The organism is Pseudomonas sp. SST3, assembly GCF_003325755.1.
The window spans coordinates 1-56,128 of record NZ_QORI02000023.1 but is presented as its reverse complement, the minus strand read 5'-3'; the positions used below and the strand labels follow the sequence as shown (position 1 = coordinate 56,128).

51 protein-coding genes and 11 pseudogenes are annotated in these 56,128 nt (G+C 60.8%); 39 read left to right on the top strand and 23 right to left on the bottom strand.

Going from position 1 to position 56,128, the window contains the following annotated elements; translation table 11 throughout:
- Positions 1 to 447 carry a DUF932 domain-containing protein gene (locus tag DQ405_RS19400; RefSeq protein WP_342030431.1) on the top strand — a complete coding sequence of 149 codons (447 nt, stop codon included), beginning with the start codon at positions 1 to 3 and terminating at the stop codon, positions 445 to 447.
- Positions 448 to 583: 136 nt separating this feature from the next.
- On the opposite strand, the gene DQ405_RS19395 is transcribed toward DQ405_RS19400, so the two are convergent.
- Both DQ405_RS19395 and DQ405_RS19390 read right to left on the bottom strand, forming a co-directional pair.
- On the bottom strand, positions 584 to 775 hold the full coding sequence (locus DQ405_RS19395) for a DUF7740 domain-containing protein (RefSeq protein ID WP_168425699.1): 192 nt from the start codon (positions 773 to 775) through the stop codon (positions 584 to 586).
- 233 nt (positions 776 to 1,008) lie between these two features.
- Positions 1,009 to 1,275, bottom strand: a complete 267-nt coding sequence (locus DQ405_RS19390; protein ID WP_168425657.1) for a hypothetical protein — start codon at positions 1,273 to 1,275, stop codon at positions 1,009 to 1,011.
- A 315-nt stretch (positions 1,276 to 1,590) separates the two neighbouring features.
- Here DQ405_RS19390 and DQ405_RS19385 point away from each other — a divergent pair.
- The 3 genes and pseudogenes from DQ405_RS19385 to radC form a co-directional block, all read left to right on the top strand.
- A pseudogene (locus DQ405_RS19385) lies at positions 1,591 to 2,043 on the top strand (c-type cytochrome); the annotation flags it as partial.
- On the top strand, positions 2,040 to 2,954 hold the full coding sequence (locus DQ405_RS19380; RefSeq protein ID WP_168425698.1) for a c-type cytochrome: 915 nt from the start codon (positions 2,040 to 2,042) through the stop codon (positions 2,952 to 2,954). The pseudogene DQ405_RS19385 and the gene DQ405_RS19380, both read left to right, overlap by 4 nt.
- A 514-nt stretch (positions 2,955 to 3,468) precedes the next feature.
- Positions 3,469 to 3,978, top strand: a complete 510-nt coding sequence (gene radC / locus DQ405_RS19375; RefSeq protein WP_168425697.1) for a RadC family protein — start codon at positions 3,469 to 3,471, stop codon at positions 3,976 to 3,978.
- Positions 3,979 to 4,034: 56 nt separating this feature from the next.
- Here the strand turns inward: radC and DQ405_RS19370 are convergent, their stop codons facing one another.
- A complete protein-coding gene (locus DQ405_RS19370; protein ID WP_168425696.1) occupies positions 4,035 to 4,844 on the bottom strand; it encodes a hypothetical protein in 810 nt (269 codons plus the stop codon).
- 587 nt (positions 4,845 to 5,431) lie between these two features.
- Here DQ405_RS19370 and DQ405_RS19365 point away from each other — a divergent pair.
- A pseudogene (locus tag DQ405_RS19365) lies at positions 5,432 to 6,303 on the top strand (DUF932 domain-containing protein).
- Between the two features lie 125 nt (positions 6,304 to 6,428).
- Here DQ405_RS19365 and DQ405_RS28655 read toward each other — a convergent pair.
- The 3 genes and pseudogenes from DQ405_RS28655 to DQ405_RS19355 all read right to left on the bottom strand — a co-directional run.
- Positions 6,429 to 6,620 carry a DUF7740 domain-containing protein gene (locus DQ405_RS28655; protein WP_446730896.1) on the bottom strand — a complete coding sequence of 64 codons (192 nt, stop codon included), beginning with the start codon at positions 6,618 to 6,620 and terminating at the stop codon, positions 6,429 to 6,431.
- 233 nt (positions 6,621 to 6,853) lie between these two features.
- Positions 6,854 to 7,120: a hypothetical protein gene (locus tag DQ405_RS19360; protein ID WP_168425695.1), complete on the bottom strand. Its 267-nt coding sequence runs from the start codon at positions 7,118 to 7,120 to the stop codon at positions 6,854 to 6,856.
- Positions 7,121 to 7,595: 475 nt separating this feature from the next.
- Positions 7,596 to 8,430: pseudogene (locus DQ405_RS19355) on the bottom strand (IS30 family transposase); the annotation flags it as partial.
- A 130-nt stretch (positions 8,431 to 8,560) separates the two neighbouring features.
- On the opposite strand from DQ405_RS19355, the gene DQ405_RS19350 reads away from it, so the two are divergent.
- The 26 genes from DQ405_RS19350 to DQ405_RS19225 all read left to right on the top strand — a co-directional run bounded on the left by DQ405_RS19350 (position 8,561) and on the right by DQ405_RS19225 (position 31,550).
- On the top strand, positions 8,561 to 8,839 hold the full coding sequence (locus DQ405_RS19350; protein ID WP_168425694.1) for a multiubiquitin domain-containing protein: 279 nt from the start codon (positions 8,561 to 8,563) through the stop codon (positions 8,837 to 8,839).
- Positions 8,814 to 10,025 carry a ThiF family adenylyltransferase gene (locus DQ405_RS19345; protein WP_168425693.1) on the top strand — a complete coding sequence of 404 codons (1,212 nt, stop codon included), beginning with the start codon at positions 8,814 to 8,816 and terminating at the stop codon, positions 10,023 to 10,025. Before DQ405_RS19350 ends, DQ405_RS19345 begins: the two co-directional genes overlap by 26 nt.
- The gene (locus tag DQ405_RS19340) at positions 10,022 to 10,489 is read left to right on the top strand and encodes a DUF6527 family protein (protein WP_168425692.1); all 468 of its coding nucleotides are present in this window, start codon (positions 10,022 to 10,024) and stop codon (positions 10,487 to 10,489) included. Before DQ405_RS19345 ends, DQ405_RS19340 begins: the two co-directional genes overlap by 4 nt.
- Before the next feature lie 672 nt (positions 10,490 to 11,161).
- Positions 11,162 to 11,473, top strand: coding sequence for a DUF736 domain-containing protein (locus DQ405_RS19335; RefSeq protein ID WP_168425691.1), 312 nt, complete (start codon positions 11,162 to 11,164; stop codon positions 11,471 to 11,473).
- 734 nt (positions 11,474 to 12,207) lie between these two features.
- The gene (locus DQ405_RS19330) at positions 12,208 to 12,966 is read left to right on the top strand and encodes a DUF2285 domain-containing protein (RefSeq protein ID WP_168425690.1); all 759 of its coding nucleotides are present in this window, start codon (positions 12,208 to 12,210) and stop codon (positions 12,964 to 12,966) included.
- 122 nt (positions 12,967 to 13,088) lie between these two features.
- Positions 13,089 to 13,385: a helix-turn-helix transcriptional regulator gene (locus DQ405_RS19325; RefSeq protein ID WP_168425689.1), complete on the top strand. Its 297-nt coding sequence runs from the start codon at positions 13,089 to 13,091 to the stop codon at positions 13,383 to 13,385.
- A 26-nt stretch (positions 13,386 to 13,411) separates the two neighbouring features.
- On the top strand, positions 13,412 to 14,245 hold the full coding sequence (locus DQ405_RS19320; RefSeq protein ID WP_174824696.1) for a replication initiator protein A: 834 nt from the start codon (positions 13,412 to 13,414) through the stop codon (positions 14,243 to 14,245).
- Positions 14,246 to 14,483: 238 nt separating this feature from the next.
- Positions 14,484 to 15,122, top strand: coding sequence for a ParA family partition ATPase (parA, locus tag DQ405_RS19315; protein WP_168425688.1), 639 nt, complete (start codon positions 14,484 to 14,486; stop codon positions 15,120 to 15,122).
- On the top strand, positions 15,119 to 15,370 hold the full coding sequence (locus tag DQ405_RS19310) for a chromosome partitioning protein ParB (protein WP_168425705.1): 252 nt from the start codon (positions 15,119 to 15,121) through the stop codon (positions 15,368 to 15,370). Before parA ends, DQ405_RS19310 begins: the two co-directional genes overlap by 4 nt.
- Entirely contained in the window at positions 15,367 to 15,900 is a 534-nt protein-coding gene (locus DQ405_RS19305; RefSeq protein ID WP_168425687.1) for a DUF2840 domain-containing protein, read from the top strand. The genes DQ405_RS19310 and DQ405_RS19305 overlap by 4 nt, the downstream gene beginning before the upstream one ends.
- A complete protein-coding gene (locus DQ405_RS19300; protein ID WP_168425686.1) occupies positions 15,897 to 16,445 on the top strand; it encodes a S26 family signal peptidase in 549 nt (182 codons plus the stop codon). Before DQ405_RS19305 ends, DQ405_RS19300 begins: the two co-directional genes overlap by 4 nt.
- A 436-nt stretch (positions 16,446 to 16,881) precedes the next feature.
- Positions 16,882 to 18,861, top strand: a complete 1,980-nt coding sequence (locus DQ405_RS19295; protein ID WP_168425685.1) for a relaxase/mobilization nuclease and DUF3363 domain-containing protein — start codon at positions 16,882 to 16,884, stop codon at positions 18,859 to 18,861.
- 154 nt (positions 18,862 to 19,015) lie between these two features.
- Positions 19,016 to 19,276, top strand: a complete 261-nt coding sequence (locus DQ405_RS19290) for an EexN family lipoprotein (RefSeq protein WP_168425684.1) — start codon at positions 19,016 to 19,018, stop codon at positions 19,274 to 19,276.
- A 221-nt stretch (positions 19,277 to 19,497) separates the two neighbouring features.
- Entirely contained in the window at positions 19,498 to 21,501 is a 2,004-nt protein-coding gene (locus tag DQ405_RS19285) for a conjugal transfer protein TraG (RefSeq protein WP_168425683.1), read from the top strand.
- On the top strand, positions 21,498 to 21,956 hold the full coding sequence (locus DQ405_RS19280) for a ribbon-helix-helix protein, CopG family (RefSeq protein WP_168425682.1): 459 nt from the start codon (positions 21,498 to 21,500) through the stop codon (positions 21,954 to 21,956). Before DQ405_RS19285 ends, DQ405_RS19280 begins: the two co-directional genes overlap by 4 nt.
- Complete coding sequence (gene trbB / locus DQ405_RS19275) at positions 21,953 to 22,978, top strand: P-type conjugative transfer ATPase TrbB (protein WP_168425681.1); 1,026 nt, start codon at positions 21,953 to 21,955, stop codon at positions 22,976 to 22,978. The genes DQ405_RS19280 and trbB overlap by 4 nt, the downstream gene beginning before the upstream one ends.
- The gene (locus DQ405_RS19270) at positions 22,975 to 23,358 is read left to right on the top strand and encodes a TrbC/VirB2 family protein (RefSeq protein ID WP_168425680.1); all 384 of its coding nucleotides are present in this window, start codon (positions 22,975 to 22,977) and stop codon (positions 23,356 to 23,358) included. The genes trbB and DQ405_RS19270 overlap by 4 nt, the downstream gene beginning before the upstream one ends.
- The gene (locus DQ405_RS19265) at positions 23,355 to 23,624 is read left to right on the top strand and encodes a VirB3 family type IV secretion system protein (protein WP_168425679.1); all 270 of its coding nucleotides are present in this window, start codon (positions 23,355 to 23,357) and stop codon (positions 23,622 to 23,624) included. Before DQ405_RS19270 ends, DQ405_RS19265 begins: the two co-directional genes overlap by 4 nt.
- Positions 23,625 to 23,639: 15 nt before the next feature.
- Positions 23,640 to 26,090 carry a conjugal transfer protein TrbE gene (trbE, locus tag DQ405_RS19260; protein ID WP_168425678.1) on the top strand — a complete coding sequence of 817 codons (2,451 nt, stop codon included), beginning with the start codon at positions 23,640 to 23,642 and terminating at the stop codon, positions 26,088 to 26,090.
- Positions 26,087 to 26,818 carry a P-type conjugative transfer protein TrbJ gene (gene trbJ / locus DQ405_RS19255; protein WP_168425677.1) on the top strand — a complete coding sequence of 244 codons (732 nt, stop codon included), beginning with the start codon at positions 26,087 to 26,089 and terminating at the stop codon, positions 26,816 to 26,818. Before trbE ends, trbJ begins: the two co-directional genes overlap by 4 nt.
- 11 nt (positions 26,819 to 26,829) lie before the next feature.
- A complete protein-coding gene (locus tag DQ405_RS19250) occupies positions 26,830 to 27,135 on the top strand; it encodes a hypothetical protein (RefSeq protein WP_168425676.1) in 306 nt (101 codons plus the stop codon).
- Positions 27,132 to 28,316: a P-type conjugative transfer protein TrbL gene (gene trbL / locus DQ405_RS19245; protein ID WP_168425675.1), complete on the top strand. Its 1,185-nt coding sequence runs from the start codon at positions 27,132 to 27,134 to the stop codon at positions 28,314 to 28,316. The genes DQ405_RS19250 and trbL overlap by 4 nt, the downstream gene beginning before the upstream one ends.
- A 12-nt stretch (positions 28,317 to 28,328) precedes the next feature.
- Positions 28,329 to 29,033 carry a conjugal transfer protein TrbF gene (gene trbF, locus DQ405_RS19240; RefSeq protein ID WP_168425674.1) on the top strand — a complete coding sequence of 235 codons (705 nt, stop codon included), beginning with the start codon at positions 28,329 to 28,331 and terminating at the stop codon, positions 29,031 to 29,033.
- Positions 29,030 to 30,016, top strand: coding sequence for a P-type conjugative transfer protein TrbG (gene trbG, locus DQ405_RS19235; RefSeq protein ID WP_168425673.1), 987 nt, complete (start codon positions 29,030 to 29,032; stop codon positions 30,014 to 30,016). The genes trbF and trbG overlap by 4 nt, the downstream gene beginning before the upstream one ends.
- A gap of 2 nt (positions 30,017 to 30,018) precedes the next feature.
- Positions 30,019 to 31,299 (top strand): TrbI/VirB10 family protein, encoded by a 1,281-nt coding sequence (locus tag DQ405_RS19230; protein ID WP_168425672.1) that lies wholly within the window; start codon positions 30,019 to 30,021, stop codon positions 31,297 to 31,299.
- Positions 31,296 to 31,550 (top strand): DUF2274 domain-containing protein, encoded by a 255-nt coding sequence (locus tag DQ405_RS19225; protein ID WP_168425671.1) that lies wholly within the window; start codon positions 31,296 to 31,298, stop codon positions 31,548 to 31,550. The genes DQ405_RS19230 and DQ405_RS19225 overlap by 4 nt, the downstream gene beginning before the upstream one ends.
- Before the next feature lie 66 nt (positions 31,551 to 31,616).
- On the opposite strand, the gene DQ405_RS19220 is transcribed toward DQ405_RS19225, so the two are convergent.
- The 6 genes and pseudogenes from DQ405_RS19220 to hemA form a co-directional block, all read right to left on the bottom strand.
- On the bottom strand, positions 31,617 to 32,552 hold the full coding sequence (locus DQ405_RS19220; protein WP_168425670.1) for a LysR substrate-binding domain-containing protein: 936 nt from the start codon (positions 32,550 to 32,552) through the stop codon (positions 31,617 to 31,619).
- Between the two features lie 20 nt (positions 32,553 to 32,572).
- Complete coding sequence (locus DQ405_RS19215) at positions 32,573 to 33,772, bottom strand: MFS transporter (protein ID WP_168425669.1); 1,200 nt, start codon at positions 33,770 to 33,772, stop codon at positions 32,573 to 32,575.
- Between the two features lie 61 nt (positions 33,773 to 33,833).
- Entirely contained in the window at positions 33,834 to 35,687 is a 1,854-nt protein-coding gene (asnB, locus tag DQ405_RS19210; RefSeq protein ID WP_168425668.1) for an asparagine synthase (glutamine-hydrolyzing), read from the bottom strand.
- A gap of 21 nt (positions 35,688 to 35,708) precedes the next feature.
- Positions 35,709 to 36,779 (bottom strand): Gfo/Idh/MocA family oxidoreductase, encoded by a 1,071-nt coding sequence (locus DQ405_RS19205; protein ID WP_168425667.1) that lies wholly within the window; start codon positions 36,777 to 36,779, stop codon positions 35,709 to 35,711.
- Complete coding sequence (locus DQ405_RS19200) at positions 36,776 to 37,279, bottom strand: GNAT family N-acetyltransferase (RefSeq protein ID WP_168425666.1); 504 nt, start codon at positions 37,277 to 37,279, stop codon at positions 36,776 to 36,778. The genes DQ405_RS19205 and DQ405_RS19200 overlap by 4 nt, the downstream gene beginning before the upstream one ends.
- Positions 37,279 to 38,510 (bottom strand): annotated as a pseudogene (gene hemA / locus DQ405_RS19195) (5-aminolevulinate synthase). The gene DQ405_RS19200 and the pseudogene hemA overlap by 1 nt, the downstream one beginning before the upstream one ends.
- Before the next feature lie 139 nt (positions 38,511 to 38,649).
- Between hemA and DQ405_RS19190 the strand changes: the two are divergent.
- Positions 38,650 to 39,528, top strand: a complete 879-nt coding sequence (locus DQ405_RS19190; RefSeq protein WP_168425665.1) for a helix-turn-helix transcriptional regulator — start codon at positions 38,650 to 38,652, stop codon at positions 39,526 to 39,528.
- Here DQ405_RS19190 and DQ405_RS19185 read toward each other — a convergent pair.
- Positions 39,521 to 39,667 (bottom strand): annotated as a pseudogene (locus tag DQ405_RS19185) (DUF3363 domain-containing protein); the annotation flags it as partial. The gene DQ405_RS19190 and the pseudogene DQ405_RS19185 overlap by 8 nt on opposite strands.
- Here DQ405_RS19185 and DQ405_RS28650 point away from each other — a divergent pair.
- Both DQ405_RS28650 and DQ405_RS19175 read left to right on the top strand, forming a co-directional pair.
- The gene (locus tag DQ405_RS28650; RefSeq protein ID WP_446730895.1) at positions 39,648 to 39,776 is read left to right on the top strand and encodes a DUF6969 family protein; all 129 of its coding nucleotides are present in this window, start codon (positions 39,648 to 39,650) and stop codon (positions 39,774 to 39,776) included. The pseudogene DQ405_RS19185 and the gene DQ405_RS28650 sit on opposite strands and share 20 nt — an antisense overlap.
- Before the next feature lie 86 nt (positions 39,777 to 39,862).
- Positions 39,863 to 40,240 carry a DUF6969 family protein gene (locus DQ405_RS19175; protein ID WP_446730894.1) on the top strand — a complete coding sequence of 126 codons (378 nt, stop codon included), beginning with the start codon at positions 39,863 to 39,865 and terminating at the stop codon, positions 40,238 to 40,240.
- A 122-nt stretch (positions 40,241 to 40,362) separates the two neighbouring features.
- Here the strand turns inward: DQ405_RS19175 and DQ405_RS19170 are convergent, their stop codons facing one another.
- The 8 genes and pseudogenes from DQ405_RS19170 to DQ405_RS19135 all read right to left on the bottom strand — a co-directional run bounded on the left by DQ405_RS19170 (position 40,363) and on the right by DQ405_RS19135 (position 49,057).
- Entirely contained in the window at positions 40,363 to 41,415 is a 1,053-nt protein-coding gene (locus tag DQ405_RS19170; protein WP_168425662.1) for an acyltransferase family protein, read from the bottom strand.
- A 793-nt stretch (positions 41,416 to 42,208) separates the two neighbouring features.
- Positions 42,209 to 44,320 (bottom strand): LTA synthase family protein, encoded by a 2,112-nt coding sequence (locus DQ405_RS19165; protein ID WP_168425661.1) that lies wholly within the window; start codon positions 44,318 to 44,320, stop codon positions 42,209 to 42,211.
- 9 nt (positions 44,321 to 44,329) lie between these two features.
- Positions 44,330 to 45,016 (bottom strand): strictosidine synthase family protein, encoded by a 687-nt coding sequence (locus DQ405_RS19160; RefSeq protein ID WP_241730073.1) that lies wholly within the window; start codon positions 45,014 to 45,016, stop codon positions 44,330 to 44,332.
- Positions 45,017 to 45,210: 194 nt separating this feature from the next.
- Positions 45,211 to 45,606, bottom strand: a complete 396-nt coding sequence (locus DQ405_RS19155) for a diacylglycerol kinase (RefSeq protein ID WP_241730072.1) — start codon at positions 45,604 to 45,606, stop codon at positions 45,211 to 45,213.
- A pseudogene (locus tag DQ405_RS19150) lies at positions 45,596 to 46,326 on the bottom strand (lipopolysaccharide kinase InaA family protein). The gene DQ405_RS19155 and the pseudogene DQ405_RS19150 overlap by 11 nt, the downstream one beginning before the upstream one ends.
- A gap of 2 nt (positions 46,327 to 46,328) precedes the next feature.
- Positions 46,329 to 47,018, bottom strand: coding sequence for a class I SAM-dependent methyltransferase (locus DQ405_RS19145; protein WP_168425660.1), 690 nt, complete (start codon positions 47,016 to 47,018; stop codon positions 46,329 to 46,331).
- An 89-nt stretch (positions 47,019 to 47,107) separates the two neighbouring features.
- Positions 47,108 to 48,383 (bottom strand): annotated as a pseudogene (locus tag DQ405_RS19140) (sensor histidine kinase).
- Positions 48,373 to 49,057, bottom strand: a pseudogene (locus DQ405_RS19135) (response regulator transcription factor). The pseudogenes DQ405_RS19140 and DQ405_RS19135 overlap by 11 nt, the downstream one beginning before the upstream one ends.
- A gap of 105 nt (positions 49,058 to 49,162) precedes the next feature.
- On the opposite strand from DQ405_RS19135, the pseudogene DQ405_RS19130 reads away from it, so the two are divergent.
- Both DQ405_RS19130 and DQ405_RS19125 read left to right on the top strand, forming a co-directional pair.
- Positions 49,163 to 51,122: pseudogene (locus tag DQ405_RS19130) on the top strand (LTA synthase family protein).
- 52 nt (positions 51,123 to 51,174) lie between these two features.
- Positions 51,175 to 51,931: pseudogene (locus tag DQ405_RS19125) on the top strand (phosphatase PAP2 family protein).
- 102 nt (positions 51,932 to 52,033) lie between these two features.
- Here DQ405_RS19125 and DQ405_RS19120 read toward each other — a convergent pair.
- Positions 52,034 to 52,408, bottom strand: a complete 375-nt coding sequence (locus DQ405_RS19120; RefSeq protein ID WP_446730898.1) for a hypothetical protein — start codon at positions 52,406 to 52,408, stop codon at positions 52,034 to 52,036.
- A gap of 445 nt (positions 52,409 to 52,853) precedes the next feature.
- Here DQ405_RS19120 and DQ405_RS28645 point away from each other — a divergent pair.
- Together DQ405_RS28645 and DQ405_RS28640 are read left to right on the top strand one after the other, a co-directional pair.
- Positions 52,854 to 53,618 (top strand): annotated as a pseudogene (locus DQ405_RS28645) (MCP four helix bundle domain-containing protein); the annotation flags it as partial.
- Complete coding sequence (locus DQ405_RS28640) at positions 53,613 to 54,476, top strand: methyl-accepting chemotaxis protein (protein ID WP_446730897.1); 864 nt, start codon at positions 53,613 to 53,615, stop codon at positions 54,474 to 54,476. The pseudogene DQ405_RS28645 and the gene DQ405_RS28640, both read left to right, overlap by 6 nt.
- 781 nt (positions 54,477 to 55,257) lie before the next feature.
- Here the strand turns inward: DQ405_RS28640 and DQ405_RS19110 are convergent.
- The gene (locus tag DQ405_RS19110; protein WP_241730071.1) at positions 55,258 to 55,833 is read right to left on the bottom strand and encodes a DUF1206 domain-containing protein; all 576 of its coding nucleotides are present in this window, start codon (positions 55,831 to 55,833) and stop codon (positions 55,258 to 55,260) included.
- A gap of 83 nt (positions 55,834 to 55,916) precedes the next feature.
- Between DQ405_RS19110 and tnpA the strand changes: the two genes are divergently transcribed.
- The coding region (gene tnpA / locus DQ405_RS19105; RefSeq protein ID WP_168425658.1) for an IS66-like element accessory protein TnpA at positions 55,917 to 56,128 on the top strand (212 nt) is incomplete at its 3' end.

Here is a 56,128-nt window from a genome sequence, read left to right as displayed (position 1 = left end):
GTGCGCGTGCCACACAAGGGTGACGTGACCGCCCAGGTGATTGATGGCGCCTACGAGATGCTGCAGGTTTTGAGCAGGAGCAGGAGCAGGAGCAGGAGCAGGAGCAGGAGCAGGCGTCCGGCGAGGCCATGCGGGCCGTCACGCTGGATGGTGGCGCGGCCGAAGTGTTCGCCCGTGCCGCGCTGGTCCTCAAATATGACGACCCCGCCAAGCCGGCACCGATTACCGAATCGCAGGCGCTGGCCGCGCGTCGCCTCGACGACAACCGCGCCCCTGTGGAGCGTGTTCAACCGCACCCAGGAAAACCTCATTCGCGGCGGTTTGGTCGGGCGTGGCGGCAACGAGCGCCACCAGCGCACCCGCCCCGTGCAGGGCATCGACCAGGACCTGCGCCTGATTCGCGCCCTGTGGCTACTGGCCGATGGCCTGCGCCAGTTGAAAGCCTGACCACCACCCAAAGGGGGCCGTCAGGCAGTCGGCCCCTTCATTTCAATAGCAGTCATTATCTCAGCCGTGCGCGGCTGTTCTGACACGCACAGTTGTATCGAGACGTCGGATCAGCCGGCCGCTGTCGAAGCCGCTGTTAGTCCAGGTTTTGGGCGATGTGCTGAACGAGCTTCAAGGGCTCGCGGCTGTCCATGACGGTAAACATAAGGTCGCGTTTGCTGCGAGGGAGGCGCTGAGAGCAACGCTTGGCGGTGGCTTTTACTGCTGTATCTGTGCTGTGAAGCTTGGCCGCAAGCAGAAGTGCGATCGCCGCATCAATCAGGGTCACAAGCGTCTCGTTTGAGCTGGAGAAAAGGCGGGAGCATTTTACGGCAGTTATGTTTGCAATGAAATGAACTGGGCCTGTCCGAGTTTGGCGATAATCTGATGTATTCGAGGCGGCGCGTACCCACCACTTTGCCTTCTCCAACTTGCTTAGTACGATTGAAGAATGGCGTTTCGGCGTAGACAAGCCCAGCAAAAGGACAGAGCTGGGCCACCGCAAAGGGCGGCCCAGATCAATCAGGCGTGCGCCGAACTCGCCCCGAGTGCTTGGCGATACAACACGACCATCTCGTCGAGCAGCTCCTGGGCCGCATAGCCCAGCAGGCGCGCGCGCAGATCGAGGGTCTGAACGCCGTCATTGTCGAGCAGCTGACAGAGCAGTCCCCGGATCATTTCGGCACGCATCTCCGCTTCGGCCAAAGGCCCAGACGCCGATAGATCAGCCGAGCGATACCTGCGAGCATTGTTAGGAAAAGGTAGGAGGTTGGAACGTAGTTCACTCATGGCACACCTCGCAGCGCGAAATGGCCAGACAGCTTAAAGCCAATGAAAAGACCGGGCGGGGCGCGGGCGTAAAAAGGAGATAACGCATAATATTGGTGCTCCTTGGACAGTTAAGGAGCCGCCATCCAGCCTTCTCACGAGCGTAGGTGGCGGACCGTGCAAGGGTGAGAACCGGCGTCCAAGGGAACCGGCCAGGCCGAAGCCTGCCTCACACGGCCCGCCATAGCGTCGCTACAACACAGTGCAAACACTATCTGTGCGCTACGGCGCAACCGCGCCTTGGACATACACGTCGGGTTCTCACGCCCGGTCGCGTACATGCGTAAGCAGCTGGCTGATTTCGCGTCCGGTGCGCGCGATAATCCAATCATGCAGCCCATTGCCGCTGCCTTGACTCGCGAGGAAGTGGACGCTGTTACAACCATGCTGGCTAGCAAGCCTCAGCCGCAGGTCGAGCGAATCGACCGTACCGCGTTGGTCGAAGGACCTGGCGAGACACTTGCTCTGCGTGGCGCCTGGGATCGCAATATCCCCGAGTGTGTCGCCTGTCACGGCCCTAGCGGAACGGGTGTCGGCGACGCCTTTCCGCCGCTGGCCGGGCAGTCCGCGCAGTATCTGTCGTCGCAGCTGACTGCCTGGCGTCAGGGCACCCGCAAGAATGATCCCAACGACTTGATGGGCCACATCGCACGCAGCCTGACAGAGGACGAGATCAAGGCCGTCTCGGTGTATTTCGCAGGCCTGACCGACACAGGAGCAGCAAAATGAAGCCCCAGACAAGCGCACTATTGATTGCTTTTGCCTTCCCTGTGTTCGCGGACGAGATCGCGGTGGAAGATCAGTCTCAAATCCTCACCGGGGCCGGTGATCCCGCCAGCAGCCGGTACTTTCAGCCGCCCCAGGAAAGCGAACTGCCTGATAACGCCTACGGAAAATTGGTTCAGCAAGGACGCGCCATATTCGTCAATACCAAGAAGCACGCACCTGACTATGTTGGCAACGGCATGGCCTGTGCGAACTGCCACCTCGAACAAGGTCGAAAAGCCAACTCTGCACCGCTCTGGGCTGCTTACACCATGTACCCGGCGTACCGAAAGAAGAACGGCAAGGTGAACAGCTATGCCGAGCGCGTGCAGGGCTGCTTCCAGTTCAGCATGAACGGTAAGGCGCCCGAAACTGGCGGGCCGGTAATCGCCGCGCTCTCGGCCTACTCTTACTGGCTTGCAACCGGAGCACCTATTGGGCAGGAGCTGCCAGGCCGAGCCTATCCCGAAGTGCCGCAACCCGAAGGCGGTTATGACCTTGCAAAGGGCGAACAGGTTTACGCCGCGCAGTGCTCCGTCTGTCATGGACCGAACGGGGAAGGGCAGAAGTCAGGTGACGATTACGTGTTCCCACCACTTTGGGGCCCAGACTCGTTCAACTGGGGTGCAGGCATGCATCGGATAAACACGGCCGCGGCGTTCATCAAGGAGAACATGCCACTGGGTAAAGGCGGCACTTTGTCGGACGAAGACGCCTGGAACGTGGCGGCATTCATGAACAGCCACGAACGACCACAGGACCCGCGCCTGATTGATGGCTCGGTGGAAAAAACTCGCGATAAGTACCATGCCAATGCCGGGGTAAACCTTTACGGTAAAACCGTTAACGGCACGATGCTGGGTAAGGGGATCTAACCTGCGGCTAGCGGGATGGCAGCGTCGAGGCATGCTCTTGACAGATAAATCTGTCGGGACTGTTGGGTTCGGGTGGGCCCCGCCTTACCTGATATCCGCAACTGGCCTGGGAGCAGACGGAGGTTCAGTCTTCGCCGATGAGCCTCAGTCTTTTAATTTGTTTTTTTGGTCTGAAGTGGTGAGTTCCTATGTTCTCGATCAGAAGAGTGTCCCGGCGTGCCGCCGTCGGGCTCGCGGGCTTCGCCCCGCGTCTCGTGCCGAGTCGCGGCCATTTGGCTTTGATACCTGATGTCTCCGGCCTTGCGGGCCTGCGCGCTCCGCTTGCCGATCCGTGGCATGGGTGGAGTGGGGCGGTCTTGCTGTTCCCTTCACCGTATCACGGCGTTCTCGCCGTCAAGGGCTGCGCGTGCGTGCACGCTGGCGTCCCGGGGGCCGTCGTTGACCCCTGACAGCTGCGCTGCGCCGTGCTGGCGCCGGTTCCGGGCAATTCCGCCCGAGCAACCGGAGCACGACCATGTCGCAACTTTCCTTTTCCTCGTTCGATTCCTTCCTGCTGGTGCGTGACGCGCAGGGGCGCTACCTGCCGGCGTCTGTGGATCAGATTCTGAGCGTGGCGCGCCAGGCGATTGATCAGAAATATCAGCGCGGGGCGCTGTTCACCTCGCCGGAGCTGGTCAAGGACTACCTGCGCACCAAGCTGGTCGGTTTCGAGCACGAGGTGTTCGCGGCGCTGTTCCTCGACAGCCAGCACCGAATGCTTGAGTACGTGGAGTTATTCCGCGGCACGATCGACCAGGCTTCGGTGTATCCGCGCGAAGTGGTGAAGGAGGCACTGCGCGTCAACGCCGCGGCGGTGATCTTCTCGCACAACCATCCGAGCGGAAATCCAGAGCCAAGCCGGGCGGACAAAGTCCTGACTCAGCGCCTCAAGGAGGCCCTGGCGCTGGTGGAGGTGCGCACGCTGGATCACATCATCGTAGGCGGCGATGCAACCGTTTCATTCGCAGAGCAGGGATTGCTCTAGCCACAGGGGGCTTCGGCCCCCTTTTGCTGCGCCGCCAAATGCGGCCGGCTTGGAAATCATCTGTCGTCCTCGCGGAGGTGCTGGCGTAATCGTTTCACATAGGCGCTGTCCGCCAGCTCGTCCGGCCCCAGGTCCAACGCGCAGTTCGCCAATGATGCCAATGTCCCATCGGTGAGACGGAAGCCTTCGGGCAGTTGCCCACCGGTCTGTGCGCTGTTTTCCTTGATGGCGGCGAACAGTGCCTTGAAGAAGTCGGCCCGCGAAGACCGCGCCGCGACCGTCGCGGCTAGGGTAAGCGGATCGGTGGCCGCCAGAGTGGCACTTTCTGCGTCCGCGGCTACGGCGCGGACAAGCTGATCCAGCGAGGGCCAGTACTTCAGATCGAACTGGCCGCAGAGGGCGTCCAGGCGCTCCTTCACATAGGCATTGAACAGCGAGTGCTTCCCGGCCGCCGCCTCGATCACGTCGCAAACGTGATAGTGGGTGCGGCTGCTGAAACCGGAGGTGTCATGCAGTCGGGAGCGCTGCACCAGCAACTGCGCCAACTCGTCGGCCTTTCGCGCGATCTGGCGGTTGGTCTCGACGAGTTCGCCGCGCTGAGCGCGGGACTTGGCGATCCTTTCCAGGTTCCAAAAGGCTGCGGTACTTAGCAAAAGGCGCAGGAACACCCTGAGTGCCTGTGGATGCGAGTGCAGCTTCTCGTGCAGCTCGCCGTAGGCTGGTTTCAGCTCGAGACTGCGAGTGAGCAGGCGATCGATTACGGCGTTCTCGCTACGCAGAATGCCGCGCTCGGTGTTGTAGCGCTTTTCGTCGATCAGGATGTTTTCGCAGGCTTGCTGCGGGGTAGTGGTCTGCGCTGTAGGCATGTGTCATCCCTTATGGTGAAGTCGCTTCAGCCTATTTGACCCTGCTGGGAGTGTCGGTACCCCAGACCACATTGTTTGACTGCTCCTCAGGTACTTCCAGCTGTTTGGGCATCCCCGCCTATCGTCGGGCGCGCTGTCGTGCTGTGCATCGAGCCTCGCTGCACGAGTCTCGCCCCTTTGGGCTTCAATCGTTCCCTCGCTGTGCTCGGCTGATGCCTTCGGTCCGGCTGCACCAGGCCTGCGCGCTGCGCTTGCGTGGGGCCGGCGCCCATGCTGCGGCCATTGCCTGTCGATCCGCCTTTGCCTGACCTCATCACCTGGTCGCGACTGTAGCGCGCGGCCTCGGGCCATCAAGGCGCGCCGGGCCGTGTCCTCGGCTGCGCCTGCGGGCCGCACCACCCGGCGCTTGCCTCCTTGACGGCACCCGTCCGCGCGCTCCTGACCGTTGCGGGCGATGAACTCAGGAAAGACGGTGGCAACGAGGTCAGCCAGGTCTCTGCGCCGACCCCACCGGAAGAGCCGAAAGCGGGCTCCGAATCTAGGAATCCGGTGGGGTTTCACCTGCAAACCTTGTCAGGTGAATGACTATGCAACTTGCTTCCCGCTTCTCGTACCGCTCTCCGGTGCTGCGCTCGGCATGCCCTTGTCGGATGAGCAGATTCGCGCCGTGGCTCCTTCCATCTTTGCCGAGGCGCCGCACGAAAGCCGCTCCGAGCGCTACAGCTACTTTCCCACCGCGACCGTGCTGCAGGAGTTGCGCGGCGAGGCTTCGAGCCCTTCATGGTGTGCCAGACCCGAGTGCGCCGAGACGACCGGCGCGACTTCACCAAGCACATGATCCGCCTGCGCCACGTCAGCCAGATTGACGCTCGAGGCGAGGCCAACGAAAATCATCCTGCTGAACTCGCACGACGGCACCAGCAGCTACCAGATGTTGGCCGGGATGTTTCGCTTCGTCTGCCAGAATGGCCTGGTGTGTGGCGACGCCGTGGCGGACGTGCGCGTGCCACACAAGGGTGACGTGATCGCCCAGGTGATTGACGGCGCCTACGAGGTGCTGCAGGGTTTTGAGCAGGAGCAGGAGCAGGAGCAGGAGCAGGAGCAGGAGCAGGAGCAGGTGCAGGCGTCCGGCGAGGCCATGCGGGCCGTCACGCTGGATGGTGGCGAGGCCGAAGTGTTCGCCCGTGCCGCGCTGGTCCTCAAATATGACGACCCCGCCAAGCCGGCACCGATTACCGAATCGCAGGTGCTGGCCGCGCGTCGCCTCGACGACAACCGCGCCGACCTGTGGAGTGTGTTCAACCGCACCCAGGAAAGCCTCATTCGCGGCGGCCTGCTCGGGCGTGGCGGCAACGGGCACCGCCAGCGTACCCGCCCCGTGCAGGACATTGATCAGGATCAGCGCCTGAACCGAGCCCTGTGGCTGCTGGCCGATGGCCTGCGCCAGTTGAAAGCCTGAACCCACCCGGAGGGGCTTTCAGGTAGTCGGCCCCTTCACACCACCGCTTTGTTACCCAGCCGTGCGGTTGCATCGGGGAATGGAGCACCGCACCCGGCCCTCAGCAGGCGGCTTCGAAGCGGCAGCTAGTCCAGGTTTTGAGCGATGTGCTGGACGAGCTTCAGGGGCTCGCGGCTGTTCATGACGGTAAACATGAGGTCGCGTTTGCTGCGGGGGAGGTGCCGGGAGCAACGCCTGGCAGTGGCTTTAACTGCTATATCTGTACCGTGAAACTTGGCCGCAAGCAGGAGTGCGATCGTTGCATCAGTCAGGGTCACAAGCGTCTCGTTGAGCTGGAGATAAGGCGGCAGTATTTTACGGCAGTCATGTTTGCAGCAGAAAGAACTCGGCCTGTCCGAGCTTGGCGATAATCTGATGTGTTCGAGGCGGCGCGTACCGCCGCTTTGCCTTTCTCCAACTTGCTTAGCACGATTGTAAGAATGGCGTTTCGGCGTAGACAAGCCCAGCAAAAGGACAGAGCTGGGCCGCCGCAAAGGGCGGCCCAGATCAATCAGGCGTGCGCCGAACTCGCCCCGAGTGCTTGGCGATACAGCACGACCATTTCATCGAGCAGTTCCTGGGCTGCGTAGCTCAGCAGGCGGGCACGCAAATCGAGAGTCTGCACGCCGTCGTTGTCGAGCAGCTGACAGAGCAGTCCCCGGATCATCTCGGCACGCATCTCCGCCTCGGCCAAGGGCCTAGACTCCGATAGATCAGCCGAGCAAGGCGAACGGGGAGTGGAAGGAAAAGTCAGGAGATTGGAAGGCAGTTCAGTCATGGCAGACCTCGCAGTGCGAAGTGGCACGACAATCGGAAACAAACAAAACGACAGGGCGGGGCGCGGGCGTAAAAAGGAGGTAATGCATTCTGGTTGTGCTCCTTGGTTCGATTAAGGAGCCACCACCACCCGTTGTCACGCGGAATGGAGGTGGACCGCACGGGGGTGACAACCGGGAACCAAGGGAACCGGCCAGGCCGAAGCCTGCCCCGCACGGCCCACCATAGAAAAGCCATAGCCGACACCGAAGTGCTGACTAGCCGCTATGGCGCTACCGCGCTCCTAGTTCCCGGGTTGTCACGCCCGGCCGTGGATTTACCACGACGGGAACAGTCTAGCGCGGGGGATTGGTGGAGGGCAAACATACTGGGGCGTAGTAGGGAGGCGAGCTTATTGAAAGCTTGAAGAGTCGCTGGGAGGCAGCTCCCGACCGGCCCGTGCGGCCGACGACGAAAGGCAGAAAACGGCTGTGGTTTCAACCGGTCGACGCAACAGCTTGGTTAAACCGTTCGGCAGGCGTGGCATACCCCAGGGTTTTCCTGGGGCGCTCATTCAACTGCCGGGCGACCTCGTCGAGCTTGTCCTGCGAATAAAGCGAGAGATCAGTGCCCTTCGGGAAATACTGTCGTAGCAGCCCGTTGGTGTTTTCATTTGTCCCGCTGCCAAGGATTTTGAGGATCGCAAAAGTAGACCTGGATGTCCGTCGCCAGAGTGAGTCGTTTGTGAGCGGCCATTTCTTTGCCTCGATCCCAGGTCAGGGAGCGGTAGAGCTCCTGAGGCAGTCTCTGAGCGTTCTCGATTAGCGCATCCACTACTGTCTGGGTGTCTTTTCCAGCCACTTTTACCAGCATCACGTAGCGGCTGTGGCGCTCTACCAGCGTGGCAATCTGACTGTTTTTGCTGCCACACAACAGGTCACCTTCCCAGTGACCTGGCACTGCGCGATCTTCAACGCTGGCTGGTCGCTCGCTGATGGAAAGAGTGTCGTTGATGCGGCCGTGGTTGTTGGTTTTCTGGGTGTGATGGAGCGACCGGCGCATGGCACGGCTGCGGCGCAGATGCTCCAGTAGTTCCTTTTTCAATGCGCCACGGGCCTGAATGAAGAGGCTGCGGTAGATGGTCTCATGTGACACCTGATTGGCCGCGTCCGGGTATGTGCGCTTCAACCATCCAGCGATCTGCTCGGGCGACCACTGGAGCTGAAGCTTCCCCCCAATAAGCTGCGCCAACTCCGGGAACTGGGCAAGCTTGCATAGCTTCGGGCGATGAGCCCTATCCCATGCCGCCTGATCGGCCTGGTTGGCTCGATAACCCTACCGCTGGCACCGTCTAGCTATGGATGCATTTTGACTAGGACTTGAAAAGCATTTCCATGCCTCCATATCCCGATGATGGCAATATGCCATGATTCTAACGGCCACAGCCAACAGGAGAGCAAGAATGCCTCAAGACCATCAGGAAAACCCAGGCAACGGCAACGATCAGCAGCCGAAGGCCAAACACATCATTGTCAATGCGCGTCCCAAAGAGTTTGAGGGCGACCGTATCAGCTACGCGCAGGTCGTACAGCTCGCGTTACCGGGGGAGGTCAGTGCAGATATCGTTTACACAGTCACCTATGTCGGCCCGCACTTGCCCGATGGCACGCTCGTAGAAGGTCAGGATGTCGAAGTCTTCAACGGAACGAAGTTCGATGTCGCCAAAACCAATCGCTCCTAATCCCTCCATTGCTCGGTTGATCGAGGAAGGGTTCGAGATCGAGATTAAGCACCAGCATTTGCTGGTGCATTCGATCCCATACCTCAACCAGGCCGGCGAATTAACCCTTGGTACCCTTACCTGCCCCTATACTGAAATGGGCGAGCAAGATACCAGGCCTAATGATCACACCTTCTGGCTTCGTGGTGAGCATCCGCATATGGCTAGCGGCCAGCCGATGCACCATGTCGTAAATCACTCTAACCAGCAGACGCTGTTCGATCAGTTTGTCGGGCACCACTACTTGTCGAACAAGGCCGACGACCAGCCCCCGGGTAACTTCTACGATAAGGTCACGCATTACCACACCTTATTCGTCAGTCAGGCTCGAGTGAAATTCCCGAACGCTGACGGGCGAACAAATGTCGTACATGCCCAGCGTGATGAAAACTCGGTGTTTAAATACCCGGACACGGCTTCGTCTAGAGCGGGGATCACCGCGATTACACAGCGTCTGGAAGTCACAAAGGTGGCCATTGTCGGGGTGGGCGGGACGGGTGGTTACATCCTCGACCTGATCGCTAAAACGCCCGTGCGTGAAATTCACCTTTTCGACCAGGATGATTTCGAGGCTCATAACGCATTCCGTGCCCCGGGCGCGGCATCGTTTGACGAGCTGCGGGCCAAAATGAAGAAGGTTGAATACTTCAAAGAGGCCTACGATCCGATGCGCTGGGGAATCGTGCCTCACCCCTATCACCTGGATAAAAGCAACCTTCACGAGCTCGATGGCTTCGACTTCGTGTTCATCGCTGTTGATCGGGGATCAGCCCGTAGGGCTCTCACGGACTACCTCTGCCAGGTGAATGTGCCATTCATTGACGTGGGAATGGGCATCACGCGGATCGAGGATGAGGTTGGTGCCCCTTCGCTGCTTGGTAAGTGCCGCGTCACGCTGGCTACAGCGGACAAGCATGATCATCTAGGCCGCTCGCTGGACTTTCAGGATGACGACCAAGAGGCTCTGTACAGGAGCAACATCCAAGTAGCGGATATGAATGCGATCAACGCAGCGATTGCTGTGCTGCGCTGGAAGCAACACATGAGCTTCTATCTCGACCAAGAGCTCGCGCATAGCCTGAATTTCACCATCAACCTCCAGTCTCTTGCTCGTAGCGAGCGTGGAGCACCAGTGGAGAACGCATGAAAAGCCAGACCATTACCCCTGTCTTCGTCGAGTTCATCCCCGAGAAGGTCGAGGCTGGAAAGCTGTATATCAGCGAGCAGTATGAAACTGCCATCCACGCATGCTGCTGTGGATGCGGTGAGGAAGTGGTGACTCCGTTGCGCCCTGATCGATGGCGACTGATCAAGAGGGGGCATTTGGTATCCCTGAGTCCATCAATCGGTAACTGGGACTATGCGTGTCAGTCGCACTACTTCATCCGCGATAACCAGATCGTCTGGGCCGGCCAGATGAGTCGGCAGCAGATTGCCAGGGTTCAACTGCGCGATAATGCGGCGACGAAGCTTTATATCGCCCAGAAGAACGCTCAGCGTGATCAAGAGACTCAGGCTGCATCGAAGCAACCCCGGGCACCAGAATCGAGTCTGTGGGGCGCCCTGGTGGCAATTTGGGCGCTTATCAGATCGTTCTTTCGACGTGGCTAGCGGTTGGTATTCCGGTAGCCTCTGGTAGGCCTCTCATATGCCTACCGGTAACTAAATTTTCTGGAGCGTTTTCTAGTAGGTTCCTGCCCTTAATTAAAGGCCGCTTTTGAGCCGATAGCAGGCGAAGAGGACGCCGGTTGGCAAAGGTTGGGGCTACGCCCCGACTTGCTGTCACAGGTGGTTATCGAGCGTACCGAATTCGGCGCTGGCGGCTAGTTGCTTCAGGTTTCGAGGGATGGCTCACAAACATGCCGCACGACCTCGCTGTTGCGTCTCAGGCCACGCACCAAGCCAGCCGCTGCAGGCTGCGGCAAGGCGTTCTCGCTTGTCGTTGAGGTTTCAGCTCTACCACGTCAGGGCGTAGGCCGGTGAAGCCGTCACGCGGAATACCGAGTCGGCCCCGACTCCTTCCGGGAAGCTCGCCCCGTTGCGTCCTTGGCTTGTCGTGAATCCTGGCGGTGGCACGGCTGCGCCTCGGGCGTTGGGCTGCAACCGTCCGGCGCAAACAATTTCCCCTCCGCTGCGCGGTTCCTCGCCCACAAATTCTGTGCGCCTTCCGGTCCTTCGCGTTGTTGCGGCCGCTGCGCGGTGCGGCCAGCCCGTCCTTCGCCTGCCGGATCACAACAAGGACGCGATGGGCGCGACCTTGGTTACCCGAAAGGAAAAATCACCATGGCCAACATCGGCACCTTCACCGCACAGAACGACGGCTTCACCGGCACCGTTCGCACCCTGACGCTCAACGTCAAGGTCAAGTTTGTCCCCAACGATAGGAGCCGCGAGAACGCCCCCGACTACCGCATCCAGACAGCCGGTGGCTACGACATCGGCGCGGCCTGGAAGAAAGTCAGCCAGGCCGAGCGGCCCTACCTCTCCGTGACCCTCGACGATCCTTCGTTCTCGGCGACAATCTACGCCCGACTGATCGAGGAGGAGAACGGTACGCACGATCTGATCTGGTCGCGCAGCAAGCCGACGGCCTGACGGCTACCTTGTCGCCCCGCCCGTTGTGGCGGGGCGCTGTTGCGGAACTACAACCTGGTAACGGCGAGCCAACGTTCTGTTGGTGCTATCCGCATCGCTTCAATGGAAACGAGCGCGCTCGCAGCAAAACCTGGTACCGCCATGATTAACTAGATAAGTAAAGCCCGGCGGCCGGTTCGATGGTTGTTGGGGCAGAGGCATCCGGTCGCGGACGAGCCGAACCACGCATTCGTGCTTTTACGGAGATCAGTATTGGCGGATTCGGTCAGAAATGCGGAAGCGCTTCTGTGTCATTACGGACTTACGCGATGCCGATTTCGCCCATTGGCTCCATTACGGTTTTGCCGATATGCGTGTTTGTGCGTTTGAGGCAATGCTGGAATCCGCATAGGCACGTTGGCGATCCGGGCAAAAGCACATCTCTGCCTAAGTGCCTTTGCGTAAAGCTCGCCGTAAGCGGCCAGACCTGCTCGGTCTCAATCGTCTTTTCACCATCTGTGGACGCGAGTCTGACCAATCGGGTCATGGTTCTACCATTAAAGACGGCAGGATGGGCTCGGTGCTGCGCGACTGAGCGGCGGTGCTGCCGCAGTTGGATGAACCGCGCAACGCTTCGGAGCCAATCGGTCTTGACGCTTTCGCCTGGCCTACCAGCCAAGGATGCTGTGCCGAGAGGATTATGATTCGCGTCGCGAGCCAGTGGCGGCTAAACCTGAGCAAGGGGAGGTTGCCTGATGGCTGACCGCGAAGCCGCGCAGTGGTATCCCACCGCGGCCTACCTTTACGTCCTGCACTTGGACGATGTTGACCTAGCCTGGGAGTACCTGCGCAGAAATCCGGACTACCAGAGCGACTGGCGGGATCGCCTGCGCCGGCCTGACGCGGCGCACAGCTGGGGGCTGCGCCTGCTGGAAGACCCGGATCTGGACGCGCGCGAGGCGCATCCAATCTGGTTCCCCGACCAACCGGGACTGGTCCAGCTCCACCCCGATATCGACCCCATGCCGGATTCCATAGGGTTCGATTTCTGGCGCATTCCAGGCAGCAAATGCCTCGTCCACGACGGTAGGTGCTTGCGCCTGTTGATCTGCTGGCCGGGTTGCCATGTTCAGCTCGCCATTGCGCCCGGCTTGGAGATCGGCATGGCTTTCATCTATCTCGTTCGGGCCTGCGCTAGGCAGGGCAATCGCTTCCGCACCATTGCGACTGTGCTGGACAAGCTGACTGTCGCGGCTGATGCCGCGCCTTTTGCACTGGCCCGACCTCGTCCAAGCCCTGCCGCCTTGCTTGAATTGCAGACCTTGCAGGCGCTTGACGCCACCCTGGCGGGTGCGTCTTTGCGCGAGGTGGCCAAGGGGCTATTCGGCCCCAGGGCAGTAACGGATTGTTGGCATGCCGACGCGGGTTTACGCTCGAAGGTGCGCCGCCTGGTGCGCCGTGGCCGAACGCTGATGCTCGGTGGCTACCGGCGCCTGGCACAGCTTGATGGGTGAGGGGAGGGTCGTTCCGAGCGGCCCATACAACGACCCTGAGCAGGTCGCCCGTCCTTGCTGAGACTGCCTCCATCCGGCTGCGCTGTGTGGCCGGGCTGTCCTGAACGATGGAGGCTCACCCTATGCGCCCTGCTCCCGTACGGTCTGCTGCCGCTCACGGCAAACCCCTGCAGCCCGCTGCTACTATCCAGCCGCAGCGCTACCTGACCAACGACGAGGCGGCCGAGTACCTGCGCCTGTCGCCGCGCACCCTGGAGAAACAGCGCGTAATCGGCGGCGGCCCACGCTTTCGCAAGTTCGGTCGGCGCGTCATGTACGCCATCGCTGATCTTGATGCTTGGGCGGACCAACACAGCTTCGAGGCTACCTCCGATCCGGAATACGCCGAGCAGCACTCGGCTGACAGCCGTGCGCGCTGATCGCCGGCTCGGCGGAGGCCTTCGTTATGGCCAGCTCAATGCCGGAGCGAGAGCAGCTCGACCTGTTTCGCGCCTTGCCGGGCGACATAGCGCCGCGAGACAGCCAGGATCTGATGGCCTATCCGTTCTTCTCGCTGGCCAAGTCGCGGCGCACTACGCCAATCGACTTTCGCACCGGTGGCGTCACCGTGCGGGTGGAGGGCACGCAGGAACATGGCATTGCCACGATCTGGGATGCCGACGTGCTGATTTGGGCGGCCAGCCAGATCGTGGCGGCGCGCGACGCGGGCCTATCTCCATCACGCCTGATGCGAGCTACGCCGTACGAGATCCTGCGTTTCATCGGGCGCGGGGTGTCGCTGCGCGACTACCAGCGACTCAAGGCCGCTCTGGATCGCCTGCAGTCGACCACGGTCGCCACGTCGATTCGCGAGACGACCGGGCGGCGACTGCACCGCTTCTCTTGGATCAACGAGTGGAAGGAGCTGGCCGACGCCCGCGGCGCGCCGCTGGGCATCGAGCTGATCTTGCCGGACTGGTTCTACGCAGGCGTGCTGGACGCCGCTCTGGTGCTGACCATCGACCCGGCGTACTTCCGGCTCACCGGCGGCATCGAGCGCTGGCTGTACCGCCTGGTGCGCAAGCATGGTGGCAAGCAGCCGGATGGCTGGCAGTTCGATTTCCGGCATCTGCACCGCAAGTCAGGCAGCACGGCGAGGCCCCACGACTTCGCCTGCGACCTGCGCGCTCTGGTGACGCGACAGTCGCTGCCCGGCTACGTGCTCGGCATCGAGCGGATTCCGGAGAGCAGCACGGAGCTGCTGACGTTCCGACCCGTGTCGGGCACGGCACGGGGGTAAGTGCGGGAAAACCTGTGGACGGGCTCGTGCTATCAGGCGTGCGAGGTATCGTGCTATCGGGCGTGTCCCTATCGTGCTATCAGGCGTGCGAAATCCTTTGCAGGCCCGAGACTGCGCGGCCTTCAGCTTCCCTTAACTTCTCTAACTTAAAAGCTCTAACTTTTTGTAGAAGCACGCCGTTTCGGTGGGTAACTTCAAAACGGCACGGCCAGACCTTCTCCATGAGGAGGGCCGAGTCATGATCATTGCCTTGCTCAACCAGAAAGGTGGTGTAGGCAAGACCACGCTTGCGACGCACATCGCGGGCGAACTGGCGTTGCGCGGCCAGCATGTCGTCCTCCTGGATGCCGACCCGCAGGGATCGGCACTTGACTGGACGCAGCGGCGCGCGCAGCAGGGTTTACCCAGGTTGTTCAGCGCGGTGGGCCTTGCCCGCGAAACTCTGCATCAGGAGGCGCCCGAACTGGCACGACGCGTCGATCACGTGATCATTGACGGACCTCCCCGCATCGCCGCTCTGGCGCGCTCCGCACTGCTGGCGGCCGAGCGAGTACTGATCCCCGTGCAGCCCAGTCCCTACGACCTCTGGGCCAGTGGCGATATGGTCGGGCTGATCCGCGAGGCGCAGGTGTTTCGCCCGCAGCTCGCGGCGGCATTCGTCATCAACCGGCGCGTCAGTACCACCGTCATCGGCCGCGAAGCGCGCCGGGCACTGGCCGTGCAGCCGCTGCCGGCGCTGCATGCTGAGGTTCGTCAACGTATCGTCTTCGCTGACAGCGTGACTTCCGGGCGACTTGTCCGCGAGACGGCACCGGACAGCGCCGCCGCGCACGAAATCGCCGCGCTGGTGGACGAGCTGTTGAGGTGGACGGTATGACACGCGCACCCGATAAGCGCACGGCGATCGGCTCTCGTCCCCCTGCGAACCCGCATGCTGAAGTCTGGATTCGCCAGGGCGACGCCAGCGGCGTGCAGAAAGGCGATCTCTACACCGCTCGCCTGACTCTCGACATCACGCCCGCAATGCGCGCCCGAATCAAGGTCTCGGCGTTCACCCAGGGGATAACGGTCGCCGACTTGCTGCGCGCGCTCCTGGAGCGCGAGTTCCCGGGGAGCACGCCATGAACGTCCAGCCTTCGGTGTCCATTCCTGAACGTCTGCCACCGCTTGCAGTGCTCGCCGGGCAGACCAACGCCGCGCAGCTGACCCGCGTGTCGCTCGCCTATGTGGAGCAACGCATCGAGCTCTACCTGCGTTTTGGCGAGGCGGCGAGCATCACCCGCCTGGATCATTGGCGACGTGTTGCGGTGTTCCTGCCTGGCGCCGTCTTTTGCCGCGTCGGCTGGCAGGCCAACGACTACGGCACGATCCGCTGGCAGCTGAGGGTGATGCAGGCGTGTACGCAACTGGAAGCGGCGCAGCGCATCCCCGGCGTGTTGCCCGGCGCGCGGCTACTGCTCGTCGCCGAGGGCGAGCCTGCGGTGCGCGCGGTGCTGGCGCAGATCGATGCCATCGAGGCGCTGGGCATCGCCCCGGCCAGCGTGTCGCCCGCGTACTGGCGCACGTTGGGCAACCGGCTCGCCGCGCGTCTGCCGCTGCCGGCGTACAACATTGAGCGGCATACCGCCTGGCTGGCGGGGACGGCGCTGACATGAGCACTCCTCGCTCGCGCCAGCGTGTGCGCTCCGTGTTGGCAGCACTATCCGCCTGCGGCCTCGCTGCGCTTGCCTGGGCGTCCCTTGTGCAGCCCGATGCTCGCGTTATCTACAACGCTTCGGACAGCGTCCCGGTCGGTTGGTATCGCATAGATCCTCTTGGACGACAGGCTGACTTGCCGGCAGTTGGCAGCATCGTGCTGATCCGGCTGCCAGATACTGTCGCTGCGCTTGCCGCACAACGTGGCTACCTGCCGATAGGCATCCCGTTGCTCAAGCGCGTGGGCGCGGTTGCGCCGCAGAAGGTGTGCGTCACTGACAGCATCGTGCGGATCGACGGCGTGCCCGTGGCTGCCGCACTGACTACTGATCGACAGGGCCGCCTATTGCAGGCTTGGCCGGGGTGTCGACGGCTTCGTCATGGTGAGCTATTTCTGCTGAGCACGACCAATCCGGCGTCGTTCGACAGTCGCTATTTCGGGCCGATTAGCACATCCGTCGTGCTCGGCGTTGCGCACCCGCTCTGGCTGGAGAGAAGCCAGTGATGGGCACCGACTCGCTGCGCTGCGTCGCGCCCTCTGGCATGTCGCCCTGTGGGCTAGCGCCGGGTCGTCGTGCGTGCAGCACGGGTGCGTTCGCACCGCGTCTGGCACGACCTGCGGCGCAGCCATCCAGCGTGCAGACGCCTAGCCTCGAGCGAACCCGACCAGCGGCCGTCACCGCTTTCGCCGACGGACCGGCTATGTGCAGCGAAACACCTCGGGGCGTTCGAGGACTGGAGCGTACGCGACAGAAAAAAACGGAAGGCAAGACAAAAGGGTGCGGCACTTGCTCGCCCAGAACGCCAGCCTGCACGTGGGGTAGGAGCAGCACGACAAACCTTCGTCGCCGTGCCGTATATGGCATGCAGAACCCGCCGATGCTGGCATGCCCGCGTGCTTCGTACGCGGGTGCACGCCCTGGCTTGCAGAGGAGATAACCATGGCCGATGGCCGCGACGACGACTTCCGCGTACGTCCCAACGCGCCAAAGAACCGCGACAAGGGCTTCGTTTCCAAAGTGCTCAAGCAGGTCGGCAAGGCGGGGGGGAAATCGGCAGTGCGGCGCCCGGCACTGGTCGGCGGCAAGGGGCAAAAACCCGGGCAGCGACCAGGCTCGCGGTTGGGGCGAGGGCACACGGCGGCGCGCTTCGCGGGAGCCTCGCTCACGCCATTCTCGCGCCGCGTGGCCATCAAGACTTTGTTGGTCAACCAGCGCCAGGCCAGCCCGCAGTCGCTGGCCAAACACCTGCGCTACATCGAGCGAGACGGTGCCGGCCGCGATGGCCAACCAGGCCAGGCCTACGGACCGCAGACGGACGAGGCCGACCTCGGTACCTTCAGGGAGTGCTGCACCGATGACCGCCACCATTTCCGCTTCATCGTCGCGCCGGAGGACGGCGCCGAACTGGACGATTTGCGGGCTTACATCCGGCAGTTGATGGGGCGCATGGAGGCCGACTTGGGGACGAGGCTGGATTGGGTGGCGGTGGATCACTGGAACACCGATAACCCGCACACCCATATCGTATTGCGCGGACGCGACGACACCGGCAAGGACCTCATTATTGCCAGCGACTATATCGCCCACGGCTTCCGCCACCGTGCCGCCGAAATCGCCACCGAGTGGCTGGGGCCGCGCACCGAGTTGGAGATTCAGCAGACGCTGCAGCGCGAAGTCGAGCAGGAGCGCTGGACGAGCCTGGATCGCACTTTGCGGCGGGAGGCGGGGGGCGATGGGACGCTGCAGGTCGAACGCCTCAACGAACCGCAGTTGCAGCGCCAACGCCTTTTGCTGATCGGTCGCCTGCAGCACTTGCAGCGCATGGCGCTAGCCGAAGAGGTTCGCCCCGGCGCTTGGACCATCCACGATGATGCCGAGAAAACCTTGCGTGCGCTGGGTGAGCGAGGCGACATCATTCGTATCCTACAACGCGCCATGAATAGCCAGCCACGAGAGCTGGCGGTATTCGAGCCGGGGGAGGAGGGGCGTGCCGTGCTCGGCCGGGTGGCGGCCAAGGGGATGGCCGACGAGCTGCGTGACCGAGGCTATCTGGTCACCGACGGCATCGACGGTAAGGCCCATTACGTCGCGCTCAATGCCCGCGACGAGCTGGCGAATTACCCGATAGGGTCGGTGGTGGAAGTGCGCGGCTCGGCCGAGCTACGCGCGGCCGACCGTAGCATCGCCGCGCTGGCGAGCGATGGCCTGTACCGCACTAGCCACCACCTCGCGATTGCCCAGGGGCAGGCACAGGCTGGCCGCGATCCGCATGAGGTCGTGGCAGCCCATGTTCGTCGGCTGGAAGCCCTGCGTCGTGCCGGCATAGTAGAACGGGTGGCGGAGGGGCTATGGAAGGTGCCCGGCGACCTGCCCGAGCGCGGCCGCCAGTACGACGTTCAGCGCCTAGGAAGCGTAGCTGTGCAGTTGAAGTCGCACCTGCCGATAGAGCAGCAAACCCGTGTGATCGGCGCCACCTGGCTCGACCAACAACTGATCGGCGGTGGGCGCGGGCTGGGCGAGCTCGGATTTGCTGGAGAAGTACGGCAGGCCATCCATCAGCGTGCCGATTTCCTGGTCGAGCAAGGGCTGGCAGAAAGGCGAGGTCAGCGTGTGGTCCTAACGCGCGATCTGCTGGCGACGCTACGCAGCCGAGAACTGGCCCAAACTGCCCGGGACATCGCCTCCAAAACGGGATTGGAGCACCGGCCTGCGCAAGAGGGGCAGCGGGTGACGGGCATCTATCGCCGTAGCGTCATGCTCGCCAGCGGACGTTACGCTGTGCTGGAAGATGGGAAGGGATTCAGCCTGGTGCCCTGGAAGCCGGTCATCGAGCAGCGGCTAGGGCAACAGCTCGCCGCGACAATGCGCGGCAGTGCGGTGTCCTGGGAGTTCGGGAGGTCTCGAGGTATTGGGATCTGATGGACCTCGGCGCGCTGTTCGATCGACCTACTGATCTCTCGGTACGCGACGATTGGTAGCGCTGACACCTGTCACCAATGCTTGCGACCCAGCGAGCCTCGGGAGTACGCCTGAGCCCTGCAGTAATTCAACCCGCAACTCTGAGGAGACAACTATGAGGTACCTGACACCGATACTGTGTGTGTTGGCACTCACCGCCTGTAGCGAGCCTGATAGGCCAGCGGCATCGCTGCCAACAGTTGAAGAGCTGGCCGCGGACCCGGTGCAGCTGAAAGAGCTTCGCCCGCAATGCAAGCTGGACCGCGCGAAACTAGGTGATCAATTGTGCAATCGGGTTGCAGAAGCCACACGCAAGCGGTTCTTGGGCGATGGGAAAGTGCCCTACACACCGCCGAAAGAACCGCCCAAGTTCTGAACGTCAGCGGTTCGCGATAAATTTTCCAGTTCCCTGTCGACACGCCGCAACGCGTTAATGCTTGCGGCGTTTTCTCTCTACTCGCTCGCGCATGAATTGATGCGTTTCAGTCCAGCTTTGTCCCGATAACGGTCTTTGACCGGCACCGGAACGGCACCGAATCTCCCCCCGTGCAGCCAGGTTGCGTGCTGCTTTCATCGTGAAATTGGGGGGAGCTGACTATGCTCGGGACGAACGTGCTGTTCGGACAGATCGCCGCCGTGTTTGGCATCGTGACCGTCGGTGTGTGGGGCGCCACGCAATGGACAGCCGCCACCCTGGGTTATCAAATACGCCTGGGCACGCCCTGGTTCGAGTGTTTCGGAACACCGGTTTATCACCCCTGGAGGCTGTTCGACTGGTGGTTCTTCTTCGGTGCCTATGCGCCGCAGGTTTTCGACATCGGCGGTGCCATTGCCGGAGCAAGCGGCATGGTGGCTGTGGGCGTCGCCATCGCTATGTCGGTCTGGCGCGCGCGCCAGTCGCGACAGGTCACGACCTATGGCTCGGCGCGCTGGGCCGAGACCAACGACATCCGCAAGGCGGGGCTGGACCGTCCGGCCGGTGTCCTCCTCGGGCTGTACGATGACCAGTACCTGCGCCACGACGGGCCGGAGCATGTCCTGGCCTTTGCGCCGACTCGCTCGGGCAAGGGCGTAGGCCTGGTGGTTCCTACCTTGCTGAGTTGGCCAGCCTCTGCCGTCATCCACGACATCAAGGGCGAGAACTGGAACCTCACCGCCGGCTGGCGCTCGCGCTTCTCGCACTGCCTGCTATTCAACCCCACCGATCCGCTTTCGGCCGCCTACAACCCGCTGCTGGAAGTGCGCCGGGGAGCGCATGAGGTGCGCGATGTGCAGAACATCGCCGACATTCTGGTCGACCCGGAAGGCGCGCTGGAGCGGCGCAACCATTGGGAGAAGACTTCGCATGCGCTGCTGGTCGGGGCCATCTTGCACGTACTTTACGCCGGCGAGGATAAGACGTTGCGTGGTGTCGCCAACTTCCTGAGCGACCCAGAATGTCCATTCGAGGTAACGCTGCACCGGATGATGACGACGCGGCACCTGGGTGACGAGACGCATCCGGTGGTGGCGTCCGCCGCCCGAGAGGTGCTCAACAAGAGCGACAACGAGCGCTCGGGTGTGCTGAGCACCGCCATGTCGTTCTTGGGGCTGTACCGCGATCCCACGGTGGCCCAGGTGACCTCGCACTGCGACTGGCGCATCGCCGACCTGATCGCCGCCGAGCATCCGGTGTCGCTGTACCTGGTGGTGCCGCCCTCGGATATCAGCCGTACCAAGCCGCTAATCCGCCTGATCCTCAACCAGATTGGCCGGCGCCTCACCGAATCACTCGACGGCAGCGATGGCGTGCAACGGCGCCACAAACTGTTATTGATGCTCGACGAGTTCCCCGCGCTCGGGCGACTGGACTTCTTCGAGTCGGCGCTGGCGTTCATGGCGGGCTATGGCCTGCGCGCATTCCTGATATCGCAATCGCTCAACCAGATCGACAAGGCGTACGGGCAGAACCATTCCATTCTCGACAACTGCCATGTGCGCGTGACCTTCGCCACCAACGACGAGCGCACGGCCAAGCGTATCTCCGAGACGCTCGGCACCGCGACGGAATTGCGCGCGCAGCGCAACTACGCGGGCCATCGGCTGGCCCCATGGCTGGGGCACCTGATGGTCTCGCGCCAGGAAACGGCGCGGCCGCTGCTGACCCCAGGCGAGGTGATGCAGCTCCCTCCGGACGAGGCCGTGGTGATGGTGTCCAGCGTCGCGCCGATCAAGGCGCGGAAGCTGCGCTACTACAGCGACGCCAACTTCAAGCGTCGCGTACTGCCGTCGCCAGCTCTCGTGGCTGGGCGCTACGCCGACGCACCGCCAGCGCGGGAAGATGACTGGAGCGGTCTGGCCCTGCCGGCGACGTCTGCGCCTTCGCCCTCGACACTCGGCGATGGTCCTGCTGCCAGCGCGGCGGACGATGGCGGCCCGCGCCTCCAGCCCGAACTGTCCGAAACCGTCACTTACAACCCGGAGCAGGCGGCTGCTGGCAACGACCTGGCGCTGCTCGATGATGACGACCTACAGCCCGTTCTGCCTCGCCAGTTCGATCCGGCCACGCAGCGCGTAGCCCGGCTGGCTGCCCTCGATCCCGACGACGGAATCCAGCTATGAGCCAGTACCGCCTCAATCTTTTCATCCAACCCGAGCATGCCCGCCGCCTGGATGAGTTGGCCGCTAAGAAGGGCGTGTCCAAGTCTTCCATCGTTGCGGCGGCCCTGGCGTCCTGGCTGTCGCCGGAGGCCGGCGACCAGCGCGAGGCCGCCGTCGCCAAGCGGCTGGATCGCCTGTCGCGGCAATTCGAGCGCCTGGAACGCGACCAGACCATCGAGATCGAGACGCTGGCGCTGTTCGTACGCTACTTCCTGACCGTCAGCACGCCTGTGCCCGAGGCCCACCAGGAGGCGGCCAAGGCCCAGGGCAAGGCGCGCTTCGAACAGTTCGTCGAGCAACTCGGTCGCCACCTGCTGCGTGGGCGGAGTCTGGTGCGGGACGTGGTGGATGAGTTGTACCCGGACGGCCAGCGCATGGATGGACCCGCAGGCGAAGCGCGGGAGCCGAATTCATGAGCGCCGCGCCTCAGTCCTTCATTGCTACCTCGCTGGACCGGCGTATCCGTATGTTGCGCACGGCGATGGGGCCGGTGATCGCCGCCGCGCTCGAAGATCCGGACGTGGTCGAGGTCATGCTCAATCCTGACCGCTCGCTGTGGGTGGATCGTTTGTCGTCGGGACGGGCGCCGCTGGGCGCGGAGCTATCCGAGGCAGACGGCGAGCGCATCATCCGCTTGGTGGCCGCGCATGTCGGCGCCGAGGTGCATCGCGGTCAACCGCTGCTGACTGCCGAACTACCGGAAACCGGCGAACGCTTCGAGGGCATCCTGCCGCCGGCGGCGCCGGGACCCGCCTTCGCCTTGCGCAAGCGGGCCGTGGGCGTCGTCCCGCTGGAGCGCTACGTGGCAGACGGGATGATGACCGCCGCACAAGCCTCGTTCCTGCGCGGCGCAGTGCTTGAGCGGCAGAACATCCTGATCGCCGGAGGTACCAGTACCGGGAAGACCACACTCGCCAATGCGCTGCTCGCCGAGATAGCTGCCACTGGCGACCGTGTACTGGTGCTTGAAGACACCATCGAGCTGCAATGTACCGCGCGCGATCACGTACCTCTACGCACCCGTGCGGGGGTCGTGTCGATGCGCGAACTGGTCCGCTCCACGATGCGACTGCGCCCTGATCGCGTGGTGGTTGGAGAGGTGCGCGGCAGCGAAGCGCTGGATCTTATCAAGGTGTGGGGCACTGGCCACCCGGGCGGCATCGCCACCATCCATGCCGGCTCCGTTCTAGGCGCACTGCTGCGGCTGGAGCAGCTGGTGCTGGAAGTAGCCATGAATCCGCCGCGCGCGCTGATTGCCGAGGCGGTCAACGTAGTGATCTTCATCGCCGGCCGTGGCCGCCTGCGCCGAGTCGAGAGCATCGCTCGCGTAGTCGGCTACGACGGGACGGGCTACCGCCTGGCTGACGTGCAGGACGCGTTACCCGCCACCCCAACCGTTCCTTCTTTGTCCACGACCACTCTTGGAGAATTGCCATGACCCCAGCACTCGCGCCTTTTAGTCGCTTTTCCGTAAACGCAGCTACCTGCCGGGCGCAGCTGCGCCACTTGGCCGCGCCTGTCCAGCGAGGCCTGCTGCTGGCTGTCGTAGCGCTGATGTCAGCCGGCACGGCGAGGGCCGCCGGCTCCTCAATGCCTTGGGAAGGCCCGCTCGAATCCATCCTCGAATCAATCCAGGGGCCGGTGGCGCGCATCGTCGCGGTGATCATCATCATCGCCACGGGGCTGGCGCTGGCCTTTGGCGATACCTCGGGCGGCTTCCGCAAGCTGATCCAGATCGTATTCGGCCTGAGCATCGCCTTCGCCGCATCGTCGTTCTTCCTGTCGTTCTTCAGCTTCGCCGGCGGGGCAGTCGTATGAGTACGGAAAGCGACCTGCCGGGCTTCGAGGTGCCGCTGCATCGGTCGCTGACCGAGCCGATCCTGCTCGGCGGCGCGCCGCGGACTGTGGCCATTGCCAACGGCACGCTGGCTGCCGCCGTCGGGCTGGGCCTGCAGCTCTGGCTCCCCGGGCTGGTGCTTTGGCTGGTCGGGCATGCGCTTGCGGTTTGGGGCGCGCGCGTCGATCCGCAGTTCGTGCAGGTATTTGCGCGGCACCTTAAAAACAAGTCGCTGCTGGACGTGTGAGGGGAGGGCGTCGCGATGCTGAACCTTGCCGAATACCGTAAGCGCCCAGCGCTGCTTGCCGATTGGCTACCGTGGGCCGGCGTGGTTGCGCCCGGCGTTGTGCTGAATAAGGACGGCTCGTTCCAGCGCACGGCGCGCTTCCGTGGCCCTGACCTCGACAGCGCGACGCAAGGCGAGCTGGTGGCCACTACCGCGAGACTAAACAACGCATTGCGCCGGCTCGGTGCTGGCTGGGCGTTGTTTGTCGAGGCTGAACGATGCCCAGCGAGAGGATATCCGCAGTCGCACTTCCCTGAGCCGCTGGCCTGGCTCGTGGACGAGGAGCGCCGCGCAACCTTCGAGGAGGTTGGTAACCACTTCGAGAGTCACTATCACCTCACGCTGCAGTACATGCCGCCCGAGGAGTCGCATGCCCGCGCAGCCAAACTGATCTATGAGAACACCTCGATGGCGGGCGTGGACTGGCGCGAGCGCCTCACGGCCTTCATTGCCGAGACCGAGCGCATCTTCGATCTTCTTATTGGCGTGATGCCGGAGATTGATTGGTTGGATGACGGCGAGACGCTGAGCTATCTGCATGCGACTGTCTCGACGCGGCGTTATCGCGTCGGAGTGCCGGAGATGCCGTTCCATCTCGACATGCTGCTGGCCGACGTGCCGCTGCTCGGTGGCCTGGCGCCGAGGTTGGGTGATGAATATCTGCGTGTGGTGACAGTGCGGGGTTTCCCGACCTCGACCTGGCCGGGTATTCTGGATGACCTCAACCGGCTGGGCTTTGCTTACCGTTGGAGCACACGCTTCCTCTATCTGGACAAGGACGAAGCGGAAAGAGAGCTTGGCCGCCTGCGCCGTCAGTGGTTCGCCAAGCGCAAGAGCGTGCTGGCGCTATTGCGCGAAACCCTCTTCCAGCAAGAAAGCCCGCTCGTCGATACCGATGCCAGCAACAAGGCGGCGGATGCGGATGCCGCTCTGCAGGCGCTGGGCAGCGACCAGGTCGCCTTCGGCTTCCTGACTGCAACCGTGACGGTGCTCGACACGGATGCCGACCTGGCCGACGAGAAGCTACGCAGGGTGGAGCGTGTCATCCAGGGCCGTGGCTTCGTCACCATCCCCGAATCTCTCAATGCGGTCGAAGCATGGCTGTCGTCGATTCCGGGCAACGCCTACGCCAACGTGCGGCAGCCTATCGTATCGACGCTGAACCTCTCACACCTGGTGCCGGTGTCGGCGGTCTGGGCCGGACCGGAGCGCAACACGCACCTCGACGGTCCGCCATTGATCGTGACGCGCACCGAGGGCGCAACGCCGTTCAGGCTGGTCACGCATATCGGCGACGTCGGGCACACGCTGGTCGTCGGCCCGACGGGCATGGGCAAGTCCGTTTTGCTCGCTACGCTGGCGATGCAGTTCCGCCGCTATCCGGGGTCGCGCGTGTTTGTGTTCGACATGGGGCGCTCGATGCGAGCGACGGTGTTGGGGCTGGGCGGCGAGCACTACGACCTGGGCGCCGATAATGCGATCGCCTTCCAGCCGCTCGCGCGTATCGACGAGGAGGGCAGTCGCAGCTGGGCAGCCGAGTGGGTCGAAGGGCGTCTGCTGCACGAGGGCGTGGCCGTTGGTCCTGATGAAAAGGCGGCCATCTGGTCGGCGCTTGGCAGCCTCGCTGGGGCTCCCGTCGAACAGCGCACGCTCACCGGCCTGTCGGTGCTGCTGCAGTCGAACGTGCTGCGCCAGGCGCTGGCACCCTATGTGCTGGGCGGAGCGCACGGCAAGCTGCTCGATGCTGACCTCGACTACCTGAGCATGCCCGATGTGCAATGTTTTGAGATGGCGGAGCTGATGCCCAGCAAAGCCGCGGTGCTGGCCGTGCTGGCTTACCTGTTCGCACGTATTGAGGAGCGTTTTGATGGTTCGCCGACGCTGCTGATCCTCGACGAATCCTGGCTGTTCCTCGACGATCCGCTGTTTGCCGCGCGTATTCGCCAGTGGCTCAAGACACTTCGCAAGAAGAATGTCAGCGTGATCTTCGCCACGCAGTCGCTGGCCGACATCAAGGATTCGACCATCGCCCCGGCGATCATCGAAAGCTGCGCGAGCCGCATCTTCCTGCCCAACCCACAGGCGACCGAGCCACAGATCCGCAAGATCTACGCGGGTTTCGGCCTCAATGAGCGGCAGATCGATATCGTCGCCACCGCCCAGCCCAAGCGCGATTACTACTACCAATCCCGTGCAGGGAATCGGCTGTTCGATCTCGACCTAGGGCCTGTCGCGCTCGCGTTCGCGGGGGCCTCGAAGCCCCAGGACCAGCGGGCCATCGACGGCGTGCTGCGCGATGTCGGCGTGCCGGGCTTCGCCGCTGCCTGGCTGCGTCATCGCGGCCTGGACTGGGCCGCCGAGTTGCTTTCATCCGCGCCATCCATGGCGACTGTCGTTTCTAATGATCCCCACAAGGACTGCCAATGAAGACCCGCGCCCTTTCGGTATCCCTCGCTGTCGCGCTTTCGTTGCCTGCGGTCCAGTCGGCATTGGCCTTGACGGTGGTCGACCCGACGAACCTCGTGCAGAACACGCTAACGGCAGTTCGCACGCTCGAGCAGATCAATAACCAGGTGCAGCAGCTACAGAACGAGTCGCGGATGCTCATCAACCAGGCTCGCAACCTGGCCAGCCTTGATTACAACGTGGTCAATCGTCTACGCGCATCACTGCTCAGAAGCGAGCGGTTGATTGCAGAGGCGCAGGGACTCGCCTACGACCTGCAGAACCTGGACAGCGAGTTCGCCCGGATTTACCCGGACAAATACGCCGCCACCGTTAGCGGAGACCAGATGTACCGGGACGCCCAAGAACGTTGGGCACATACGCTCAATGGCCTGCACACCGCGATGCGCATGCAGGCGCAGGTCTCTCGAAACCTCAGCGACGACGAAAGCTCGCTGGGGGACCTGGTGGGCCAGAGCCAGTCGGCCACCGGTGCCCTGCAGGCCATGCAGGCAACCAATCAGTTGCTGGCCCTGCAGGCAAAGCAGTCCATCCAGGCACAGCAGCTTCAACTCACCCAGGACCGAGCAGCCGCACTGGAGCTGGCCCGGCAGGCGGCGGCAACCGAGCGCGCACGAGAAGTCAGGCGGCGCTTCCTTGGAGAGGGCACGCCTTATACGCCGCATCCGGTCCAGTTCTACGGCAACTGACGGAGGTCATCATGCGATACGCCTTCGTGTTGTCGTTTGCAGCGCTGACGGCCTGTGGTCAGCCGTCCAGCGAAGGGCTGGCAAATAGAACCTACCGGCTTGAGGTGCTGCGCGCCCAGTGCGTAGCTGACGACGATAGCGCTTGCCGTGCCGCAGCCGAGGCGTATCGGCGTCGTTTCTTCGACGGTACGGGCGGCCCGGACGAGTACGGGGTTTTGGCGCAACTGCCGCCGATTCCACCGACTTTTGATAGCCCCATCGACGCTGAACCAGGGCATGAGCGGCACGCAGCTTTCGCTTCGGAGGACTCTCGATGAACGACGTGACAGTCATCGACCGCTTCCTCGATATCTTCTCGCGGTATATCGACTCAGGCTTTGGGCTGCTTCACGGCGAGGTCGCTTACCTAACCGCCGTCCTGGTCGCCATCGACATGACAATCGCCGGACTGTACTGGGCGCTCGGGCATACCGCCGGCCAGGGTGAGGATGTGATGGCCAAGCTGATCCGCAAGGTGCTCTATGTCGGTGCCTTCGCCTACATCATCGGCAATTTCAACTGGCTGGCCAGCATCGTCTTCCGTTCTTTTGCTGGGCTGGGCCTGATGGCAACCGGCTCGCTCGGTATGGAGACTTTCCTGCAGCCGGGGCGGTTGGCAAAGGCAGGCATCGACGCCGGCGCACCGATCCTCGAGCAGATCGGCGAGTTGACCGGCTTCCCCGAGGTATTCGTCAACCTCGAGCCGATTGTCATCTTGTTTCTGGCCTATCTGGTGGTCATCGCCTGCTTCTTCACGCTGGCGATACAGCTGTTCATCACCCTGATCGAGTTCAAGCTGACCACGCTCGCGGGCTTTGTGCTGGTGCCGTTCGCGCTGTGGAACAAGACCGCGTTCCTCGCCGAAAAGGTGTTGGGCAACGTGGTGTCCTCCGGTGTCAAGGTGCTGGTGCTGGCGGTCATCGTCGGCATCGGTACCGGGTTGTTCGCAGAGTTTCAGGTGCATCCCGATGAGCCCTCCATCGACCATGCGCTGGTCGTGGTGCTGGCCTCGCTGGCGTTGCTTGCCCTTGGCATTTTCGGTCCGGGCATCGCCACGGGATTGATCTCAGGTGGCCCGCAATTGGGAGCAGGAGCAATGGCAGGTGCCGCGCTCGGTACGGCGGGGATGGCTGTAGCTGCCGGCGCCGCAGCGACCGGTGTCGGCGCTGCGGTTGCAGCCGGCGCACGCATGGCACCAGCCGCGAAGTTGGCTGCTGGGATGCGGTCGCTTCATGACCGATTGGCTGCGGGAGGTGGGGCTTCTGTTGGCGGCAGTTCTGCCTCCCTGGGCAATGCGACCCAGGGCGCCTTCGATGCTAAGGCGCAACCCGCGTGGGCCAGGCGACTGCAGCGACGCCAGCAAATCAGTCATGCCGCCACCACCGTTGCGCACACGCTACGCGGTGGCGACGGCGGCGGTTCAGGCAGTGGCCCAAACCTGCGGGATTCGGATTCATAAGGAGGATGAACCATGCGCTTCAGACGACCGCGGGTGCGCTACGCCGAGACGCCGCTACCTGCCACCCCTTACCAGGCCGCCGCCCAGGCGTGGGACGAGCGCATCGGATCGGCTCGCGTGCAGGCGAAGAACTGGCGCCTGATGGCCTTCGGTTGCCTGGTGCTCGCCCTGTTGATGGCGGGTGGCCTGGTCTGGCGTTCGGCGCAGTCCATCGTTACGCCCTACGTGGTGGAGGTCGACCGGTCCGGGCAAGTGCGCGCGGTTGGCGAGGCTGCCACACCGTACCGGCCGGCCGATGCGCAAGTTGCCTATCACCTGGCGCGTTTCATCACGCTGGTGCGTTCGCTATCCATCGACCCGATCGTGGTGCGGCAGAACTGGCTCGACGCCTACGACTACACCACCGACCGTGGAGCGGCCGTGCTCAACGACTACGCGCGCACCAACGATCCGTTCGCCCGTATTGGCAAGGAGTCGGTGACGGTGCAAGTCAGCAGCGTCGTGCGGGCCAGCGACGCTTCTTTCAACGTGCGCTGGACGGAGAAGCGCTTCGTCAACGGCTCGCCTGCCAGCACCGAACGCTGGAACGCCGTGATTTCCACCGTCCTGCAATCCCCGCGTACCGAACAGCGCCTGCGCAAGAACCCCCTGGGCATCTACGTCAACGGGCTGTCGTGGAGCCGCGAGATCGATGTGCCCGAAGGAGCCAAGCCATGAATCTGTCCTTCCGTAAATCCGCTTTTCTCTTTATTCCGTTGGCCTTGGCCGGCTGCTCTAGCCAGAGCAAGCCTCCGCCGCGCATCACGCTCGACGAGCCGGTGCAAGCGCAGCTGCTGCCTGAGCCACCGAAGCCGGTGGAAGTGGTGGAGGTGCCCAAGGTGCTGCCGATGCCGGGGCAGGTGAAGCGCTTGCCAGATGAGGCCAGTCGGACTCCGGAGCCGGCCGACGAGAAGGTGAGGGTGTCGCGCGCGAACCGTGAGGCGAGGGTGGCGCCCACCCGCGAGGGCTACGTCAATGCGATTCAGGTTTGGCCCTACAGCGATGGCGCGCTGTACCAGGTCTACGCCGCGCCGGGGCGCGTGACGGTGATCGCGCTGCAGGCCGGCGAAGAGCTGGTGACGGTAGCTGCCGGCGACACGGTCCGCTGGATCGTTGGCGACACCTCTAGCGGGGCTGGCGATACGCTACGCGTTAATGTGCTGGTCAAACCGATCCGCTCGGATCTGAAGACCAACCTGGTCATCACCACCAGCCGGCGCACCTACCTGATTGAGCTGACCTCGACCGAGCGAGCCTGGATGGCCTCGGTATCCTGGGGCTACCCGAAGGACGAGATGTTGGCCCTGCAGCGCCGGGCGCGGGCCGCGCAGGCGAGCGCGCCGGTCGATACCGGCCTTTCGCTCGAGAAGATTCGCTTTAGGTATGCGTTCAGCGGCAGCAACCCACCGTGGCAACCGCTGCGGGCATTTGATGATGGCGAGAAGGTATACATCCAATTTCCTGCTGGCATCGCCCAGGGCGAGTTGCCACCACTGTTCGTAATCGGCGCGCAGGGCGATGGGCAATTGGTCAACTACCGCTTCCGCTCGCCGTACTACATCGTGGATCGGCTATTCGGCGCAGCCGAGCTGCGCCTGGGAGCCGACAAGGGCGACGTTGTGCGTATCGAGCGCACGGATGGTGTGGCACGGAGGAACTGAGCATGAGCCAGGACGACACTCCTGACCTTGCCGCGCCGCAGGTAGGCAAAGTCCCTCCCGAGTCGGTCGCGTTGCGTGCCCAGCCGCGCCCGGTCACGCGCTTGAACCGGCGCTCCTTAGTCGTGCTTGCCGGTGGATTCTCGGCCGCAGTGCTGGGTGCCACTCTCTGGTCCTTGCAGCCGCCGAAGCCCCGCGGAGGGAACGATCCGGCCGAGCTATATAATGTCGACCGCGTTTCCCGTTCCGAAGGGCTCGATCAGTTGCCCCCGGACTACTCCAAGTTGCCGCGTCCATCTCCTCCCGAACTAGGTCCACCTCTACCGGGCGACCTTGGCCCGGCCATCGTCCAGTCGCAGCGGCTGGCGGCGCCCAGTTACACGCCACCTGGGCACGATCCCGCTGAGGCCACGCGATTGGCTCGGCTGAAGGAGGCCGAGGAGGCGGCTGCGTCGTCTGTGTTCTTCCGCACCGCAAGTCACCGCCCAACTGCAACCGCACCGGACCAGCAGGTCGCGAAGGTGCCGGCACTGTCGGGCTTCGATCCCATGGGCGCCGGCCCGGACTCGACGGTGGCCCAGCCCGCCGACCCGACGGCCGCGCAGAATCGGCTGGAGCAGAAAGAGGCGTTCCCGCAAACCGGCTCTACGGAACCCCGTAATTCCGGGAATCTCCAGCTACCGGCGTCGCCATACCAGGTCATGGCCGGCACGGTGATCGCCGGCGCGCTGGTGACCGGCATTAAGTCGGATCTTCCGGGGGACGTGATCGGCACGGTGACGGAGCCGGTCTACGACACGGCGAGCGGCAAGTACCTGCTGATCCCACAGGGCTCGCGCCTCCTCGGTCGGTACGACAGCCAGGTCAGCTACGGGCAGAGCCGGGTGCATGTGGTGTGGAATCGCATCATTTTGCCGGACACATCCTCGCTGACGCTGAACAACCTCACGGGCACCGACCCGGCCGGTTACGCCGGTCTGGAAGACGGCGCCGATTGGCATTGGGATCGGATCTTCGCTGGCGCCGCGCTAACGACGCTGCTGGGCATCGGTGCAGAACTGGCCGCGCCCGAGAACCGTCAGGATGGCGACCGCATCATCATCGCCGGCCGTGACAGCGTGCAGGACAGCGCAAATCAGGTTGGGCAAGAAATGACCCGCCGAAACATCAACATTCAACCCACATTGACACAGCGTCCCGGGCTTCCGGTGCGCATCATCGTCAACCGGGATCTGGTGTTGCGGCCCTACCAACCGCTGTTCCTTAACCGAGGAGCCTCACGATGAGCACAACACGCAAGCTTCGGCTTGGGCCGCTACCCAAGACTGAGAGCATCAAGCTGGCCTTCGTCTGCCCAGCCAACCTCAAGGCAGATCTGGACCGCTACGCCGCGATGCATGCACACGCCTACGGAGAGCCGGTCGATGCCGTGACTCTGATTCCCTATATGCTGGAAGCATTCATGGCTGGGGATCGTGGATTCAAACGCGAAGGGAGCCGTTCCTGCGCAAGCAGCGTTTCACGGTCCGACAGCTAGAAGCGCTCGAAAGGCGCCTCTAGCGGCCAGGTGTAGATCCGAGACCGGTAAGTCGAATCAGTTACCTCAACGCTCCCAGGTGCACACCGCCGTCACCTGTGTGGCCGCTGGGTCATCCGTACACGGCGCGGTCCGAGTGACACGGTCGATGAAGCGACTCAGTGGCTCAGACGGCTCGATATCGCGTCGGACCAGGAAGGTGGTCAGTTTGCTATTGCCTGCCAGAGGACGGGTGACGATGTCCCGATTGTTCAATTCGGTGATTCGAGGCTGGCTTGAAAAGCCCAGACCGTAACCGGCCGCTACCAATGCCATCATGAGATCGAGGGTAGGGACTCGCTCTGCAATAGTCAGCCTGGGGGCAACGGGCTGGAGTACAAGCTGCAGTTGCTGCCAAAAGCCTTCGCACACTTGAGGCTCACATAGCACCAGTGGGTGCCTCGCGATTTCGTTGAGCGGAATCTCACGATAAGCGAGCAAGTGATGTCGGGAAGGCAGGGCGACGACAAGCGGATCATGCCATACGGGTATAGCCACAAGACCTTCGACCTGGTTTGTGGTTTGTATCAAACCCACATCGTACAGATCGTCCTGCAGGCCCTTGATCTGCGTTGCGGATGGCACCTCGCGCAAGAAAACTTCGACGTCGGGGTCTTCCTCGCGACTCAACGCCAGCAGGGCCGCCAGTCGTGACCGCGGCACGCCATCCGACAAGGCAACGCGCAGCTGCCCCCGGTAGCCCGCTGCGGCGCCTTTGACACTGGCCTTGGCCTGCTCGACGACGGCAATGATGCGCCGTGCCTCCTCCAGCAGAACAGTACCGGCCCAGGTCAGACGGGTGCGACGTGTCGTACGCTCGAAGAGCTGAACGCCCAACTTGTACTCAAGGTCCTTGATGATCCTCGAAAGGGGTGACTGCTCAATATGCAAGCGCGCAGCGGCGCGCGCGAAATGCAATTCCTCAGCAACCGCGACGAAACAGCGAAGATGACGAAGCTCCACGTCTCTACCTCCCGTATCGGTCAGTGGTTGGGTTGTGTCACGCTGGGCCAGCTCGGCTGGCGGCGCAAATTAACGACTTGAAGCAGGGCGCCGACCAGCGCAACCGCGCTCGCGCTGGCCGCGAGGGTCCAGGTGGGCATCTTCAGCAGCAGGACGAAACCACCTGCTGCCGCACCAATGGCGCTACCCAGGTACAACGCCGATTCATTGAGCGCGATGGCGAGATTTCCATCGCCATGTGACTGTCTGGCCAGGATCAGCTCGTTGTTTTGAGGGACTTGCAGCGCCCAGCCGACTGCGCCCCACAACGCGATGGGCACCACGGCCAGCCAAGCACCCAGCGCGGTGGCAAACGGCAGCAGAAACAGTGACGCAGCCAGGATCACCATGATTGCGAAGACGAGTACGGGGCCTCTCACACGATCCACGACGGGCCCGACGAAAAAGCTACCCAAAACTCCGCCAATGCCCCAGATCCAGAGGTAGGGTGTTACTGAGCGAACCGCGCCATGGTCCGGATCGGCGAGCAAAGGCGCGATGAAGGTGTACATGCCCAGGCTCGCAATTGCCGCCAACAGTGATACGAGTAGGATGGTTACCACATGCCCATCGGCGAGAATCGCCAGCTTTTGACGCAGCGAACTGGCAGGCGCTGCGGGTAAGGCGGGCAGCATGATCGACAGGCCCGCAAAAGCTAGCAGGCCAAGCAGCGTGACCAGCCAGAGCGCAGCCTGCCAGCCCACCTGATCCGCGATCATCAGGCTGAGCGGAACACCTAGCACCACGCCGCTAGCCATGCCGCCCATTATGATGGCAATGGATTTGCCGCGCCGCTCAGCCGTTGAGAGCGCGGCGGACGCGCCGATGCCCATGGCCAGATACACACCAGCGCCGATACCGGCCACGGCTCGCCAGATCATCAACGCATTGAAGCTCGTTGCCATCGCGCTTGCGGCGTTAGCAATGATGAACAACCCCAGGGCGAGCAGCAGGCCGGTGCGCTGCCGATCGGGTGGGGTCAGCGCGACGAAAACAGGGGACCCGAGACCGTAGGCCAACGTAAAGGCTGTCACAAGCTGTGCGGCGACAGCGACCGAAACCGAGAACGAGGCCTCAATCATGGGTATAAGCCCAGCCGTGACATAGGACGCCATGCCAAGCGCGAACGCGCCCAGTGCAATCAGGTAGATGGGGAGCTGGTTGGGGGTGGGGTTGCTCATAGGTGGCCCTCCACTAAATGTCAGGTGCGACGCGGCCCCACCGGGACCGCGTCCAGATGGGTTAAAGGTCGAGGCTGACGTCCTGCTCGACGAGCCAGGTGTTGAGTCCCACGGCGAGTTCCATGCCCATGCGGTCGTACATGGGCGATATCTCGCCAATCGGTTTGTCGAGCGTTTGTCTTACGCGTGCGGTATCGAGCAGCACGCGCACCGGGGCGTCAGGGCTGGCCACGATTTTGGTCAACGAGGCGCGTAGTGCTTGCTCGTACGCGGGGTCTTGCGTCGACGGATAGGGGCTTTTGACCCGATCGGCGATCGACTCTGGCAGGAGGTCGCGAGTCGCCGCGCGCAGGATGCTTTTCTCGCGTCCGTCGAATGCCTTCATTTCCCAAGGGATATTGAAGGCGTACTCGACCAGCCGGTGATCGCAGAACGGCACCCGGACTTCCAGGCCAACGGCCATGCTCATCCGATCCTTGCGATCGAGAAGCGTCTGGACGAAGCGGGTCAGGTTCAGGTAGCTCATCTGGCGCATACGCCGTTCCACCGGGCTTTCCGTGGCCAGGGTCGGGGTCTCGGCAATCGCCTGGCTGTAGCTATCGCCCAGGAAGCCCGGCATGTCCAATTGACGCAGGAGATCGATGTCGAACAGCGTCTTGCCGTCGAAATACTTGCCCGTCACGGATGTCAGCCATGGAAAGGTATCGGCCGCTATGGCTTCGGGGTCATGGAACCAGCGATAGCCACCAAAAACCTCGTCCGCGCTCTCTCCCGATAATGCGACGGTCGAGTGTTTGCGCACCTGCTGGAACAACCGATAGAGCGAGGGCCACATGTCGCCCCAGTAGGCTGGGGGTAGATCAAGCGCGCGTATGACCTGGCTGCGCAGCGCTGGGTCGGCCAGTTCGCGGCTGTCGAGCATTATCTCGTTGTGGCTGGAATGGATCCGCTCGACCAAATCCCGTACGAAGGGGGCATCCGGTGTGCCGCGAACGGCGTCGCTGGTAAAACCGTTCCCGTGGTCGAGGAAGTCGACCGAGAAGGATCGAATGTTCTCCTTGCCGGAGGCGAGCAGCTTCTTGGAGGCGAGGGCGGTGATGATCGACGAGTCGAGTCCACCCGATAGCAGGCTGCACAACGGAACGTCCGAAACGATTTGCCGCTCGACGATATCTTCCAGCAGATCCCGGGTATGGCGGATGGTTTGCTCCAAGGTGTGAGCATGCTCTCGCGCCTCGAGCTGCCAGTAGCGCCGGCGGGCAAGGCCTTTTCGATCAATTCGGACTACCTCGCCAGGCAGCACCTCGCGCATACCGTGAAAAACGGCATGCCCAGGTGTCTTCACCATCTCCAGAATCTCACGCAGCCCGTCCGCCCGGACTTTGCGCGGCACGAGTGGGTTGGCCAGCAGCGCCTTGGGCTCGGATCCGAAGATCACGCCATCTCCGGTCTGGTAGTAGTACAGTGGCTTTACGCCCATGCGGTCTCGGATCAAGAGCAATTGCTGGTTGCGCATATCCCAAAGGGCAAATGCGAACATGCCGTTTAGATGATCAACGAAGCCCTCACCCCATTCGAGATAGGCGCGCAGGACAACTTCGGTATCGCTGCGGCTTTCGAACCGGTGCCCTCGAACCTGTAGCTCCGCTCGAAGCTCCCGAAAGTTGTAGACCTCACCGCTATAGGTGATGGCCGCGAACTGCTGGCCATCGTCCTGGCGGACCAGCATCGGCTGCTTACCGCCTTCGAGATCGATGATCGACAGCCGACGATGTCCTAACCCGATTGGCCCGCTGATCCAGACACCCTCGGCATCCGGGCCCCTTAGTGCCATGGTGTCTGTCATGCGCTGCAAGGTGTCTTGTTGCGTCTGCATGTTGAGGCTGTAGGACAGCCATCCTGCGATTCCACACATAGTCTTCTCCCAATGATTCTATTAGCCAAGGCTTTCCAGATCGCTGCCCTCGGCTAGTAAGGCGCGTGTCTCGCCATGGTTGTAGCGAGCCGGGGGCGGTGTCTGGGCACGAGCTTCCAGCTCGTTGAGCAAGCGCTGCAGATCGAAGGCCGTGCGGAGGTCGGCAAAGGGCTGGGCGGGTGGTTCACGGTGCTCGACCCACCGCAAGACCTGCAGACAAAGCTGAGAAAGCTTGTGTAGCGTCTCCAGGCCTGGCTGATTTGGAGATGTCATCAGTTCGTGCAGGACGAGCTCTGTACCGTCCGTATCGCGCATCCACATACGCAGGTGATCGTGATCCCATCGGGGCGTATCGAAGACCAGTCGCGCGTGGATCAACTGGTCGTCTCGATCGACGAACGTAAAGTCCACCGTCCGCTGCCGGACGATGTTGACGAAGCTGCTGTAGCCGCTGACTGGAGCATTGCCGAGCGTTGCGGTCAGCTGCAGGGTGTTGAGTACCGCGCTGCCTGAAATCGAGAAGTCGGACCTGATGCCCAGCACGTCAGCCAGGCACAATGGGCCTGCGGCCGGGCAGATCCAGGACAGCAGATCCAGCGCGTGAATCGCCTCGCTAGTCACCCCGCACGTGGGGCGATAGTCGTTGATGCGATCCTTGCCCCAATGGAAGCTGGCGCGCGCCAGCTGCCAATCATGCCGAGCGACCCAGTCACGCAGCACTGCGCTCGCATCCGAATATCGCTCGACTAGATCCAGGGCGAATCCGCCGATATTGGCGAGGGCGGCCTCCACTTTCATGAGGTTATCGGTTGGAGTCGTCAGAGGCTTCTCGCAAATGACGAAGCCTCGAAACTCGGCCAACTGCTCCAAAACGCTGGCGTGACCTATATCGTTGACGCTGACCACCACGATGTCCGGCAAGAAATCTTGGAGCGCGCCATCGATGCGATCGAAATAACGCAGCGTCGTAGCTTTCTGCTGGCGATCGACATAGGCGAGCGAGACCGGGATGCCGTAGGTAATGCCAATGTGTTCGAAGGCGCGCCGGAAGCGCTGGCCGGCGTATCCGAGGCCAATAATCAGGACCTTCATTCGTGCGGCTCCTGACGGATCAGCAGGCGTTCGCTGCTGGCCTTGAAACCAAGGGCTTCGTAAAGCCGGCCAGCATCCTCGGTGCTCTGCAGCACCACGGCGCCGACATCTCTATTGGCGAACCAGCGAAGCAACTGATGCATCAGTTGCGTTGCGATCCCCTTCGCTCGCCACTGGGGGGCCACGACTACCGACTGAATCCAGCCTGAGAGGCCGTTGAGGCTGCCCGGGGCGGGTGCGCGAACGTCAATGATGCCGGTCGCACAACCGATAACCTGTCCCGAGTCGCGGTGCTCGATCGCAAGGATCTGCACGTCGTCGTTTACGCCAAGCGTACTCATCAACCAGCCACGGTAGGCCGCGCGCCAACGCGCGCGGTCTTCCGGGGTGCGGCTGGAGTAACTGGCCGAGGTCCCATCGAGCAGATGTGCGCGCAGTTCGATCAGGATGGGCACGTCAGTCGCTGTCGCGTTTCGAACGAGGAAGAACGGATCGCTCATCAGGCCACCTCAGTGCCGAACGCCTGCGAGGCAAGCGGTATGGAGAAATGCTCGAAGGTCTCACGCAGCGAGGCGGCGAGATGCTCGATCTGCTCGTGACCGTGGTTCGGTGTGGCGTTGATCCGGAACCGCTCGGTGCCCACAGGCACTGATGGATAGTTGATCGGCTGCAGGTACACGCCATGGGTATGCAGCAGGCGCTGCGCGGCCGCCTTGCACCGCTCCGCTTCGCCAACCAGCACCGGTAAGACGTGCGTTTGGGAGCAGGGCATGACGGGGATGTCGTAGCGTTTCAGAAGTTCGCGCAGGTACGCCGTGTTGCAGTGAAGCCGGTCGCGCTCCTCGTCGCTGGCCTTGAGGTGCTCGACGCTCGCCAGGCAGCCTGCTGTGACGGCAGGAGGTAGGGATGTGGTGAAAATGAAGCCGGTCGCAAAGGAGCGCACGGCATCGACGATGATCTGCGTTGAGGCAATGTAGCCTCCAATTACGCCGATGGCTTTGGCCATGGTGCCCTGAATGATATCAACCTGCCCGGCAATACCGCGCTCAGCGGCTATGCCGGCACCGCGAGGTCCGTACATGCCGACCGCGTGCACTTCGTCTAGGTAGGTCAGTGCGTTGAATCGTTTTGCGACCTCGACGATCTCGTCGATGGGTGCGATGTCACCGTCCATGGAATAGATCGACTCGAACACAACGAGCTTCGGTTGGAGGAGCGGATAGCTCGCCAGGATCTGCTCCAGATGACGTACGTCGTTGTGCCGAAAGACCTTGCGCTCGTTCGGCGTCGCACGGATGCCGCTGACGATCGAGGCGTGGTTTAACGCATCACTGGCGACTACACAATCGGGTATCTGTCGCAGCAGGCATTGAAGCGTCGCATCGTTGGAGCCAAACCCGGTAGGGAAAACCAGCGCCGCTTCCTTGCCATGCCAGTCCGCCAGACTGCTTTCAAGGTGCGCATACAGCTCATGGGACCCACCAATGTTGCGCGAGCCGCCGGAGCCCGCTCCATAGGTTTCCAGAGCTTGATGCATCCGCTCGCGTACCAATGGATGCTGAGACATACCCAGATAGTCGTTGCTGCACCAGACCACCACCGGATCCTGGCGCTTGCCCTCCACCTTCGCCAGCGGATATTGGCCACATATCGACTTAGAGTGGTGAAGGTGCGGTATTGGTTGGATGACTTCAGCAGCTCCAACTGTTCGCGAAGTAAAGATTGGTACATCCGTATATCTCCTGAGTGAGCGAATCGGCTCGGTCCGTGCGGCTCTGGTCCGGACCTTCTAAACGACAGGGAGCTATTCTTAGTACCGGTTTGATAGGGTTACAATTTGACAACTTATGCTATTACTGGAGGTAACCGGATGAGTGCGCCGCGCAGCCTTGAGCGAAACCGAGCAGAGCTGGCCGACTTCCTGCGTAACCGACGTGAGCGGATCACACCGCAGGAGGTTGGGCTTCCCGCAGGCGGGCGTCGCCGTACCCCTGGGTTACGGCGCGAGGAAGTGGCGGCGCTGGCGGGGGTCGGATTGTCTTGGTACACCTGGCTCGAGCAGGGCCGAGAGATCAGCGTCTCGGCTTCTTTCCTCGAAAATCTGTCCCGCACGTTGAAGCTGGATGCGACAGAGCGCCGCTACCTGTTTCTCCTGGCTCACCAGCGCTTGCCACCTGAGCCGGGCAAGACCTGGTGTGTCGTACCACCATTGATACACCGGCTGATTGGCGACCTGCCGTTGCGGCCGGCCTATGTATTGAACTTGCGATGGGACGTACTGGCCTGGAACGCGGCAGCGGACAAGGTATTTGGCTTCTCGAGCTATCCTGTTGAGCGTCGCAACTTGCTCTGGTTACTCTTTACCGCGCCGCCGATGCGAGCGCTGCTGGATCCCTGGGATGATCAAGCCCTTCAGATACTGTCGAGCTTTCGCCGTGACTTCGTCAGAGCGCCCCAGGACCCTGAGATCGGGGCTCTGGTCAAGGACCTGGAGAAAGTGGACCCGGACTTCAAGAGCTGGTGGCAACAACAGGATATCCATGGTGCTTGCCAGGGCATTCGCCATTTCCACATTGGCGATGTTGGTCCGGTGGTGTTCGATCACACCTCGCTGACCATCGACGTCGATCGGCATCTGCGCTTGGTCTACTACGCCGCCAAGCAGGGCCAAGCTCAGAGCCAGGTCTTCGAACAGTGGCTGCAAGAGGAGGCGGAGCAGGCGAACGTTGATGCCACGGCGATTAGCTGACGGAGGGGCCACGCTGGCGCCCGATCTGCCAGGAAACACTGTTTCCCTGGACGATCGCCGTCACGCTTTGCCCGAGTTTGGGCTCGATTACCGGCTTCCAGGGCACCAGGCTAAAGCCCATGCCATCCTCGAGCAGGGCGGTCTACGACCGGGACAGCCATGCCCAGTATTATTATCACGCTCATCGTGAAGGCGGAGTCGGGCATGGCCACTTCCATACCTTTATTCGTGCCAGGGCATCCCTCTGAGTTGCAACCGTTCTCAGCGCCAGAGACCGGCGAACCCTGGCCTAGTGGCGACGAGGCCATCGCTCAGCTGATCGCTGTGTCCATGGATGCCTGGGGACAAACCCATATGCCTGTTCGCCTGCAATCGCTGGGTGGCTGGCGAGACATGGTATCCCGCTAAAGCGGTGAAGCAGATGCTACCGGGCTTCGCCATCGACCATGCCTATCCTTCTCGGGCGACCAATCTGTGGCTGACCGCATTGCTGCAGCTGCCCGACTGCCATATCGAGGCTCTGCTCGAGCACCGCGACCGGATGATCGAGGCCTGGCGGGCGACGCACCCGGATGAGGATGTCTTCGAGGACCGGGCGCTAGAGGTCACCGGCTATCTATCCATCTCGGTGGGTGAGTGGGTCGAGGCGCTGAACCTGATGCGTGCCTTGCGGATCCTTCTCGAGGCCACCCGGGCGTGCCGAGATAAATGAAGGCACATTCATTCATTGGTAAATCATTAAGTTTAATACTGGAAGAATAGAACTGGCCCGCCGCTGCCTTGGTCGCTATCGACCCGGTCGATCAGACCCAAAAATCTGATCGACCTACCCGCTTAACGCGTGCCGACGCATAGAGGCTTTGGATTCGTAAACCGCTTCAGCCGTAGGGCGGGCGCTTCGACCAATCGCCACGACAAAACGGCAAAGCACAGCGTGACTGTCATGCTCGAAAGCGCGAACACTGCCAGGTTTATATCGGCACCAAACCATTGAATGAACAGCTGCTGCACAGGGAAGCCGAAGATGTACATGCCGTAGGAAAAATCACCGTGTTTACCGAAATGCGCCACCTTGGGCAGGCGCCTGTAGGCGAGATAGATAACCAGATATGGCAACGTGAACATGTGGACGACGAACCAGGCGGAGCTACCCAACGCCAGCACAGACGCCGCCAGCAGCAACAGCGCAATGCGACCATCCCAGCGAACCTGGTCCTGGAAGAGATACAGCGCAGCGCCACCGTAAAAGAAGAGCCCCAGACGGAACAACTTTGTGATGGTTACGCTTTCGACGCCCAGTGCCGGCAGCACAAAGAAATGTCCTGCCATCAACACGCCCAGCCCAAGCATGACCATGTGCCGCTTGAGCAGCTTCAGCGCTCCCAGCAACAGCACGCTGCAATACATCATTCCTTCTAGCGGCAGCGTCCAGAACGACCCGTTGACCACTTCGGGGAATGGATTGCCGGCAAATACCCCCGGCAACTCGTAGCGGGTCATCAGAAATACGTTAGTCAGAAATGCTGCCGTTTTACCGTCGCTGAAATATTCACCTAGCGGTAGCGGCGTTGTCAGCGGGCCGATCACCAGCAATGCAAATACCACCGCAAAGACAAGACCCGGGAAGATGCGCAGGGCCCGTTTGAGAACAAAGCTGAGGTTGCTACTGCCGTGCAAGTAAGAGGCAGTGATCAAAAAGCCGCTGATCACGAAGAAGACGTCTACCGCCAGGTCCGCCATATCGGTACCGCCAGTCAGCGGACGCAGCGGCTCTTCAGGAAGTCGCCCGCTCAGCCAGTAGCAGTGTCCCAGCAAGACCATTGTTGCTGCTACGAAGCGTAGAAAATCGAAGTTATTGTCCCGAACGCCCAACGACTGTCCCTGCATCTCTCTTCCCACCATGCTTGTTTTTTATCTTCCTGCCGATCCGTTTGATACTCGTCGACCTTTCGTTTGGTACGTTTTCGAAACCAGCCAAAGAAATCAGTTCCCCAAAAAATATCGTTTAGCCATACACGCATAATATGTGTGGTCAAAATTTAACCCGAGCGGTTAATTACAGCTCATTTATCTGCGCCGTCCCGCCTCAGAGCGGGTGAACATTACTCGTTCGGCGGAGGCGTACCGTCTTCGCCTTGACCAGACGGCTATACATGGTGGCTGGAAGGAAGGATCATCCAGGCTAAGAGGTAGGACCGTTCAGCCCGCCTGCGGAGGCTGGTATCAGGACAGTTATTGGCAAGCAGGAATCTGGCTCACAGAAACCAACGTTAATCTTGTACACCGGCACGCTCATCCAAGTTGACAAAGCCAACTGATAGGCCCATGCCCGTTCTGAAAAAAAAGACCTAGCAGCCTACCCCGCCATAGCGCTCCGCCCCCCGCAACATTTGCGATCGCCTGCCTTGCAAGCGGTTGCGTCTCGCGGTGCAGCCGCTTTTGATCGCGCTGTTCGCCAGGAATGGCTAGCTGCTGCGCTACATAATTTCCCGCTAGAATTTTCTGCCAGACACGCCGGGTCAGCTTATCGCCTCGATAAGCACCCGGCTACCGTTGTATACCAAGTCGGTTACTGTCCTCCCCCCCCGGGTGATACAGCGTCCCGTCGCTTAGCGTGAGTGACGCCGGGTCGCTGATCAGGGTCGCTATAACTGGTTGGGGCTGATGGATTGTACTGAGCTCAGTGTCGGGCCTTGCCTTCGCTGGAAGAGCCCACGCTGGCACCCGCCGTGTTCTCGATCAAGCTACCGGTCGCAGTCTGAATGAAGGCACTCAATTGCTGGAGAAGCACCTGATCCCTCGGACTGGCTTCGAGTCGCGTGCTTTGAGGTTGCGCACCCAGGCGGTACCGGTAAACCCGTGCATCCATGCCTTTGGGCAGTACTACAATACGGTCGCCGCTCAGCATGGCGACAGTTTGATCACCGCCAGAGGGCTTTATGATGCCAAAGCCTTGATCACTGGGGGCAAGGCTCAACAGATCACGCCCCCAGCATTGATGACGCACCGCTCCGTCCAGTCGCCCCATCACTGTCGGTACTACATCCACCTGTGTGCCTACGACATCCTGCATGCTACCGAATCGTTCCTGAATGCCAGGGCCGATCAGCAACAGAGGGACATGAAAGCGAAATAAATCCATTTCGGTTAACTGCTCTTCAGCACCGAAACCATGGTCGCCCACGACCACAAAAAGAGTGTCTTTGAAATAGGGTGTTTTTCTGGCCTTCTCGAAGAACTGGCCCAATGCCCAGTCGGAATACCGCATCGCGGTCAAATGCTGATCCAGTGAGCCATGGCCGTCGACCGGCTCGACCGGTAGGGGAGCGGGAAGCGCATAGGGCGTATGGTTAGAAAGCGTCTGGAGTAAGGCATAGAAGGGCTTACTGCGGTCTTGTTTGAGCAACTCTTCAGCCGCGCGATCGAACATGTCCTGATCGGATACGCCCCACGTTGGGTCGGAGACCACCGGATCGACATAATCGTTGCGCCCTATGAACCGGGTCATGCCCTGGTTACTGAAGAATCCCGACTGGTTGTCCCAGGCGAAATCGCCGTTGTAGACGTAGAGATCCTCATAGCCACGAGCGCCAAGTAATTGTGGCAGACCAGAAAACTGGTGGCCCCCCTCCGGCGTCTGCATCAGATATTCGAACCCGGGCAGATTGGGGAAGCAGGCCATGGTGGCGAACATGCCTTGGTGGGTATGGGTACCGTTGGAGAAGAATCGGCGGAACAGCAGGCCGTCCCTTGCCAGTCGGTCAAAGTTAGGGGTTATGCCGACCTGGCTGCCGAGCGCCCCGACGAAATGGCCTGCAAAGCTTTCCATCAAAATCACCACCACGTTGCGGATCGGCAGTCGAGTATCGGCGGGGCCTTGGTATTCACGCCGAACGACGGCTGTGTCTGAGTCGACCAGTTGATCGTTTGGGCCAAGCAGCAGCTCGCGGGTGACGGCGACGGCCTTGTCGGCCGGCATGGAGGATTTCCAGATGTTGTCCCGCTCGGCGGAGAGGCGGCTTTTTCCTGCCGCATATAGAGTCAGCGTGCCGTTCAAACCAAGCTGGTTGGCGAACATCGACTCGGTGGTGAATGCGTCGCCCCAGCGCAGAGGCGGGCCCTGGCGAAGGGTACCGCGGGCGGCGGCGACAGAGACCGTCAAGCAGAGCAGCAACGACAAGCACCGAGCGGGCCATGAGCCCGCGAGCCGGCGACTTCGCTGAGGCTCGTTCGTCTGCCCGCCGAGTGAGCGCCGCTGAGTCAGCTGATCTAGCCATGCAAAGAGCATAAACGCCGCCCCGCTCAGAGCCGTCCAAGCCAGCAAGAGACGCACCACAGGAAACCCGTGCCAGAGCATGCTCAGCACAGTCGCAGGGTCTTCCTGAATGTACTGGAAGACCAATCCGTTCAGGCGTTGATGAAATTCCCGGTAAAAATCCAGCTCTACGATGCCTAGAAATATTGTCAGGCTGGCTGCGACGCTTAGCCAATAACGCTGCCAGCGGCGGGCAGCCATCAACCGCGTGCTCAGCAACCCAAGGATCAAAGGAGCGCAGACATAGACGACGACGCGCAAGTCGAAGCGCAAACCGTTGAGAAGCGCCTCGGCAAAACTCGCCGCAGGCGTATCGCCGATCAGCTCGTGGTTGTAGATAAGCAGTCCTAGTCGAAGCAGAGAAAAGAGAACGAGAAGGACGATTGCGCTCGATATGGCAAAGGTGAGGTGTTCGAGGGTGCTTGGCGATGCTGCACGCGCCGCCGCACGACCCGCAGGGCGCTGGTTTGGATACATAGGGAACCTTCAGAGGCGATTCAGTTCTAGGATGCGATTGCGGCCCTGCTCAGCGAGCAGATAACGGCGAGGAGAGACAGGTAGCAGCGTTTGTGGCGAGCGCAGATGGTCAAGAACGACATGCTGGGTTCCGGTCTTGTCCATCAGCAACAGACGAGCCATGTGTGTGGCGTCCTCGCTGACCCAGAGCCCCTCATCAGTACAGAGGAGATAGCCGGGCTGGTTCAGGCCGGACCAAACGGTCTCATCCGCGCCGTCTTCTTTTAGGCGCTTGACCCAACCACGCGTTTTCTCGGCGTAAAACAGCTGTCCGTCGGGGCAGACGGTGACCGCCTCCGCTTCGTTAAGCCCATCACGGAGGACAACGGTTTTGCCGCTCTGTGGGTCGAAGCGCAGCAGTCGACCGCTGCTCTGGTCCTCGATGGCGTAAAGGTAATAGCCATCGCTTGCGAGCTGCTCGACACCCTGGCCGAGCAGCAGGCTGCTGGTTTGGCCGCCATGCATCCAAAGGACGGGTAGATTTCCCCCTTCCTGGCTAATGGCGAGACCGCCGCGATATGACAGCAGGCCATCCGGCTTGGACAGACCCTGCATGACCGGAATAAAGCGTCCGTCCGCCTGCTGCTGCAAAAGGGTCCCTTTGCCATCGTGGTATTCCTGGGTCGCGTAGAGCTCGTTCCGGTCGTCCTTAGCCAAGGCACTGACCCTCTCGATCGAGTTCCGGTATACGCTATGAGCCCAGCCGGTTTCGGCAGTTACTGACGCTAGGTGACGCCATGCTGGAAATGCCAGTGCCAACGCTAGGACTATGAGGACGCCAACCATCATTTTCAGGTAGCTGCGGAGCGGGTGCCGACCGGTGTCTGCCGCACGGGTTGAAAGGGTCCCGGTCATAAAAGGACCACTCCCCAGATAATCACGATAAGCGTCAGCGCGAGAAACTGGGCAGCACTGCCCATGTCCTTGGCGCGCTTGGATAGCGGATGGATCGCCAGAGAAATACGGTCAATAGCCGCTTCGATCGCCGAGTTGAGCAACTCCACAATCAAGGCCACGATGACCACCATGATTAGTATGGCCCGCTCGCTGCTGCTCACATCGAGCAGGCAGGCTATGGGAATCAGTAACAGGTTTAGTAGGAGTAACTGGCGGAATGCTGCTTCACCGACATAAGCGGCTTTCAGCCCGGCCAGCGAATAGCCAGTCGCATAAAAGATCCGGCCGAGGCCTGAGCGCCCTTTGAGGGCCTGCGCATTAGCTTCGCAATCCATCAGCTCATCGCTCATGCTGTACGCCCCCGAGAGAAGCGCCGAGCGCCCGGAGGTAGGTCTGGTGGAAAAGCAACCAGTCCTCCTGCGGCATGTCCTCTCTATGGCGGTACAGCTGTCGCAAATCGTGCCGCGAAGCCGCCGAAATGCTCCAACGTCGCCGACTCTTCTCCAAATCGAGCAAGGCGATATCGACCGGTGCTTCAACGCTGGGATTAGGAACCCTGACGAAGATGTGCTTGGGATAACAGCAACCGTGCTGCCAGCCAGCAAGGTGCAGACGTGCCAGGGTAGACGCCAGTTGCTCTAGCATCCGCCTGTTCAGCGCGCTGTCGTGTCGTTCCTGGCGAGCAGAGCCATACCATTCCTGCAAGCTAATAAACCCGTCCAATGCCTGTGTGACCAGCACGGCTTGCCACTGACCCGAAATTTTTCTCGAAGCGCAATAGACGATATTTGGGACGCGAATTCCGATTCGGCGAAACGCCTCAATAGCTTGTTGCTCGCGTAATGCGGTCGGGCGCCGAAAGGATGGAGCACCGAACGATAAATGTGCCCAGCTTGCCGCTTGCAATAGAGAACGGACCGGTGTGTGTCGCGGGGCACCAGACGCCTGACGCCGCTCTCACCACCGCGGCGCTGGTTGGGCGGTTCTACCCACTCGCCTTCGCTGTGCCACCAGCGTTCGAAGCGCGTATCGGGGCTCTGGGACGATTGCAGTTCGATCAAGGCTTTCATGGTCAGGCCACCTTGCGCAGCGTATAAACGCGCCACATGGCGTAGCCCGGCAGAAAGTCCTGGTGGCCGATAATCTGGAAGCCGGTTTGGCGGAATTCCGCTTCGATCACCTGGCGCTTTACTACGAAGCGGTTCTGGTTTTCCGACGCTCGGCCCTGGCTGGCGCGCTTGGCTTCCAGACGTTTGCGTTTCCAAGCCTTGTAATTGCCGTCCACCCAGAGCGAGATAATGACGGTGTCGCGCGTTACCCGACGAAATTCGCGGAGTATGGCCAGGCGGTGCTCTGCATCAGCGATGTGATGAAGCAGGCGGATGCAGAAGATGCAATCGACCGCATTAGGACCCAGGGTGATCTCGAAGGCCGAGGTTTGAAACGCCTCGACCCGCGAGACGACTTCAGCGGGTTGCGATGCCTGTGCAGTGGCCAGCATATGTGCCGAGTTGTCGGCCGCCAGAATCACACGGTTGGGCCGCTCCGCCAGCAGGGGCCAGAAGCGACCCGCACCGCATGGCAGGTCGAGCACCAGATTGGGCTCATCGGCCTGCTTGAGCGCCCGCCGGGCTAGCTGTTCATCACGCCAATGGGAGAGCCGCCGAGCCAGACCATCATGATGCTTGTGCAGGTATTGCACCGCATGTTCTTGATCATATTTGCGCGAAAACTCAAGTTCGATCGGAGGGGGTTTGGACATGTCGGGCCTTCCACAAAGGAGTACGCCCGATAATCTAAAGAGGCCTGAATCAAGCGGCCGTCAAAACCACGTGAAAAAAATGTCAACGCTTACGATTGTTGACCTTGGGCCAGCACGACTCGGAAGCTGCTGCCTCGGGGCGGCAGATCGCTGACCCTGATGGTCCAGCCTTGGTGTGCACAAATTCGTTTGACCAGTGAAAGCCCCAGGCCCAAGCCCTCGCCACGGGCGCGGTCGCCCCGCACGAACGGGTCAAAAATCCGCTCGTGCTGGTCAAAGGGTATACCTGGGCCGCTATCTTCAATCCGGAATCCACCCTTTTCGATGATCAAACGTACCCAACCCTCGTCGGTGTAATGCAGTGCGTTTCGCAAAAGATTAGACATTACCGTACGCAGGAAGGTGTGGTTGTAAGGCGTGGCGTCAACATCTTCTATCAGCAATTCAAACCGAAGACCCTTGTCTTGTATCGCCCCGCCCCAGCGTTTGCCTTGTTCCTCTGCAACGCTCTCCAGGGTGGCTTCTCCAGCCAGCGAGGCTTCTTCAGGTTTGCTTCGGGCAAGCGTAAGGAACGTTTGCACCAAATCGTTCATTTCATCGCGGCCGCGCGCCGATGCGCGCTACCTGTTCACTTTCCCGCGTGCCCAGCGGGGATGCCTCCAGCAATTCACACGAAGAGCTGACGATCATCAACGGAGTGCGCAATTCGTGGCTGACATCGCTGGTAAACAGGCGCTCGCGTTCCAGCGAGCGCCTCAGCTGTACAAGTGTGCTATCGAAAGCGGAGGCTAGGTGTCCGATCTCGTCGTCGGCATAGTCCGGCGCCAGGAGGGGGGCGATCGGGTGAAGCTGGTCGCGATGCTGTACCTGCTGAGCCAGCCTGGTCACTGGCGCCATGACTTTCTTTGCAACTATACGGCCAAGCAGCCACGCACCTGCGACACTTAGCAAGAAGCCAGCCAACACCACGTCGAATAACACTTGCTCACGGGCTTCGAACTCATGCTGCTCTTGTACCAATAGATAGCGTTCGTTGCCAACCTCTCGGGTGTATACATAGAACGCCTCGTCGCCGTTTACTACCTCGCTGAAGCCGGGCCGGGTTCGCGAAAATTGCGGGGGAATCGCGAATTCGATCGTGCTTGTGGCAAAAAAACGTGTGCTCGAATCAAGGCGTGGACGCAGCCCCTGCCGGATTTCCTGCAAGACGATGTTCAACTCACGGTCGAGCTCTTCAGAAACGAGATGCTCCTCGACGGAGTGCACGATGCCGACGATGCCGAGGGAGAAGAGTCCGCTCACAATCAGGGTCATCAGGGTGAAGGCGATGGCGATGCGGCGGGCGAAAGGTTGTTTAGACGGCATCTGGTTGCTCCGAAAGGCGATAGCCGACGCTATGAATCGTGTGCAACAACGGCTTGTCGAAGGGCTTGTCGATGACTTGGCGGAGCTGATGAATGTGGCTGCGCAGGCTATCGCTGTCGGGGGGGGTTCTCACCCCACAGCGCTTCCTCAAGCGCGTCCCGGCGGACCACCGCAGGGCTCCTGCGCATAAGAATTTGAAGTAATTTTAAACCGACCGGATTGAGCTTAAGGGTCCGCCCAGCACGGACCGCATGCAACGTATCAAGGTCGAGGGTCAGGTCGCTGACTTGAAGCATCCGTTTCCGGCTGCCCTGGCTGCGTCGAAGGATGGCCTCGATTCTTGCCACCAGTTCTGATAGTGCGAAGGGCTTGATCAGATAATCGTCAGCGCCAGCGTTGAGCCCCTGCAAGCGGTCATTCAAGGCGTCGCGCGCGGTAAGCATAATGATCGGTGTCTCCCGCCCAGCGTCTTCTCGAAGACGCTGGCAGACCTGATAGCCATCGATGCCCGGCAGCATGATGTCCAGCACGATAAGGTCGTACTGCTCGGTGGCGGCCAGATGTAGCCCACTTAGCCCGTCCCCGGCACAATCGACGGTAAAACCCTTGAGCTGCAGGTAGTCGAGTACGTTGGCGAGGATGTCACGATTGTCTTCGATTACGAGGATGCGCATAGGTACGGCTCACAGCGAAGTTGACGTTTTTTTCACAGCGTTTTTACGAAGGGCTCACGGGCCGAAGGGCAAAGTGCGGCACGTTCATCCACCAAGGATCATACGATGCCACCCCTCCGATATGCTCAGCTTCGCTATCTCTCATTGATTTTGACAACATGGCTGGCGGTGTTTTTTTTGACCCGCAGCGCGCTATTGATCGGCCACTTGGGCGATGCAAACGTCAGTGTCGCTCAACTGTTCGGTGTCTATGGCATCGGCGTGATGTATGACGTAGCGTTTTTGCTCTACGCGGCATTGCCACTGACACTCTATTTAGTCCTTTGCCCGCGCCGGCTTTGGGAAAAACCATGGCACAACGGGCTTATGCATATGCTGCTAGCAATCAGCCTGTTCGCTATGTTGTTCACAGCCGTGGCCGAGTGGCTGTTCTGGGACGAGTTTGGCGTGCGTTTCAACTTTATTTCGGTCGATTACCTGGTTTACTCCGACGAGGTGATCAGTAACATCCTTGAGTCCTATCCCATTTATCCTCTGCTGGCATTCCTTGCCCTGATAGCCGTCATAGGTACGGTGTTACTGCGCAAGGTCACCGATGCCGCGTTGCAGGCCCCACTGTTACGGTGGCGTGATACCTGGACGACGCTGACCGCATTATTATTCGCTGCCGTTGCCACTACTTTCGTCGTGGGTCAGGACTTTCCCCGCGGTACCGGCGGTAACGCCTATCAACGGGAATTGGCGAGCAACGGTCCGTTTCAGTTCTTCGCGGCGTTTCGCAACAACGAGCTGGAATACCCGCAGTTCTACGCGACGCTGCCCAAGCAGGAGGTGGCCGCTCAGCTTCGACAGGAGGTCAGTGAGCCTAACGCCCACTTTCTAGGCACCGATCCGCTGGACATCCGCCGGATGATTGACAACCCCGGCGAGCCGCTAAAACTCAATGTGATTCTTGTAACCATCGAAAGCCTTAGCGCTAAATACTTGGGAAGCTTTGGTGACGGTCGTGGGCTTACGCCGAATATGGACAAGCTCCGGCAACAGAGTCTGTTTTTTTAATAATTTCTATGCCACAGGCACACGTACTGATCGCGGACTGGAGGCGATCACATTGGCGATCCCGCCGACTCCGGGCCGCTCTATCGTCAAGCGGATCGGACGCGAGAGCGGGTTCGCCAGCCTGGGGCAGCAGTTCAAGGAGCAGGGCTACGACAGCGTCTTTATGTATGGCGGGCGCGGTTACTTCGATAACATGAACGCCTTCTTCGGCGGTAACGGCTATCGCATCGTCGACCAAAGCAGCGTTTCAGAGTCGGAGATTCACTTTAAGAATGCCTGGGGCATCGCCGACGAGGATCTTTACGCTCAGGCGATAAAACAGGCAGATGCAGATCACGCGACCGGAAAGCCATTTTTTCTGCAGCTTATGACGACGTCCAACCATCGCCCTTACACCTACCCCGAAGGGCGAATCGACATTCCATCTGGAGATGGTCGTGCCGGTGCGGTGAAATACACAGACTATGCCATAGGGCAGTTCCTGGAGCAGGCGCGGCAAAAACCTTGGTTCGATCGAACCATCTTCATCTTCGTAGCCGACCACACGGCTGGCAGTGCCGGAACCGAAGATCTGCCGGTGGCCAACTACCATATTCCGCTTTTCGTTTACGCGCCGAAGGTCATCGAGCCGCAGGAGGTTTCCGGGCTGACCAGCCAGATCGACTTGGCACCAACCCTGCTCGGCCTCCTCAACATGGATTACACCTCGACATTCTACGGCCGCAACGTACTGCGCGCGGACGCTGCCCCTGGACGGGCTCTGATTGGTAACTATCAGCACCTAGGGCTGTTCGATGGTGAGGATCTGGCCATCTTGAGCCCTCGGGGGGCGGTGCGCCGTCATAACGATGCGTTGCGGCTGAGCCACGAATCGGACGCCCAAATCAACGACCCGTTGGTCCAGCGAGACATTGCCTTCTATCAGGGTGCAAGTTACGCCTTTACGCGAGGCTTGCTGAGCTGGCAACCCGATCGTTCGAACCAGACCCAGCTCAGCCAGCGCTAAGTTATCGCCCCCTCTTGCCCCCGCTGTCGGGGGCACTGCTAGGAGTGTCACTATGTCCTGCCTCACCTCGAAAGGCTCCAGGCCCTTCAACTTCTATTTGGGCCTGGGTATCCCGCTCCTGTTGATGATCCTCTTGCTGATAAGCGAGCCGACCGGAATCGATTTTGCGATCGCCACTATTTTCTACGACCCGGAAAACGGATTCATCGGCCGGCACAGCTGGTTTCTTGAAGATGTACTGCACGACCGCGCCAAGCAAGCGGTCATCGCCGTCGGCGTTCTGGCTATTCTGGGTTTTTTGCTGAGCTTGCTGCCGACAAGGTTGAAAGCCTGGCGCCGACCGCTGGGCTATCTGGTACTGGCGCTAACCTTATCGACCAGCATTGTTACGCCATTAAAGGCGCTTACGGCGGTTCATTGCCCATGGAGCCTAAGCGATTTTGGGGGCTTGGAAACCTACACACCGTTACTGAGCGAGCGTGCCCCGACCCTCAAACCCGGACGTTGCTGGCCGGGCGGGCACGCGTCTGCCGGGTTTTCGCTGATTGCTCTTTATTTTTTTCTACGCGACCGCCGACCGCGCGCGGCGGCAGTGGGCACTTGGGCTAGCTCTGGGTTTGGGTGCAGTGTTCTCAGCTGGGCGCATGATGCAGGGCGCCCACTTTCTTTCCCATAATGTCTGGACACTGTTGTTCGACTGGGTGATCTGCCTTTCGACCTATCGGCTAGTTCTGTATCGAACGGTTGCAGAGACTGCCGGAGTGGCTAGTCATAATTCCCGCGTCGAGGTGCAGGCTCCGTCCATATGACCTTCGAAGAGTCCCGCTTCCAGCCTTCAGGTCGGGCAAAAACAAGCAGAAAGAATCGCAGCCTGAAAGATGCTAAAGCTGCGGCACCGTTCGTTAAGCGACTCACTTGCGTCGCAATGCCTGCCCCTTGGCTTGGTCGACATGATGCCGCCATTCCCGGTCGCGGTCGCGCCAGTTTCGGTCCCACGCCTGGCCCTCAGCGGAGCGATCCGCCGTGGCCTCGCATTGACGAAAGCCGTCGTTCCAGCCTTCCGCGTAAAGGGGTTGTGCGAGATAGCGAGGAACATCTTTTCGAAATTTATCTAGCGCACCTGCGGCTTGTCGCCCACTGCTGCAACCGGCCTCAAAACCGTCAGCAAACTCCACGGGATAACCCTCGGTGAGCAGTTGCTCGTGAGTGCTTTGGCATCCTGCCAGCGATACTGTGCCAAACAAGCCAGCAAGGAGGATAAGGCTGGGTATCCGAGCTACTGGCAGTGCTGTGCCTAGCCTGCAGCGGCGAAAGCTAAAGGTATAGAGATCCGCTAATTTCACTTGCACTTACTCCTGAAAGCTTGCCTGCAATAAATTATGCGCGACGGACTACCGAAAAACTTGCCCGAGAGGTTAGCCACTCATTAATGAAAATTTTGTCAAAACGGCCTAAACGTCTTGGATACGACGGGAAGCTAAACGGCAGTAAAGCTTGGGATTCGCCCGGTTTCTGTCCGATTGATGGGAAGACAGCTATGCGGCGTGTGCTCCGCAGAAAGCCATTCCAAAGCGGCTACTTCAGATGCTTCCGGCTTTATATATTTAAGCCGAGCCTTGTCTCAAGTATTGGAAAAATCTGCCGATAAGGGTATAGCTGACTAACCGACCTAGGGAACTTCCTTATCCAGGAACCCCAGCAGCATCGCAATCCCCAGCATCCGGAGTCCTAATGATTCGTGACCTCTCTGTAGGCGTTCGATTTAGCATAGCGTTTGGCTTGATCGGCTTTATCGTTCTCGCACTAGGTGCTTTCGCTCTAACGCAGATATCCAGCGTAAGAGACAAGGCCAGAGAGATAGATACCGTATGGCTGCCAGGAACGACTGCTCTCGGCAGCATCAATCAACATATTCTAAAAACTCGAGTAAATACGCTACATGTTTTTTTAGAGGATGACCCAGCTGTTGCGCAAGCGGCTAGGCAATCAATCTCGCAAATGAAACTCCAAGCTCTACCCTTGGAAAAAAATTATCAAGATAATATAACTACTGCAGATGACCAAGCGCTCTTCGAAAGTTATAAAACCATAAGAGGCGAATACTATGCGCTGCTTGATCGAATACTCACGCTAGAGCAGCAAGGCCAACATAATGAAGCCAAAGCCCTTATGCGTTCCCAGATGGATGCACTTTCCATCCGACTCAGCGAATCGTTGGGCAAGCTTATTGAACACAACGACCTAGAGTCTTCAAGGTCAGTTCAGGAAGCTACAGAAATCTTCGAAAAATCCCGCGTGACAATTATTGCTTCGACCGTTCTTGCCGCATTGTTTATCGCGCTTCTGGCATGGATGTTGACTCGCAGTATAGTGGGCCCGCTAGCCCTTGCTGTGAGTGTTTCGGAGACAATCACGACCGGTAATCTGACGCAGAAATTTGATGTAATAGGTAAGGATGAACCCGCGCGATTGCTACTCGCGATTAAAGAAATGCAAACTGCATTACGCGGCACCGTAAGTGAGATTGCAGGTTCTGCTTACCAAGTCGCTTCGGCGGCAGAAGAGCTCAATACCGTAACCGAAGATACTAGCCGTGGTCTGCATCAGCTAAATGATGAAATAGATCAAGCTGCAACTGCGGTAAACGAAATGACTGCTGCCGGAGACGAGGTTGCTAGCAACGCTGCGTCTACTTCCGATGCCTCCCGCGCCTCTGATGAATATGCGAAGCAAGGCCAAAAACAGGTAAGCGATACAAGTCAATCGATATCCCTCTTGGCAGCAGACGTAACCGAGACTGCAGAGCAAGTCGGCAATTTTGAAAGTAAAGCACAAGAAATAAGCAAAGTTTTGGACGTAATCAGAGAAATTGCGGGACAAACGAATCTATTAGCGCTGAACGCTGCGATTGAAGCTGCTCGTGCGGGTGAGGCGGGTAGGGGTTTCGCCGTAGTTGCGGATGAAGTTAGGGCTCTGGCTCTTCGGACGCAGCAGTCAACAGAAGAAATCGAGGAAATGATTAGCGGGATCGCAACCGGCACTCGTCGGGCGGTTGCAGCAATGGGCCAAAGTACGGCCCGTACTGCAGTGACTTTGGAATTAGCCAAGGCTGCAGGCGACGCGCTAGTTCAAATCACCTCAGCGATAGGACAAATTAGCGAACGCAACATGGTGATCGCTAGTGCCTCCGAGGAGCAAGCCCAGGTTGCTAGAGAGGTGGATAGAAACCTAGTCAATATCAGAGAACTTTCAACTCAGACCTCTGCTGGCGCGACCCAAACCAACGCAGCAAGCCAAGAGCTAGCCCGTCTGGCCATCGGTCTAAACGGAATTGTGGCGCGGTTTACGGTGTAAATCTGGCTTCGGCCTGTGCCGCACAGAATGCGGCCAGAAGCAGCGAACGGTGCGCCTGTTTCTTGGTTTGGATGCTCGACCAAACCGTGCTCTAAATCCCTGGACAGCAGCCTGTCGACGTCGACACCGTTGGTGTGGCGATTCAGCATCTCCCCAGCATCCGTCAAATAGATGCTGGGCGACCGTGACGATAAGAGATGGCTAATTAGTGAACTTATGCCATTAATGGCACTCTGAAATTGAGCGCATTGCTAGCCTTGGCCTCCCCTCCCAACGGCTAGCAACGTGCCAACCCAGTTGGCTGTTGCGACGGAGCTCGCATCTGCTTCAAGGATGAAGTGTGAAACCGTGGTTGGATACAGCCATTAAAGGCCCTGTAGTGATACAGGGCTTTTTTTAAATTGCTCAGATAGGACGGAGCTAACGCGGGACGTTGCGCCTTATGCTAATCAGTCATTATTGACGGTCGAGCAGGGCCCGGACATCAATGGTGAGCTCCTCAAGAGAGTCCTGTGTTCCCACGTTGGAAAAAAGCTAGTATATGAGTTGATTGATAATGGGGTGGCTAGAGTCGACGCCTCGCAAATTGCTCCATCTTCTGCGCCCCGCAAAGGCTGCGATGGAAGACGGTAAATGCGACGGTATGGCCGTTATCAATTAATGCGGAACACCCTCAACCACGCGGGGTTCAGAGACCCGTTGATGATGGAGTGGGAGTGATTGGTTCCCGATAGATCAAAAAGCCCCGGTCATACCGGGGCTTCGTCTTGTTGGGTGCCGGCTAATGCATGACCGCGGGCATATCGATACGGCGCCAAATCGCTTCGGCGAAGCTGTAGACGGCGAAGGCAACCAGCCCGAGACCAACCAGTGAAAGCCAGAACGTTCCAAAGGGCAGGCTCTGTAGCGCGTTCAGCGCATCTTCCAGGCTGGGCGGATCGGTGGGTTTGTAGCGCGCGCCGCCGCTGAAAAGCATTCCGGCGACGACGAGAAAGGCGACGCCGCGAGCGATCAGGCCTGCGCGTGAAATCGGCCGCACCCAGCGCATGACATCTTCGGAGGCGTAGAAATACTTCTCGAATTTGGCTTTCCAGCCTTTGACGATGTGGGCGATACCCACGCCAAGCGGAACGAGAGCGACCAGATAGACCAGGTAGTTCGAATACTCCCAGCCGAGCAGGCCTGTAAGGAAGTCGCTACCGCCAGAGCTACCTCCACCACCAGCGGATTCGCCGATGGAGCTGCCAAGCAGGCCAAGGGTGAACATCGCCAGAAGGGTATAGGCAACGGCGCTGCCGATCAGTCCCGCTCGAATCAGCAGCCCTTTGGCGTCGGTGCCGTGTAAGCGTCCAGCCAACTCACCTTCCGAACTCCAGCATTAAGGGCGATGGTGTCCGCGTTTTTTAAGCGGACGCGATAGCCCTTATCGCCGGGATTTCCATGCGCCAACGAAGCTCTTACCCCAAACCGTTCAAGGCCCAGGTTGTTCAGGAGTGCCTGCAATCCGGTGCTAGCGTTTCCAGCGTGGCCATACGCCATGGCATCAACGCCAACGTCATTCGCAAGTGGCTACCGCTTTACCGAGATCAGCCACCAGCGGCGTTGCCGGCTTTCGTTCCATTGAGGGCTACGCCTAAACGACCGGCTGAAGC

Coding starts and splice junctions, on each gene's coding strand:
- radC (WP_168425697.1), top strand. CDS start 3,469: ATGTCGCAACTTTCCTTTTCCTCGTTCGATTCCTTCCTGCTGGTGCGT.
- DQ405_RS19350 (WP_168425694.1), top strand. CDS start 8,561: ATGCCTCAAGACCATCAGGAAAACCCAGGCAACGGCAACGATCAGCAG.
- trbJ (WP_168425677.1), top strand. CDS start 26,087: ATGAAGACCCGCGCCCTTTCGGTATCCCTCGCTGTCGCGCTTTCGTTG.
- DQ405_RS19290 (WP_168425684.1), top strand. CDS start 19,016: ATGAGGTACCTGACACCGATACTGTGTGTGTTGGCACTCACCGCCTGT.
- trbG (WP_168425673.1), top strand. CDS start 29,030: ATGAATCTGTCCTTCCGTAAATCCGCTTTTCTCTTTATTCCGTTGGCC.
- DQ405_RS19335 (WP_168425691.1), top strand. CDS start 11,162: ATGGCCAACATCGGCACCTTCACCGCACAGAACGACGGCTTCACCGGC.
- asnB (WP_168425668.1), bottom strand. CDS start 35,687: ATGTGTGGAATCGCAGGATGGCTGTCCTACAGCCTCAACATGCAGACG.
- DQ405_RS19205 (WP_168425667.1), bottom strand. CDS start 36,779: ATGAAGGTCCTGATTATTGGCCTCGGATACGCCGGCCAGCGCTTCCGG.
- DQ405_RS19330 (WP_168425690.1), top strand. CDS start 12,208: ATGGCTGACCGCGAAGCCGCGCAGTGGTATCCCACCGCGGCCTACCTT.
- DQ405_RS19345 (WP_168425693.1), top strand. CDS start 8,814: ATGTCGCCAAAACCAATCGCTCCTAATCCCTCCATTGCTCGGTTGATC.
- DQ405_RS19360 (WP_168425695.1), bottom strand. CDS start 7,120: ATGACTGAACTGCCTTCCAATCTCCTGACTTTTCCTTCCACTCCCCGT.
- DQ405_RS19305 (WP_168425687.1), top strand. CDS start 15,367: ATGAACGTCCAGCCTTCGGTGTCCATTCCTGAACGTCTGCCACCGCTT.
- DQ405_RS28640 (WP_446730897.1), top strand. CDS start 53,613: ATGCAAACTGCATTACGCGGCACCGTAAGTGAGATTGCAGGTTCTGCT.
- trbB (WP_168425681.1), top strand. CDS start 21,953: ATGAGCGCCGCGCCTCAGTCCTTCATTGCTACCTCGCTGGACCGGCGT.
- DQ405_RS19175 (WP_446730894.1), top strand. CDS start 39,863: ATGCCTGGGGACAAACCCATATGCCTGTTCGCCTGCAATCGCTGGGTG.
- DQ405_RS19145 (WP_168425660.1), bottom strand. CDS start 47,018: ATGTCCAAACCCCCTCCGATCGAACTTGAGTTTTCGCGCAAATATGAT.
- DQ405_RS19370 (WP_168425696.1), bottom strand. CDS start 4,844: ATGCCTACAGCGCAGACCACTACCCCGCAGCAAGCCTGCGAAAACATC.
- parA (WP_168425688.1), top strand. CDS start 14,484: ATGATCATTGCCTTGCTCAACCAGAAAGGTGGTGTAGGCAAGACCACG.
- DQ405_RS19300 (WP_168425686.1), top strand. CDS start 15,897: ATGAGCACTCCTCGCTCGCGCCAGCGTGTGCGCTCCGTGTTGGCAGCA.
- DQ405_RS19170 (WP_168425662.1), bottom strand. CDS start 41,415: ATGCAGGGACAGTCGTTGGGCGTTCGGGACAATAACTTCGATTTTCTA.
- DQ405_RS19155 (WP_241730072.1), bottom strand. CDS start 45,606: ATGAGCGATGAGCTGATGGATTGCGAAGCTAATGCGCAGGCCCTCAAA.
- DQ405_RS19265 (WP_168425679.1), top strand. CDS start 23,355: ATGAGTACGGAAAGCGACCTGCCGGGCTTCGAGGTGCCGCTGCATCGG.
- DQ405_RS19250 (WP_168425676.1), top strand. CDS start 26,830: ATGCGATACGCCTTCGTGTTGTCGTTTGCAGCGCTGACGGCCTGTGGT.
- DQ405_RS19310 (WP_168425705.1), top strand. CDS start 15,119: ATGACACGCGCACCCGATAAGCGCACGGCGATCGGCTCTCGTCCCCCT.
- DQ405_RS19280 (WP_168425682.1), top strand. CDS start 21,498: ATGAGCCAGTACCGCCTCAATCTTTTCATCCAACCCGAGCATGCCCGC.
- trbE (WP_168425678.1), top strand. CDS start 23,640: ATGCTGAACCTTGCCGAATACCGTAAGCGCCCAGCGCTGCTTGCCGAT.
- trbL (WP_168425675.1), top strand. CDS start 27,132: ATGAACGACGTGACAGTCATCGACCGCTTCCTCGATATCTTCTCGCGG.
- DQ405_RS19380 (WP_168425698.1), top strand. CDS start 2,040: ATGAAGCCCCAGACAAGCGCACTATTGATTGCTTTTGCCTTCCCTGTG.
- DQ405_RS19270 (WP_168425680.1), top strand. CDS start 22,975: ATGACCCCAGCACTCGCGCCTTTTAGTCGCTTTTCCGTAAACGCAGCT.
- DQ405_RS19200 (WP_168425666.1), bottom strand. CDS start 37,279: ATGAGCGATCCGTTCTTCCTCGTTCGAAACGCGACAGCGACTGACGTG.
- DQ405_RS28650 (WP_446730895.1), top strand. CDS start 39,648: ATGCCATCCTCGAGCAGGGCGGTCTACGACCGGGACAGCCATGCCCAG.
- DQ405_RS19165 (WP_168425661.1), bottom strand. CDS start 44,320: ATGTATCCAAACCAGCGCCCTGCGGGTCGTGCGGCGGCGCGTGCAGCA.
- DQ405_RS19320 (WP_174824696.1), top strand. CDS start 13,412: ATGGCCAGCTCAATGCCGGAGCGAGAGCAGCTCGACCTGTTTCGCGCC.
- DQ405_RS19225 (WP_168425671.1), top strand. CDS start 31,296: ATGAGCACAACACGCAAGCTTCGGCTTGGGCCGCTACCCAAGACTGAG.
- DQ405_RS19340 (WP_168425692.1), top strand. CDS start 10,022: ATGAAAAGCCAGACCATTACCCCTGTCTTCGTCGAGTTCATCCCCGAG.
- DQ405_RS19295 (WP_168425685.1), top strand. CDS start 16,882: ATGGCCGATGGCCGCGACGACGACTTCCGCGTACGTCCCAACGCGCCA.
- DQ405_RS19190 (WP_168425665.1), top strand. CDS start 38,650: ATGAGTGCGCCGCGCAGCCTTGAGCGAAACCGAGCAGAGCTGGCCGAC.
- DQ405_RS19215 (WP_168425669.1), bottom strand. CDS start 33,772: ATGAGCAACCCCACCCCCAACCAGCTCCCCATCTACCTGATTGCACTG.
- DQ405_RS19230 (WP_168425672.1), top strand. CDS start 30,019: ATGAGCCAGGACGACACTCCTGACCTTGCCGCGCCGCAGGTAGGCAAA.
- DQ405_RS19325 (WP_168425689.1), top strand. CDS start 13,089: ATGCGCCCTGCTCCCGTACGGTCTGCTGCCGCTCACGGCAAACCCCTG.
- DQ405_RS19390 (WP_168425657.1), bottom strand. CDS start 1,275: ATGAGTGAACTACGTTCCAACCTCCTACCTTTTCCTAACAATGCTCGC.
- trbF (WP_168425674.1), top strand. CDS start 28,329: ATGCGCTTCAGACGACCGCGGGTGCGCTACGCCGAGACGCCGCTACCT.
- DQ405_RS19285 (WP_168425683.1), top strand. CDS start 19,498: ATGCTCGGGACGAACGTGCTGTTCGGACAGATCGCCGCCGTGTTTGGC.